This is a genomic window from Stutzerimonas stutzeri, from assembly GCF_000952685.1.
Classification (GTDB): Bacteria; Pseudomonadota; Gammaproteobacteria; order Pseudomonadales; family Pseudomonadaceae; genus Stutzerimonas; species Stutzerimonas stutzeri_E.
In genome coordinates, this window is record NZ_JYHV01000011.1 from 1 (window position 1) to 57,671 (window position 57,671).

The 57,671-nt window shown below is 61.7% G+C and carries 46 protein-coding genes, 2 tRNA genes and 1 pseudogene; 34 read left to right on the forward strand and 15 right to left on the reverse strand.

The features are described 5' to 3' along the window. The 3 genes from UF78_RS03855 to exaC all read right to left on the reverse strand — a co-directional run. A partial coding sequence (locus UF78_RS03855; RefSeq protein ID WP_045160720.1) for an ethanolamine ammonia-lyase subunit EutB occupies positions 1–1,387 on the reverse strand: 1,387 nt, incomplete at its 3' end. Positions 1,388–1,412: 25 nt separating this feature from the next. Continuing rightward, a complete protein-coding gene (gene eat / locus UF78_RS03860) occupies positions 1,413–2,864 on the reverse strand; it encodes an ethanolamine permease (RefSeq protein ID WP_045160721.1) in 1,452 nt (483 codons plus the stop codon). A 163-nt stretch (positions 2,865–3,027) separates the two neighbouring features. Further along, on the reverse strand, positions 3,028–4,548 hold the full coding sequence (exaC, locus tag UF78_RS03865; protein WP_045160722.1) for an acetaldehyde dehydrogenase ExaC: 1,521 nt from the start codon (positions 4,546–4,548) through the stop codon (positions 3,028–3,030). A 206-nt stretch (positions 4,549–4,754) separates the two neighbouring features. On the opposite strand from exaC, the gene mpl reads away from it, so the two are divergent. The 12 genes from mpl to dgoD all read left to right on the forward strand — a co-directional run bounded on the left by mpl (position 4,755) and on the right by dgoD (position 16,708). Continuing rightward, positions 4,755–6,104: a UDP-N-acetylmuramate:L-alanyl-gamma-D-glutamyl-meso-diaminopimelate ligase gene (gene mpl / locus UF78_RS03870; protein WP_045160723.1), complete on the forward strand. Its 1,350-nt coding sequence runs from the start codon at positions 4,755–4,757 to the stop codon at positions 6,102–6,104. Positions 6,105–6,252: 148 nt separating this feature from the next. After that, on the forward strand, positions 6,253–6,882 hold the full coding sequence (gene ubiX / locus UF78_RS03875) for a flavin prenyltransferase UbiX (protein WP_045160724.1): 630 nt from the start codon (positions 6,253–6,255) through the stop codon (positions 6,880–6,882). Positions 6,883–6,924: 42 nt separating this feature from the next. After that, positions 6,925–7,224, forward strand: coding sequence for a YceK/YidQ family lipoprotein (locus tag UF78_RS03880; RefSeq protein ID WP_045160725.1), 300 nt, complete (start codon positions 6,925–6,927; stop codon positions 7,222–7,224). A 471-nt stretch (positions 7,225–7,695) separates the two neighbouring features. After that, positions 7,696–8,421: a FadR/GntR family transcriptional regulator gene (locus UF78_RS03885; protein WP_045160726.1), complete on the forward strand. Its 726-nt coding sequence runs from the start codon at positions 7,696–7,698 to the stop codon at positions 8,419–8,421. Between the two features lie 24 nt (positions 8,422–8,445). Further along, entirely contained in the window at positions 8,446–9,324 is an 879-nt protein-coding gene (locus tag UF78_RS03890) for an SMP-30/gluconolactonase/LRE family protein (RefSeq protein ID WP_045160727.1), read from the forward strand. 51 nt (positions 9,325–9,375) lie between these two features. Further along, on the forward strand, positions 9,376–10,194 hold the full coding sequence (locus UF78_RS03895; RefSeq protein ID WP_045160728.1) for an SDR family oxidoreductase: 819 nt from the start codon (positions 9,376–9,378) through the stop codon (positions 10,192–10,194). A gap of 135 nt (positions 10,195–10,329) precedes the next feature. After that, positions 10,330–11,334 (forward strand): substrate-binding domain-containing protein, encoded by a 1,005-nt coding sequence (locus UF78_RS03900; RefSeq protein WP_045160729.1) that lies wholly within the window; start codon positions 10,330–10,332, stop codon positions 11,332–11,334. Between the two features lie 85 nt (positions 11,335–11,419). After that, a complete protein-coding gene (araG, locus tag UF78_RS03905) occupies positions 11,420–12,934 on the forward strand; it encodes an L-arabinose ABC transporter ATP-binding protein AraG (RefSeq protein WP_045160730.1) in 1,515 nt (504 codons plus the stop codon). 21 nt (positions 12,935–12,955) lie between these two features. Beyond that, a complete protein-coding gene (araH, locus tag UF78_RS03910; RefSeq protein ID WP_045160731.1) occupies positions 12,956–13,924 on the forward strand; it encodes an L-arabinose ABC transporter permease AraH in 969 nt (322 codons plus the stop codon). Between the two features lie 39 nt (positions 13,925–13,963). Continuing rightward, positions 13,964–14,938, forward strand: coding sequence for a 2-dehydro-3-deoxygalactonokinase (locus UF78_RS03915; RefSeq protein WP_045160732.1), 975 nt, complete (start codon positions 13,964–13,966; stop codon positions 14,936–14,938). After that, a complete protein-coding gene (locus UF78_RS03920) occupies positions 14,913–15,536 on the forward strand; it encodes a 2-dehydro-3-deoxy-6-phosphogalactonate aldolase (RefSeq protein ID WP_045160733.1) in 624 nt (207 codons plus the stop codon). The genes UF78_RS03915 and UF78_RS03920 overlap by 26 nt, the downstream gene beginning before the upstream one ends. A gap of 23 nt (positions 15,537–15,559) precedes the next feature. Continuing rightward, positions 15,560–16,708 (forward strand): galactonate dehydratase, encoded by a 1,149-nt coding sequence (gene dgoD, locus UF78_RS03925; protein ID WP_045160734.1) that lies wholly within the window; start codon positions 15,560–15,562, stop codon positions 16,706–16,708. A 270-nt stretch (positions 16,709–16,978) separates the two neighbouring features. On the opposite strand, the gene UF78_RS03930 is transcribed toward dgoD, so the two are convergent. Next, positions 16,979–18,127 (reverse strand): aldose epimerase family protein, encoded by a 1,149-nt coding sequence (locus UF78_RS03930; RefSeq protein WP_045160735.1) that lies wholly within the window; start codon positions 18,125–18,127, stop codon positions 16,979–16,981. Between the two features lie 168 nt (positions 18,128–18,295). Then, positions 18,296–19,369 (reverse strand): tRNA epoxyqueuosine(34) reductase QueG, encoded by a 1,074-nt coding sequence (gene queG, locus UF78_RS03935; RefSeq protein WP_045160736.1) that lies wholly within the window; start codon positions 19,367–19,369, stop codon positions 18,296–18,298. Between the two features lie 187 nt (positions 19,370–19,556). On the opposite strand from queG, the gene UF78_RS03940 reads away from it, so the two are divergent. The 11 genes from UF78_RS03940 to UF78_RS03990 all read left to right on the forward strand — a co-directional run bounded on the left by UF78_RS03940 (position 19,557) and on the right by UF78_RS03990 (position 32,523). Continuing rightward, the gene (locus UF78_RS03940) at positions 19,557–21,056 is read left to right on the forward strand and encodes a bifunctional ADP-dependent NAD(P)H-hydrate dehydratase/NAD(P)H-hydrate epimerase (RefSeq protein WP_045160737.1); all 1,500 of its coding nucleotides are present in this window, start codon (positions 19,557–19,559) and stop codon (positions 21,054–21,056) included. Beyond that, positions 21,044–21,514, forward strand: coding sequence for a tRNA (adenosine(37)-N6)-threonylcarbamoyltransferase complex ATPase subunit type 1 TsaE (gene tsaE, locus UF78_RS03945; RefSeq protein WP_045160739.1), 471 nt, complete (start codon positions 21,044–21,046; stop codon positions 21,512–21,514). The genes UF78_RS03940 and tsaE overlap by 13 nt, the downstream gene beginning before the upstream one ends. A gap of 5 nt (positions 21,515–21,519) precedes the next feature. Next, on the forward strand, positions 21,520–22,947 hold the full coding sequence (locus UF78_RS03950; RefSeq protein WP_230623571.1) for an N-acetylmuramoyl-L-alanine amidase: 1,428 nt from the start codon (positions 21,520–21,522) through the stop codon (positions 22,945–22,947). After that, the gene (mutL, locus tag UF78_RS03955) at positions 22,944–24,821 is read left to right on the forward strand and encodes a DNA mismatch repair endonuclease MutL (RefSeq protein ID WP_045160740.1); all 1,878 of its coding nucleotides are present in this window, start codon (positions 22,944–22,946) and stop codon (positions 24,819–24,821) included. The genes UF78_RS03950 and mutL overlap by 4 nt, the downstream gene beginning before the upstream one ends. Positions 24,822–24,894: 73 nt before the next feature. Next, on the forward strand, positions 24,895–25,866 hold the full coding sequence (miaA, locus tag UF78_RS03960) for a tRNA (adenosine(37)-N6)-dimethylallyltransferase MiaA (protein ID WP_045160741.1): 972 nt from the start codon (positions 24,895–24,897) through the stop codon (positions 25,864–25,866). A gap of 90 nt (positions 25,867–25,956) precedes the next feature. After that, entirely contained in the window at positions 25,957–26,211 is a 255-nt protein-coding gene (hfq, locus tag UF78_RS03965; RefSeq protein WP_021206763.1) for an RNA chaperone Hfq, read from the forward strand. Between the two features lie 12 nt (positions 26,212–26,223). Then, positions 26,224–27,525 (forward strand): ribosome rescue GTPase HflX, encoded by a 1,302-nt coding sequence (gene hflX / locus UF78_RS03970; RefSeq protein ID WP_045160743.1) that lies wholly within the window; start codon positions 26,224–26,226, stop codon positions 27,523–27,525. A gap of 98 nt (positions 27,526–27,623) precedes the next feature. After that, positions 27,624–28,805 carry an FtsH protease activity modulator HflK gene (hflK, locus tag UF78_RS03975; protein ID WP_045160744.1) on the forward strand — a complete coding sequence of 394 codons (1,182 nt, stop codon included), beginning with the start codon at positions 27,624–27,626 and terminating at the stop codon, positions 28,803–28,805. Further along, the gene (gene hflC, locus UF78_RS03980) at positions 28,805–29,677 is read left to right on the forward strand and encodes a protease modulator HflC (RefSeq protein WP_045160745.1); all 873 of its coding nucleotides are present in this window, start codon (positions 28,805–28,807) and stop codon (positions 29,675–29,677) included. The genes hflK and hflC overlap by 1 nt, the downstream gene beginning before the upstream one ends. A 278-nt stretch (positions 29,678–29,955) precedes the next feature. Further along, on the forward strand, positions 29,956–31,143 hold the full coding sequence (locus UF78_RS03985) for an ATP phosphoribosyltransferase regulatory subunit (RefSeq protein ID WP_045160746.1): 1,188 nt from the start codon (positions 29,956–29,958) through the stop codon (positions 31,141–31,143). 84 nt (positions 31,144–31,227) lie between these two features. Further along, complete coding sequence (locus UF78_RS03990; RefSeq protein ID WP_045160747.1) at positions 31,228–32,523, forward strand: adenylosuccinate synthase; 1,296 nt, start codon at positions 31,228–31,230, stop codon at positions 32,521–32,523. Between the two features lie 139 nt (positions 32,524–32,662). On the opposite strand, the gene UF78_RS03995 is transcribed toward UF78_RS03990, so the two are convergent. Further along, positions 32,663–32,749 (reverse strand) — tRNA-Leu (locus UF78_RS03995). A 105-nt stretch (positions 32,750–32,854) separates the two neighbouring features. Further along, positions 32,855–32,941 (reverse strand) — tRNA-Leu (locus UF78_RS04000). 204 nt (positions 32,942–33,145) lie between these two features. Between UF78_RS04000 and rnr the strand changes: the two genes are divergently transcribed. From rnr to dnaB, 8 genes are all read left to right on the forward strand, one after another. Further along, on the forward strand, positions 33,146–35,671 hold the full coding sequence (gene rnr, locus UF78_RS04005) for a ribonuclease R (protein ID WP_045160748.1): 2,526 nt from the start codon (positions 33,146–33,148) through the stop codon (positions 35,669–35,671). After that, a complete protein-coding gene (gene rlmB / locus UF78_RS04010) occupies positions 35,668–36,417 on the forward strand; it encodes a 23S rRNA (guanosine(2251)-2'-O)-methyltransferase RlmB (RefSeq protein ID WP_045160749.1) in 750 nt (249 codons plus the stop codon). The genes rnr and rlmB overlap by 4 nt, the downstream gene beginning before the upstream one ends. 195 nt (positions 36,418–36,612) lie before the next feature. Continuing rightward, on the forward strand, positions 36,613–38,787 hold the full coding sequence (locus tag UF78_RS04015; protein ID WP_045160750.1) for a PAS domain-containing protein: 2,175 nt from the start codon (positions 36,613–36,615) through the stop codon (positions 38,785–38,787). 179 nt (positions 38,788–38,966) lie between these two features. Then, on the forward strand, positions 38,967–39,389 hold the full coding sequence (rpsF, locus tag UF78_RS04020; protein WP_045160751.1) for a 30S ribosomal protein S6: 423 nt from the start codon (positions 38,967–38,969) through the stop codon (positions 39,387–39,389). A 28-nt stretch (positions 39,390–39,417) separates the two neighbouring features. Further along, the gene (rpsR, locus tag UF78_RS04025) at positions 39,418–39,648 is read left to right on the forward strand and encodes a 30S ribosomal protein S18 (protein WP_019340128.1); all 231 of its coding nucleotides are present in this window, start codon (positions 39,418–39,420) and stop codon (positions 39,646–39,648) included. Positions 39,649–39,682: 34 nt separating this feature from the next. Continuing rightward, positions 39,683–40,576 (forward strand): hypothetical protein, encoded by an 894-nt coding sequence (locus tag UF78_RS04030; protein ID WP_045160752.1) that lies wholly within the window; start codon positions 39,683–39,685, stop codon positions 40,574–40,576. A 20-nt stretch (positions 40,577–40,596) separates the two neighbouring features. Then, positions 40,597–41,043 (forward strand): 50S ribosomal protein L9, encoded by a 447-nt coding sequence (rplI, locus tag UF78_RS04035; protein ID WP_045160753.1) that lies wholly within the window; start codon positions 40,597–40,599, stop codon positions 41,041–41,043. 160 nt (positions 41,044–41,203) lie between these two features. Next, positions 41,204–42,598, forward strand: a complete 1,395-nt coding sequence (gene dnaB / locus UF78_RS04040; RefSeq protein ID WP_045160754.1) for a replicative DNA helicase — start codon at positions 41,204–41,206, stop codon at positions 42,596–42,598. Position 42,599: 1 nt separating this feature from the next. On the opposite strand, the gene UF78_RS04045 is transcribed toward dnaB, so the two are convergent. Both UF78_RS04045 and UF78_RS04050 read right to left on the reverse strand, forming a co-directional pair. Continuing rightward, positions 42,600–43,301: a helix-turn-helix transcriptional regulator gene (locus UF78_RS04045; protein ID WP_045160755.1), complete on the reverse strand. Its 702-nt coding sequence runs from the start codon at positions 43,299–43,301 to the stop codon at positions 42,600–42,602. A gap of 60 nt (positions 43,302–43,361) precedes the next feature. Continuing rightward, positions 43,362–43,727, reverse strand: coding sequence for a VOC family protein (locus UF78_RS04050; protein WP_045160756.1), 366 nt, complete (start codon positions 43,725–43,727; stop codon positions 43,362–43,364). A 294-nt stretch (positions 43,728–44,021) separates the two neighbouring features. Here UF78_RS04050 and alr point away from each other — a divergent pair, with 294 nt between their 5' ends. Beyond that, the gene (alr, locus tag UF78_RS04055; RefSeq protein WP_045160757.1) at positions 44,022–45,098 is read left to right on the forward strand and encodes an alanine racemase; all 1,077 of its coding nucleotides are present in this window, start codon (positions 44,022–44,024) and stop codon (positions 45,096–45,098) included. Here the strand turns inward: alr and UF78_RS04060 are convergent. Next, positions 45,086–46,950 (reverse strand): annotated as a pseudogene (locus UF78_RS04060) (diguanylate cyclase domain-containing protein). The gene alr and the pseudogene UF78_RS04060 overlap by 13 nt on opposite strands. Positions 46,951–47,114: 164 nt before the next feature. On the opposite strand from UF78_RS04060, the gene UF78_RS04065 reads away from it, so the two are divergent. Continuing rightward, the gene (locus UF78_RS04065; protein WP_045160759.1) at positions 47,115–49,400 is read left to right on the forward strand and encodes a YgiQ family radical SAM protein; all 2,286 of its coding nucleotides are present in this window, start codon (positions 47,115–47,117) and stop codon (positions 49,398–49,400) included. Between the two features lie 48 nt (positions 49,401–49,448). Here UF78_RS04065 and UF78_RS04070 read toward each other — a convergent pair whose 3' ends face one another. Together UF78_RS04070 and UF78_RS04075 are read right to left on the reverse strand one after the other, a co-directional pair. Beyond that, positions 49,449–51,413 carry a methyl-accepting chemotaxis protein gene (locus tag UF78_RS04070; protein WP_045160761.1) on the reverse strand — a complete coding sequence of 655 codons (1,965 nt, stop codon included), beginning with the start codon at positions 51,411–51,413 and terminating at the stop codon, positions 49,449–49,451. A 48-nt stretch (positions 51,414–51,461) separates the two neighbouring features. Continuing rightward, a complete protein-coding gene (locus tag UF78_RS04075; protein WP_045160762.1) occupies positions 51,462–53,075 on the reverse strand; it encodes a response regulator in 1,614 nt (537 codons plus the stop codon). Between the two features lie 214 nt (positions 53,076–53,289). Between UF78_RS04075 and UF78_RS04080 the strand changes: the two genes are divergently transcribed. Then, entirely contained in the window at positions 53,290–54,345 is a 1,056-nt protein-coding gene (locus tag UF78_RS04080; protein ID WP_045160763.1) for a DUF2333 family protein, read from the forward strand. Positions 54,346–54,383: 38 nt separating this feature from the next. Here UF78_RS04080 and UF78_RS04085 read toward each other — a convergent pair whose 3' ends face one another. The 3 genes from UF78_RS04085 to UF78_RS04095 all read right to left on the reverse strand — a co-directional run bounded on the left by UF78_RS04085 (position 54,384) and on the right by UF78_RS04095 (position 57,653). Then, positions 54,384–55,724: a sigma-54-dependent transcriptional regulator gene (locus UF78_RS04085; RefSeq protein ID WP_045160764.1), complete on the reverse strand. Its 1,341-nt coding sequence runs from the start codon at positions 55,722–55,724 to the stop codon at positions 54,384–54,386. Between the two features lie 110 nt (positions 55,725–55,834). Next, a complete protein-coding gene (locus UF78_RS04090; protein ID WP_045160765.1) occupies positions 55,835–57,427 on the reverse strand; it encodes a sensor histidine kinase in 1,593 nt (530 codons plus the stop codon). Beyond that, a complete protein-coding gene (locus UF78_RS04095; RefSeq protein WP_045160766.1) occupies positions 57,417–57,653 on the reverse strand; it encodes a PP0621 family protein in 237 nt (78 codons plus the stop codon). The genes UF78_RS04090 and UF78_RS04095 overlap by 11 nt, the downstream gene beginning before the upstream one ends. Positions 57,654–57,671 lie beyond the last annotated feature (18 nt).

The window sequence follows — 57,671 nt, forward strand, 5'->3', positions numbered from 1 at the left end:
TGCGCTCCAGCGCCTGTCGGAAGGCCGGTGGAAGCTCGCTGCCCATCTGCAGGCGGCCGCCGTCCTGGCGCAGGATGTCCATTTTCGCCAGCCATTCTTCGAATTCTGGCGCCGGCCTGAGCCCTAGGCTCTGGCGCAGGTAGAGGGCATCGTGAAAGGAGGTGGTCTGGTAGTTGAGCATTACGTCGTCCGAGCCGGGGATGCCCATGATGAAGTTGATGCCGGCAGTGCCGAGCAGGGTCAGCAGCACGTCCATATCGTCCTGATCGGCTTCGGCGTGGTTGGTGTAGCAAATGTCGCAGCCCATGGGCACGCCGAGCAGCTTGGCGCAGAAGTGATCTTCCAGCCCGGCGCGGATGATCTGCTTGCCGTTATAGAGATATTCCGGGCCGATGAACCCGACCACGGTATTGACCAGCAGCGGCTTGAATTTGCGCGCCACGGCATAGGCACGCGCCTCGCACGTCTGCTGGTCGACGCCATGGTGCGCGTTGGCCGACAAGGCGCTGCCCTGGCCGGTTTCGAAGTACATCAGGTTGTCGCCCACAGTGCCGCGCTTCTGCGACAGGCCGGCCTCGTAGCCTTCCCGTAGTACCGCCAGATTGATGCCGAAACTGCTGTTAGCCGCCTCGGTGCCGGCGATGGACTGGAACACCAGATCCAGCGGCGCACCGCGGTTGATCGCTTCGATGGAGGTGGTGACGTGGGTGAGGATGCAGCCCTGAGTCGGGATTTCGTAGCGCTGGATGATGGCGTCGAGCATCTTCAACAGTTCGCAGATGCCGCTGGTGCTGTCGGTGGCGGGGTTGATGCCGATCACCGCGTCGCCGTTGCCGTAGAGCAGGCCGTCGACGATGCTCGCGGCGATGCCGGCGGCCTCGTCGGTCGGGTGGTTGGGCTGCAGGCGGGTAGACATGCGCCCGCGCAGGCCGATGGTGTTGCGGAATCGGCTGACGACCCGGACCTTCTGCGCCACCAGAATCAAGTCCTGCACGCGCATGATCTTCGACACCGCGGCGACCATTTCTGGCGTCAGCCCCGGCGACAGCGCCTTCAGCGAGGCTTCATCTGCGTCGTTACCCAGCAACCAGTTGCGGAAATCGCCCACGGTCAGGTGGCTGACCGGGGCGAAGGCGTTGGCGTCGTGACTGTCGATGATCAGGCGGGTGACTTCATCGGTTTCGTAAGGGATCAGCGCTTCGTCGAGGAAGCGCTTGAGCGGGATCTGCGCCAGGCACATCTGTGCGGCGACGCGCTCGGCGTCGCTGCCCGCCGCGACTTCGGCGAGGAAGTCGCCGGAGCGCGCCGGGCTGGCTTTGGCCATCACCTCGCGCAAGCTGTCGAAGCGCCAGTTGGTGCCGCCTACGCTATGCGCATATCCCGCCATGTCGCCCCCTTGTGTGTGCGATGCCTTATTTGTGCAGTGCCGCTTCGGCGTTCTCGATCGCTGCGAACTCTTCTTCCGGCGTGCCAGCCACCAGATGGTGCCGGCTGTAGAAGGCGAAGTAGGCGATGAAGATCCCGTAGATCACCACGGCGGCGATCACCACCCGCGGGTCGACCAGGAAGCCCGCCACCACCGCGATGCAGGCCAGCACCAGCGCGACGCCCGAGGTCAGCACACCGCCGGGCGTCTTGTACGGGCGATGCATATCCGGGCGACGCATGCGTAGGACGATATGCGAGGCCATCATCAGCACGTAGGAGATGGTCGCACCGAACACCGCGACGAGAATCAGCAGGTCGCCCTGGCCGGTCAGCGAGAGCAGGAAGCCGATGATGCCCGGAATAACCAGTGCCATGACCGGCGCCTTGTTCTTGTTGGTCAGCGACAGTTTGCGCGGCAGGTAGCCGGCCCGCGACAGCGCGAAGATCTGCCGCGAGTAGGCGTAGATGATCGAGAAGAAGCTGGCAATCAGCCCGGCCAGCCCGACCAGATTGACGAAGCCGCTCATCCAGGTGGACGAGCCATAGGCGGTGGTAAGCGCTTCGACCAGCGGGTTGCCGGACTCGACCAGTGTGCTGGAACCCGCACCACCGGGGCCGACCAGCAGGATCAGCCCGGCAAAGGCCACCAGAATCAGCATGGCGCCGATCAGCCCGCGCGGCATATCGCGCTGTGGATCCTTGGTTTCCTCGGCGGCCAGCGGCACGCCTTCGACCGCGAGGAAGAACCAGATCGCGTAGGGAATCGCCGCCCAGATACCCACGTAGCCATAGGGCAGGAAGTTACTGGCGCCAGCGGCGGTGGTCGGCGCGATGTCGAGCAGCTTGTCCACCGAGAAGTGCGGCACCATCGCGACGATGAACACGCCCAGCGCCAGCGCCGCGATCGCGGTAATGATGAACATCAGCTTCAACGCCTCGCCGACACCAAATATGTGGATGCCGATGAAGATAATGTAGAACGCGAGGTAAATCGCCCAGCCACCAATACCGAACAGTGACTCGCAGTAAGCGCCGATAAACACGGCGATGGCCGCCGGCGCGATGGCGTATTCGATGAGGATCGCCGTGCCAGTGAGAAACCCGCCTAATGGGCCGAAGGCGCTACGGGCGAAGCCATAGCCGCCGCCCGCAGTGGGGATCATCGAAGACAGCTCGGCCAGCGAAAAGCACATGCACAGGTACATGGTCGCCATCAGCAGCGTGGCGATGAACAGCCCGCCCCAGCCACCCTGGGCGAGCCCGAAGTTCCAGCCGGCATAGTCGCCGGAAATGACGTAAGCAACGCCCAGGCCCACCAGCAGCACCCAACCGGCGGCGCCTTTCTTCAGTTCGCGTTCCTTGAAATAGGTGCTGCCAACTGTTTCGAAATCGATGGCGTGATTTGGAGGTGTCGCACTGCTGTGTTCGAGAGCCATGGGAATCATCCTCTGATGGGGTCGGGTACGGCAGGATCGTTAAAGCAAGCGCTGTGCCTGCAGCATGCTTTCGCTCTGCTGCGCCTTATCGCAGGCACCGCCGCACCAGCCCGGCGCGCATGGCGTCGGGCTGGCACCTTGTCGGAGCGTTACAGCGAACGGGCTAGAAGAACCCCAGAGGATTGATGTCGTAGCTGATCAGCAAATTCTTCGTTTGCTGGTAGCTGTCGAGGATCATCTTGTGCGTCTCGCGACCGACGCCGGACTTCTTGTAGCCACCGAAGGCCGCATGGGCCGGGTAAAGGTGGTAGCAGTTGGTCCAGACACGGCCGGCCTTGATCGCCCGGCCCATGCGGTAGGCGCGATTGATGTCGCGTGTCCATACGCCTGCACCCAGGCCGTACTCGGTGTCGTTGGCGATGGCCAGGGCTTCGGCTTCGTCCTTGAAGGTGGTCACGCCGATCACCGGGCCGAAGATTTCCTCTTGGAACACACGCATCTTGTTCGTGCCCTTGAGCAGCGTCGGCTGGATGTAATAACCGGTGGCGAGCGAGCCTTCGAGCTTCTCCACACCGCCGCCAGTGAGTACTTCGGCCCCTTCTTGCTTGGCGATTTCCAGGTAGGACATGATCTTGTCGAACTGCTGCTGGCTGGCCTGTGCGCCGACCATGGTGTCGGTGTCCAGCGGATCGCCGCGCTTGATCTGCGAAACCTTCTTCATCACCGCTTCCATGAACGGCCCGTAGATCGACTCCTGCACCAGCGCCCGCGACGGACAGGTGCAGACTTCGCCCTGGTTGAAGAAGCCCAGCACCAGGCCTTCGGCGGCCTTCTCGATAAAGGTCGGCTCGGCCTGCATGATGTCTTCGAAGTAGATGTTCGGGCTTTTGCCACCCAGCTCGACGGTGCTCGGGATGATGCTCTCGGCGGCGCGCTTCATGATGTGCGAGCCCACCGGGGTCGAGCCGGTGAAAGCGATCTTGGCGATGCGCTTGCTGCTGGCCAAGGCCTCGCCGGCTTCACGGCCGTAGCCTTGCACGACGTTGAGCACGCCCGGCGGTAGCAGGTCACCGATCACCTCCATCAAAACGGCGATCCCCAGCGGCGTCTGCTCAGCGGGTTTCAGCACCACGCAATTGCCCGCCGCCAGAGCCGGCGCAAGCTTCCAGGCGGCCATCAGGATCGGGAAGTTCCACGGGATGATCTGTCCGACTACGCCCAGTGGCTCGTGGAAATGATAGGACGCGGTGTTTTCATCGATCTCGGCGCTGGTGCCTTCCTGGGCGCGGATGCACCCGGCGAAGTAACGGAAGTGGTCGGCGGCCAGCGGGATGTCAGCGTTCAACGTCTCGCGCACGGCTTTGCCGTTGTCCCAGGTTTCGGTGATGGCGAGCATCTCGAGGTTCTGCTCGATGCGATCGGCAATCTGCAGCAGGACCAGCGAGCGCGCCTGCGCGCTGGTTTTGCCCCAGGCATCGGCAGCGGCATGGGCGGCGTCCAGGGCCTTTTCGATATCCGCCGCGTCGGAACGGGGGAATTCGGCGATGGGTTGACCGTTGACCGGGGAAAGGTTGGTGAAATACTGGCCGTTGACCGGCTCGACGAACTCGCCGCCGATGAAGTTGCCGTAGCGGGACTTGAAGGAAACGACAGCGCCTTCGCTGCCGGGATGGGCGTAACGCATGGTGAGTCTCCGGGACTTGTAATTGTGTGGGACTACTGTGATTCAGCGTAGAACAAAGCCCGTTCGTCGGTTGGCGAGGCGACGTGCGGTGCGGGGTTTCGCGGGCGGGTGCTGTGCTAATCTGCGCCGCAGTTTTCGGCGCCGATACAGCGCGGCTGTGCCGCCTGGCCCCATGGGTTTGGCGTAGCGCTTTTCAGAGGTCATTCATGCATATTCATATTCTCGGCATCTGCGGCACCTTCATGGGTTCGCTGGCGGTGCTGGCCAAGGAACTGGGCCACCGCGTCACTGGCTCCGACGCCAACGTCTATCCCCCGATGAGCACCCAGCTGGAAGCCCAGGGTATCGAGCTGACCCAAGGCTACGAGCCCAGCCAGCTCGAACCGGCACCGGATCTGGTAGTGATCGGCAATGCGTTGTCGCGTGGCAACCCAGCGGTGGAGTACGTGCTGAACAAGGGGCTGCCCTACGTGTCCGGTCCGCAGTGGTTGGCCGATCACGTGTTGCAGGGGCGTTGGGTATTGGCCGCTGCCGGCACCCATGGCAAGACCACCACCAGCAGCATGCTCGCCTGGGTGCTGGAGCATGCCGGCATGAGCCCGGGCTTTCTCATCGGCGGTGTGCCGCAGAACTTCGGTATCTCGGCGCGGCTGGGCGGCACCCCGTTCTTCGTGGTCGAGGCGGATGAATACGACAGTGCCTTCTTCGACAAGCGCAGCAAGTTCGTCCATTACCGTCCGCGCACGGCGATCCTCAACAATCTGGAATTCGACCACGCCGATATTTTCCCGGACCTCGCCGCGATCGAAAGGCAGTTCCACCATCTGGTGCGAACCGTGCCGAGCGAAGGGCTGGTCATTCATCCCGAGTCAGAAGCAGCGCTAAAACGGGTGGTCGGCATGGGGTGCTGGACGCCAGTGCAGACAACCGGCGAAGGTGGGCAATGGCAGGCCAAGCTGCTCAGCGCCGACGGCTCGCGTTTCGAGGTCATCTTCGACGGTGCCGTGCAGGGCGTGGTGGACTGGGAGCTGACCGGCCAGCACAACGTCAACAATGCCTTGGCCACACTTGCGGCAGCCCGGCATGTCGGCGTATTGCCCAAGCAGGGCGCCGAGGCGCTGAGCGAGTTCTTGAGCGTCAAGCGGCGCATGGAAAAGGTCGCCGAGGTCAATGGCGTCATCATCTACGATGACTTCGCCCATCACCCGACCGCTATCGCCACGACCCTCGATGGCCTGCGCAAGCGGGTGGGCGATACGCCGATCATTGCCGTGATCGAGCCGCGTTCCAACTCCATGAAGCTTGGTGCTCACCGCGAAGGCCTGGCCGATTCGGTGGTATTGGCCGATCGGGCGATCTGGTACGCGCCGCCGAACCTCGGCTGGGATCTGGCCGCTACCGTGGCCGGCTCGCCGGTCGAGACGACCGTCTGCGATTCGCTGGACGCGATCATCGCCAAGGTGAAAGCCGACGCCAAACCGGGTACGCAGGTGGTGGTGATGAGCAATGGCGGTTTTGGTGGGCTGCACGTCAAGCTGGCCGCCGCTTTGAGCTGATCGCTCAAGGTGGAAAACGCTTCGCGGTTTTCCACCCTACGGTGACCGTGGGTAGGGTGGAAATCGCCGAAGGCATTTCCACGCGCAGGACAGGTAGGGTGGGCTTCAGCCCACCGGAACACGACCAGGCGGCAAAGGGAACAGATATATGAACGGACCGGAACGCATCACTCTGGCCATGACCGGCGCCTCCGGCGCGCAGTACGGCCTGCGCCTGCTCGACTGCCTGATTCAGGAAGACCGCGAGGTGCACTTCCTGATCTCCAAGGCCGCGCAGCTGGTGATGGCCACTGAGACCGATGTTGTGCTGCCGGCCAAGCCGCAGGCCATGCAGTCGTTCCTGTCCGAATACACCGGCGCGGCGGCGGGGCAGATCCGTGTGTTCGCCAAGGAAGACTGGATGGCACCCCCGGCTTCGGGCTCCGGCGCGCCGACCGCGATGGTGGTAGTGCCCTGCTCCACTGGCACCCTGTCGGCCATCGCCACCGGCGCCAGCAACAATCTGATCGAGCGCGCGGCAGACGTTGCGTTGAAAGAGCGTCGCCAACTGATCCTGGTCCCGCGTGAAGCGCCGTATTCGAGCATCCATCTGGAGAACATGCTCAAGCTGTCCAATCTCGGCGCAGTCATCCTGCCGGCCTCGCCGGGCTTCTATCATCAACCGCAAACCCTCGATGATCTGGTCGATTTCGTCGTCGCGCGTATCCTCAACCTGCTCAACATCCCGCAGGACATGTTGCCGCGCTGGGGCGAACACCATATCGTCAGCGACGACTGATCCTAGCCGCGCCTGCGTTCGACAATCACCGAGGAGGCGCACATGAAGGGATCGGCCATACGACTCGGCGCCACACTGGCGCTCGTCCTGCTGCTCTCCGGTTGCGCCACGGTGCGCACCCTCGACGCCGCCAAGCCCGGCGCGCCCATCGTCTATTCGGGCACTCGGCTGGACTGGTACAGCCTCAACGGCGGTTGCTGCCCGCTGGACCGCTTCGGGGCCAAAGCGCCGAAATATGCGGCCCTCGACCTGCCTGCCAGCGTTTTGCTGGACACCCTGCTACTGCCGCTCTCGCTCGCGGCCGCGCTTGGGCTGGGGATCAACGTACAAGGCGGTCTCTAACCCCTCGGTTCAATGCGCTTGCCCTCGTGACGAGGCTCGTTTGCCGATAAGTATTGGTTATCGCGCGATCAGCAGCTGTCACTAGGCAGCGCTCGCGGTGCTTCTTAGAGTGGCCGGCACCCAGAACAATAAAAGCGAGGAAAGACGATGAGGCGTTGCCTGATCGCGAATCCCGAGCGTGGCGCGCAGACGCCCGACATTCTCTATTCATATGATCAGAAGGCTGGCCTGCTGGGTCATCCGACGGTTGGCGGAATCAACAACCGCCGTTCGGCACGACAGGGTGCCTTTCCTGTAACCGCCCATGAAAGCTGTATTCGCTTCGTCAGGTTGACTCCGTGGCGTGGCGCCGGCCGCTTGCCCGCTCAATCGTTCGGGCGATTTCGATGTGAGAGTTGCCAACTGCATTTGACAGCCAATCATATGATGATAGGGTTCAGTAGACCCAAGGGCAGTCGCACAGAGGCTCGCATGTCGAACAACTATCACAGCGCAACGGTGGAATGGCTGGGTTCCTGGATCGCGTCGGGTAAGGTTCAACCTGGCGAGACACTCAAGGTCGAAGCCGGTCTCTGCGAAGAGCTGGGCGTCAGCCGCACCGTGATCCGCGAGGCGATCAAGACGCTGGTGGCCAAGGGCATGCTCGACGTCGGGCCGAAGGTGGGCACACGAGTGACGCCGGTGCGTTCTTGGAATCTGTTCGACGTCCAGGTCGTAGGCTGGTTGGCTGAGAACGGCCTGCCGGAAAGTTTCGTGATGGACCTGATCGATCTGCGCCGAACCATCGAACCGACCGCCGTGCGCTGGGCATGTGAACGCGCGACGCCGAAGCAGATTGCTGAAATCCAGGCTGCCTATCAGGCGCTTGCCGCGTCCCTGGGCGACAAGGACGACTACAACCGCGCCGACAAGCTCTTCCACGAGGCGGTGCTTGCTGCCAGCCACAACCAATTCATCGAACGCATGGTGCCCGCGCTGGGCGCCTTGCTGGCGGTGTCCTTCGAAGTGTCATCGACGGTGCCTGACGAACTCGGCCTGACCCTGCCGCTGCACAAGGAAATTGCCGACGCCATCGCCAGCCGCGATGGCGCGCGCGGGGTCTGGGCGTGCATGACGCTGATCGAGCGTGCGGCCCTGACCATTTCACGTCATTACCCCGAGCTGGTCGTATTACGCGGCGAGCAGACTGCGCCATAAAAACAATGAAAGCGGAGTGCGACCATGCAATGGCTGCCCATCTCGCAACAACGTTACCTGCTGGCCGAGGGCCCTTTCTGGGATGTCCGGCAGCAGACGCTCTATTGGGTCGATATCATCGGCCGACTGGCCTGCCGGCTGGGCCCGGACGGCTACCGCCAGTGGCAGCTGGCCGAGCCGGTCTCGACGTTCATTCCCTGCCGGCGTGGCGACGCGCTGGTGACGCTGGCCAGCGGTGTCTACCGCCTCGACCTCCACGCCGCTGACGACGAGTCTGCGCTCAAGCGCTTCTGCATCGCCGACGGTACGCCCGGCAACCGCGCCAACGAAGCGCGCTGCGATGCCCAGGGGCGGCTCTGGCTCGGCACCATGCAGAACAACATCGATGAGGATGGCGGCGACCTGCCTATCACCCGGCGTTCCGGTGGTCTGTTTCGAGTCGATCCGGATGGTTCGGTCACGCAGCTGCTCAGCGATCTGGGCATCGTCAATACGCTGCTGTGGAACGAGGTGGGTGATCGCGTCATCTGCGGCGACACGCTGGACGAATCGCTGTACAGCCACCGCGTCGCTGACGACGGGCAGCTGATCGACCGAGACACCTGGGCCGGCCCGCATCCGCGTGGAGTTCCCGACGGCTCGGCCATGGATGCCGAGGGCTACGTCTGGAATGCACGCTGGGGTGGTCATTGCCTGCTGCGTTTCGCGCCGGATGGCTGCCTGGATCGCATCGTCGAATTGCCCGTCAGTCACCCCACCAGCTGCGTATTCGGCGGGCCCGACCTGACCCATTTGTATGTCACCTCCGCCAGGACGGGCGAGGCGTCGACTGAACTGGACGGCGCCGTGCTGATGGCTGATGTCGGTATCACCGGCACGCCTTGTACACGTTTCGCCGGTTGATCTGTTTATCCGGCCGCACTGTGGCCACTTAACTGCTTAGGAGTTGTTCACATGGCCTCACCGCTTTCATTGCCACCGACACCCGAACCCCAACGCGGCGAGCGCCTGAAAGGCAAGGTCGTGGTCGTCACCGGTGGTGCTCAGGGCATCGGCGAGGCGATCGTGGCCTGCTTCCAGGCGCAGCAGGCCAAGGTCGTGATCGGTGATATCCAGGGTGAGAAGGCCGAGCGGGTCGCCGCTGGCTGGCGAGCGCGAGGCGGTGAGGTGCGTGCCCTGAAGACCGACGTCACCCAGCCGGCGGAGCTGGAGGCGCTGGTTGGTCTGGCGCTCGAGCACTACGGCCAGGTCGATGTGCTGGTCAATTGCGCAGGCGTCAACGTATTTCGCGATCCGCTGGAAATGACCGAAGAGGACTGGCGGCGTTGCTTCGCCATCGATCTGGACGGCGTCTGGTTCGGTTGCAAGGCGGCGTTGCCACATATGGTGCAACGCGGCATCGGCAACATCATCAATATCGCCTCGGTTCACTCGACCAACATCATTCCCGGCTGCTTTCCATACCCCGTCGCCAAGCACGGCCTGCTCGGGCTGACTCGCGCACTGGGCATCGAATATGCGCCCAAGGGCATCCGCGTCAACGCCATCGCGCCGGGCTACATCGAGACGCAGCTCAACGTCGATTACTGGAACGATTTCGCTGACCCCCACGCCGAGCGCCAGCGCGCCTTCGACATGCATCCGCCGCGGCGCATCGGCCAGCCGATCGAGGTGGCGATGACCGCGCTGTTCCTCGCCACCGACGAGGCGCCTTTCATCAACGCCGCCTGCATCACCATCGATGGTGGACGCTCGGTGCTCTACCACGATTGACAAGGGTTCGTTTCAAAGGGGCCGGCAGTGCCCCCAGCGGCAAGCCGCCAGCAAGGCATCCGGTGGTGACGTGTCAGGGGGATGAGCTCTGACGAATCAACAAAAAGCTATTCAATAAGAACAATGGAGGTAGCTATGTTCCGGTCTTTCGGAATCCGTTCGCTTTGCTGTGCCGCGCTGACTGTTGGCGCGATGAGTTTCGCCGGTGCGACTCTGGCCGAAGACGAGGTCAAGATCGGCTTTCTGGTCAAGCAACCCGAAGAGCCCTGGTTTCAGACCGAGTGGGCCTTCGCCGAGAAGGCCGCCAAGGAGCATGGGTTCACCCTGCTGAAAATCGCCGTGCCGGATGGCGAGAAAACGCTGGCCGCCATCGACAGCCTGGCGGCCAATGGCGCTAAGGGCTTTGTCATCTGCACCCCCGACGTTGCGCTCGGCCCGGCCATCGTTGCCAAATCCAAGTTCAACGACCTCAAGGTCATGGCTGTCGACGATCGCTTCGTCGATGCCAAGGGCCAGCCCATGGAAGAGGTGCCGTATCTTGGTATGGCCGCTTTTGAAGTGGGCCAGAAGCAGGGCGCGGCCATGGCTGAAGAAGCCAAGAAGCGCGGCTGGGACTGGAACGACACTTATGCGGTGATCAACACCTACAACGAACTCGACACCGGCAAGAAGCGTACTGACGGTTCCGTCGATGCGTTGAAGAAGGCTGGCTTCCCCGAAGACCACATCTTCTACACCCCGCAGAAAACCCTCGACGTGCCGGGCAGCATGAACGCCACGACCTCGGCGCTGGTGAAGCTGCCGCGTGGTGCGAAGCACCTGATCATCGGTGGCATGAACGATAACACCGTGCTGGGCGGCGTAAGGGCCACCGAAAGCGCGGGGTTCAGCGCCGAGAACGTGATCGGCATCGGCATCAACGGCACCGACGCCATCGGTGAGCTGAAGAAGGACAACAGTGGCTTCTACGGCTCGATGCTGCCCAGCCCGCACATCGAAGGCTATGAAACCGCGCGGATGATGTACGAGTGGGTCACCACCGGCAAAGAACCACCCAAGTACACCGCGATGGACGAAGTCACCCTGATTACCCGCGAGAACTTCCAGGAAGAGCTGGAAAAGATCGGTCTCTGGAAATAAGCCGGTCCATTCGCGGGCGGCCTGATCTCAGGTCGATTTCAGTATCGAACTCGTCCAGTCGAACGGGCGAGGGTGGAGACGCTCCATGCTTCAACAAGTCAATTCGGGCGACAGCCTGCGTTTCAACGGCATCGGTAAGAACTTCCCCGGCGTGCGTGCGCTGTCGGAAATCAGCTTCGAAGCCCGGCCCGGCACCGTTCACGCCCTGATGGGTGAGAACGGCGCCGGGAAGTCGACGCTGCTGAAAATTCTCGGCGGCGCCTATCAGCCGAGCAGCGGTGATCTGCAGATCGGGGCGCGCACACTGGCATTTCGATCCGCCGGGGAAAGCATCGCCAGCGGTGTCGCGGTGATCCACCAGGAGCTGCATCTGGTGCCGGAAATGAGCGTGGCCGAAAACCTGATGCTCGGGCACATGCCTTCGCGCTTCGGGCTGGTGAATCGGAGGGCGATGCTGCGTCAGGCGCATGAACTGCTCAAGGGACTGGCTGACGAGATCGATCCGTCTGCACGCCTGGGCAGCCTGTCGCTGGGGCAGCGTCAACTGGTGGAAATCGCCAAGGCGATGTCGCGCAACGCCCATGTGATCGCCTTCGACGAGCCAACCAGCAGCCTCTCGGCGCGGGAAATCGAGCGGCTGATGACGATCATCGGCCGGCTGCGGGACGAGGGGCGAGTGGTGCTTTACGTCTCGCACCGGATGGAAGAGATCTTCCGTATCTGCGACGCGGTCACGGTGTTCAAGGACGGCCGCTTCGTCTGCACCTTCGACGATATGAGCGAGCTGACCCATGACGCGCTGGTGACCTGCATGGTCGGGCGCGATATCCAGGACATCTACAACTACCGCCCGCGCGAGCAGCAAGGCGAGGCCTTGCGCGTCGAAGGGCTGCTCGGCCACGGTTTGCAGGAGCCGGTGAGTTTCTCGATCAGCCGTGGCGAGGTACTCGGCTTCTTCGGTCTGGTCGGTGCCGGGCGTACCGAACTGCTGCGCCTTCTCGCCGGGTTGGCCCCGCACAAGGCCGGTACGGTGCAGCTCGATGGCCAGCCCTTGCAACTGAAGTCGGCACGCGACGCCATCGCTTCGGGGATTCTGCTCTGTCCCGAAGATCGCAAGAAGGAAGGCATCGTGCCGCTGGGCAGCGTGGCGGAGAACATCAACATCGGTGCGCGTGGCCGCAACGCCCGTCTCGGCTGTCTGGTGCAGGGCCGCTGGGAGCGCGAGAACGCCGACCGGCAGATCCGCGCCCTGAATATCAAGACCCCGTCGGCGGACCAGCAGATCGTTTTTCTCTCTGGCGGCAACCAGCAGAAGGTGATTCTCGGGCGCTGGCTGTCGATGCCAATGAAGGTGCTGCTGCTCGACGAACCCACCCGCGGCATCGACATCGGCGCCAAAGCCGAGATCTACCAGATCATCCATGACCTCGCGGCGAGCGGTATCGCGGTGATCGTCGTCTCCAGCGACCTGATGGAAGTCATCGGCATATCCGATCGCATCCTGGTGATGAGCGAGGGCGCGATCACCGGTGAAGTCACCCGCGACCAGGCTGAAGAATCCCGCCTGCTGCAACTGGCACTTCCGCGCTCGCGCGGCTGAACAACCATGAAGAGGTGCTCTATGTCTGCTCAACAAAACGCTCTGGCCGCGCCGCGGCAGGGTCTCAACATGCGCCGCTTCCTCGACGACTGGGTCATGGTGTTGGCGGCGCTCGGCATCTTCGCGTTGTCGGCGATCTTCATCGATAACTTTCTCTCGCCGTTGAACATGCGCGGCCTGGGGCTGGCGATCTCGACCGTGGGCATCGCCGCCTGCACCATGCTGTTCTGCCTGGCGTCCGGGCACTTCGACCTCTCGGTCGGCTCGGTGATTGCCTGCGCCGGAGTTGTGGCGGCTGTGGTGATGCGCGATACCGAGAGTGTTTTCCTCGGTGTCTCGGCGGCGCTGGCGATGGGGTTGGCGGTCGGGCTGATCAACGGCATCGTGATCGCCAAGCTGCGCATCAATGCCTTGATCGCCACGCTGGCGACGATGCAGATCGTGCGCGGGCTGGCCTATATCTTCTCCAACGGCAAGGCCGTGGGGGTGATGCAGGAGGACTTTTTCCTGTTCGGCAATGGCAGTCTGTTCGGCGTACCGGTGCCCATCCTGATCACTGTCGTCTGCTTCGCCTTCTTCGGTTGGCTGCTCAACTACACGACCTATGGTCGCAATACCATGGCCATCGGCGGCAATCAGGAAGCGGCGCTGCTGGCTGGGGTCCATGTCGATCGTACCAAGATCATCATCTTTGCCGTGCATGGCCTGATCGGCGCGCTGGCCGGTGTGGTATTGGCGTCGCGGATGACCTCGGGGCAACCGATGATCGGCCAGGGCTTCGAGCTGACGGTGATTTCAGCCTGTGTACTCGGGGGCGTCTCGCTCAGCGGCGGCATCGGCATGATCCGCCACGTGATCGCCGGGGTGCTGATTCTGGCGATTATCGAGAACGCGATGAACCTGAAGAATATCGACACCTTCTACCAGTACGTCATCCGCGGCACGATTCTGTTGCTGGCGGTGATCATCGATCGGCTGAAGCAGCGCTGATCCCAATCGCGCCGCGTGTCGGCGCGCTGGAGAAATCCCGTGGATACACACCTGATCGCCCTGGATTGGGGCACCAGTTCGCTGCGCGCTTATCGGCTCGGTGCGGCCGGCGAAACGCTGGAAGTGCGCGGCTTGCCACTGGGTGTCATGCAGCTCGATGGCTGCGAGGCCGACTTCGAGCGCGCACTGGAGCAGGCGTGTGGTGACTGGCAGAGCGCCGCGCCCCAAGCCCCGATGATTGCCTGCGGCATGGTTGGCAGCGCCCAGGGCTGGCGTGAAGCCCGCTATATCGAAGCGCCGCTGCGTGCTGATGAACTGACATTGCTGCCCATCGAGCGCTCGCACGGAATGCCGCTATGGTTGGTGCCCGGCGTGATTCAGCGCGGCGGCGTGCCTAACGTGATGCGTGGCGAAGAAACCCAGGTGTTCGGCCTGCTCGATGGCGATGACAGTCAGCTTGCGCCATTGCTGATCGGCCTACCGGGTAGCCACAGCAAATGGGTCACGGTGGAAGGTGGGCAGCTCAGCCGATTCCAGACCTTCATGACCGGCGAGGTCTATCAGGCGTTGCTCGGCCATACGATTCTCGGGCGCACCGCGGTGACCAGCGACAGCTTCAATGCCGCGGCTTTCGAGCGTGGCCTTCGCGTCGCAAGGTCGAGCGAAGGGCAGGCCGGCCCGCTTTCGACGATTTTCAGCAGCCGCACGCTGGTGCTAACCGGCGAGCTCAGCGGCGCAGCCCAGGCCGATTACCTGTCCGGGCTGTTGATAGGGCACGAGCTGGCCGCCATGAGCGCGATGCTGCAGGTGCCGCCATCGCAGTCCATCGTCCTGATCGGCAATTCGACCCTGTGTGCTCGCTACCTTTGGGCGCTCGAGCATTGCGGCTTCGAGTCGTTGCGCTTCGCGCCCGAGGCCACGGCCGCCGGGCTCTGGAAGATTGCCGCCGGCGCCGGCCTGGTCGCCACCGATACTGCAGGAGAGTCAGATGTTTCACCGCACGCTTGCCATTAACGGGCTGGTCGCGATCCTCCGAGGCCTGCGCCCCGAGGAGGCCGAGTCGGTCGGCAGCGCGCTCTATGCCGTCGGTATAAGGATCATCGAGGTACCGCTCAATTCGCCGCAGCCGCTGCGCAGCATCGAAATCCTGCGCCGGACCTTGCCCGACGATTGCCTGGTTGGCGCCGGTACGGTGCTTTCAACGCAGCAGGTGCAAGCGGTGAAGGAAGCCGGCGGGCAGCTGATCGTCATGCCGCATTGCGACGCCCAGGTGCTGCACGCTGCTAAGGCCGCGGGTCTTTATCTCGCACCTGGCGTCGCCACGCCCAGCGAAGCCTTCGCGGCACTGGCGGCGGGTGCCGACGCGCTCAAATTGTTCCCCGCCGAGCAGGTCGGTATCGGCGCGATGAGAGCCTGGCTGGCCGTGCTGCCGACCGGTACGGCGCTGCTGCCGGTGGGCGGCATCACGCCGGAGAACATGGCGCCTTACCTGCGGGCCGGGGCGGCCGGCTTCGGTCTTGGCTCGGCACTTTATTCGCCGGGATTGTCCGCCGACGAGGTGGGTCGCCGGGCGCACGCCTTCATTCTGGCCCGCCACGCGGCGATGGCCTGACCACTTTCTGCGAGAGAGCTGCGATGAAAATTACCCGCCTTACCACGCTGGTTGTGCCGCCACGCTGGCTGTTCCTCAAGATCGAAACCGATGAAGGCGTCACCGGCTGGGGCGAGCCTGTCGTCGAAGGCCGCGCGCACAGCGTCGCCGCGGCAGTGGATGAGCTGGCCGACTACCTGGTGGGGCGCGATCCGCGCAACGTCGAAGACCTCTGGACGGTGATGTACCGTGGCGGCTTCTACCGGGGCGGGCCCATTCTGATGAGCGCCATTGCCGGTATCGATCAGGCGCTGTGGGACATCAAGGGCAAGGCGTTGGGTGTCTCGGTCAGCGACTTGCTCGGTGGGCGGGTGCGCGAGCGTATCCGGGTGTACTCCTGGATTGGCGGGGATCGCCCGGCGGATACCGCCAACGCCGCCCGCGCTGCAGTGGCGCGTGGCTTCAGTGCAGTGAAGATGAACGCCAGCGAGGAGCTGCAGTTCGTCGACAGCCATGCCAAGGTCGATGCGGTGTTGGCGAACATGGCTGCCGTACGGGATGCGGTGGGCAGGAATATCGGTATTGGCGTGGATTTTCACGGCCGCGTGCACAAGCCCATGGCGAAGATCCTGATCAAGGAGCTCGAGGCGTATCGGCCGATGTTCATCGAGGAGCCGGTGCTCAGCGATAACTATGAGGCGCTCAAAGAGCTGGCGCCGCTGTCCTGTGCGCCCATCGCGCTGGGAGAACGGTTGTATTCGCGCTGGGATTTCAAACGCATCCTCGCCGACGGTTACGTCGACATCATTCAGCCGGACACCTCTCATGCCGGCGGCATCACCGAGACGCGCAAGATCGCCAGCATGGCCGAGGCCTACGACGTCGCGCTGGCGCTGCATTGCCCGCTCGGACCGATTGCGCTGGCGGCGTGCCTGCAGTTGGACGGCGTCTGCTACAACGCCTTCATTCAGGAGCAGAGCCTGGGCATCCATTACAACCAGGGCAACGACCTGCTCGACTACATCAGCAACCGGGAGGTGTTCGAGTACGAGGATGGCTTCGTCGCGATACCGAATGGGCCGGGGCTGGGCATCGAGATCAATGAGGATTACGTGCGGGAACAGGCGCGTATCGGCCATCGTTGGCGCAACCCGATCTGGCGTCACGCCGATGGCAGTGTGGCCGAGTGGTAGGGCGGCGACATGGTTGTAGTCAGGCGCACGGCAGGCCTCACGGCCCGTAGCTGCAGCAAGAGCCAAAAGCTTCGCCCCGAGGCGGGCCTCCCACAAAAGCGGCCAGCGCGCACCGAACCGCTGTAGGAGGTGCGCCCCGCGGCGAACGCTGGTTCGGATCCACAACGGTCTATGAAACCAACCGTGCTGCAAGCAAAGCGGCTGCTAAAAACGACCTCGCCAACCGCGAGGCTCGTTACAGCCTGAAGGCCCCTTGCGGGGCCTTCTGCATCAGGGCTTGGGAAATTTGTAGATCGTGGTCTGGGTGTAGGTCTCGCCCGGGTCGAGGCGAGTGCTCGGGAAGTCTGGTTGATTGGGCGAGTCCGGGTAGTGCTGCGTTTCCAGTGTGAAAGCGCTCCAGTGCGAGTAGGTCTTGCCGCCTTTGCCCTTGATGCTGCCGTCGAGGAAATTGCCGGTATAGAGCTGCACACCGGGCTCGGTGGTGTACATCAACAGCCGCCGTCCGGACTCGGGGTCGTGCACTTCGGTAGCCCGCTTGCTGAGGTCGCCATCGGTATCCAGCACCCAGTTGAAATCGAAGCCGCCGGCCTTGGCCTCGGCGAACTTCAATTGCTCGTGATCATCCTTTATGTGTTCGCCAAAGCGGGTCGGCTGGAGGAAATCCATCGGTGTGCCCTTCACCTCGGCCAGCTCGCCGGTGGGGATGAGTTTCTCGGTGACCGGTGTATAGCGCGAGGCGTGCAGCGTCGCGACCTGATCCAGCACGCTCGGGCTGCCAGCGCCGGCGAGGTTGAAGTAGCTGTGGTTGGTCAGGTTGAGCACGGTGGGTTTGTCGGTGGTGGCGCGGTACTGAATGCGCAGCTCGTTGTCTTCGTTGAGGCTGTAGGTCACATGGGTGGTCATTTTGCCTGGAAAGCCCATCTCGCCATCGGGCGACACGTAGCTCAGCTCGACACCGACCCAGCCGTCCTCGTCGGCGGGCCTGGCCTTCCAGACCCGTTTGTCGAAACCCTCCGGCCCGCCATGCAGGGCGTTGCTGCCGTCGTTCTGCGGGATCTGGTAGGTCTTGCCGTCGAGTTCGAAGCGGCCATCCGCGATGCGGTTGCCAAAGCGCCCGATAGTCGCGCCGAAGTAAACGTTGCCGTTCTTGATGTAGCCATCGACATCATCGAAGCCGAGCACGATGTCGTCGGTCTTGCCGTTCTTGTCCGGTATCAGCAATGACTGCAGCACGCCGCCGTAGGTGATCACCACCGCTTCCACCCCTTGGCTGTTTTTCAGGGTGTATTTTTCGATGGGCGTGCCGTCCGGCATCTTGCCGAAGCTGCCGTGCTGGTTGGACAGACCTGCCGCTTGGGCGCCGAATGTACTGATCATGAGAGACAGGGCAATTCCGTTGAGTAGCAATCTGGGTTGCATGGCTTCACCTGACATTGTTGTTGTTTTTTACGTGGTGCACGGCGCCAGGTCGGTGTAGCACCGTTGCGCCGGCTAAAGCCTAGACAGCCGAGCCATTCCGTCCCAATACGAATTACGGTGCCTGAGATATCCAAACCGATATCTCTCAAGTCCTGAAACATGGGTTGGTCAGGTGCGCTGGCGGACTTCATGTTGCGCCAGTGCCCACTCGACGTGTTCGCGCACCAGTTCAGATGGGTCCTCACGGCGAGCCTGCAGCGCTTCAAGCACGGGAATGCTCGAGGGTGCGTTGCCCAACCCGACGGCCAGATTGCGCAACCAGTTCTGGTAACCCGTCCGCCGCAGCGGCGAGCCTTCGGTACGGCTGAGAAATTCCGCTTCGGTCCAGCGAAACAGCGCCGCCAGTTCGGCATTGTCGAGGCTGTGGCGGGGCTGGAAGTCGGTCTGCTCAGTTGGTTTGGCGAAGCGATTCCAGGGGCAGACGATCTGGCAGTCGTCGCAGCCGAACACCCGGTTGCCGATCTTCGGCCGCAGCTCGACCGGTATCGGGCCTTTCAGCTCGATGGTGAGGTAGGAAATGCAGCGTCGCGCGTCCAGCATACGTTCCCCGACGAAGGCCTCGGTCGGGCAAATGTCCAAGCAGGCGTGGCAGCTGCCGCAGTGGTCGCGCGCACTGGGCTCGTCAACCGGCAAATCGATGTCTACGAAGAGTTCGCCGAGGAAGAACCAGCTTCCAGCCTTGCGGTTGAGCACCAGGGTGTTCTTGCCGATCCAGCCGAGGCCGGCCTGCTGCGCCACGGCTTTTTCCAGCACTGGCGCGCTGTCGACGAAGGCGCGGAAGCCGAAGGGACCTATGACTTGCTGAATGCGCTCGGCCAGCTGCTGCAGGCGCTTGCGGATCAGCTTGTGGTAGTCGCGCCCTAATGCGTAACGCGAGACGTAGGCCTTCTCGGGATGCGCCAGTTGCGCGGCCATGCGCGTGTCGCCCGGCAGGTAATCCATGCGTAACGACACGACTCGCAGCGTGCCCGGCACCAGCTGCTCCGGGTGGGAACGTTTGCTGCCGTGGGCAGCCATATAATCCATCTCGCCGTGATAGCCGGCTGCCAGCCAGCGCTCCAGGTGCGCTTCATGCTCGCCCAGGTCGACACCGGTGATGCCAACCTGCTGAAAGCCGAGCTCGCGTCCCCACTCCTTGATGGAGTCGGCAAGTGCGGCGGGGTCGAGAGTGGTGCTGGACATGGCTTCGGTTGTCGGGCGTTACGGCGTGTGATGGGCAACTGGTGTTCGTTTCGGTGCGGTGGCTGTTACAGCTGCCGCGCTGTGCGCCCTGAGGTGGTGACATCCATTGTTGTCCGCCGTCGACGCGCTGCGGGCGGCCAGGCAGGCGCATGCGTATAATTCTGCCAGATATTCGCTCGGGTGATTCATGTCCCAGACCACCGATACACTCCCCAACCGTCTTTACTCGGCCGCGCAGGTACGCGAACTCGACGCTCGGCTGATCGCCGCCGGGACGCCCGGTTTCGAACTGATGCAGCGCGCCGCCCACGCAGCCTGGCGTGCCTTGCGCCGGCGTTGGCCGGATAGCGCTGAAGTCACCGTCCTGGCTGGGCGCGGCAATAACGCTGGAGACGGGTACCTGATCGCAGCGCTGGCGCAGCGCGCCGGTCGTGAGGTTCAGGTCATCGCAGTGGGTGATCCCCTCCAGCTGCAGGGCGATGCTGCCAGCGCCTTCAATGAAGCACAGGCAGCCGGCGTGCGGGTGACCCCCTGGTCGTCTGGCGCCGAGCTGCGCGGTGTGCTGGTCGATGCGCTGCTCGGCACAGGGATTACCGGCGAGGTGCGCGAACCGTACGCCAGCGCCATTCGCGCCATGAACGAAAGTGAGCTAGCGATCCTTGCAGTCGATTTGCCATCGGGGCTGTGTGCCGACACCGGGCGCCTGCTCGGCGAGGTGGTGCGTGCCGAGCTGACTGTGACATTCATCGGGCTCAAGCTCGGGCTGTTCACTGGAGAGGGGCCGGATCGGATCGGCGCGCTGGTCTTCGATGACCTACAAGGCGACGCGCAGGTGGTCGAGCAGAGTGCGTACGCCGCCGTGCGTTTGTCCGAAGCGGTCCTGCCCAAGCTCGCGCCCCGTTCCCCGACCGCTCATAAAGGGAGCTTCGGTCAGGTACTGGTCATTGGCGGTGACCTTGGCACGGGCGGTGCTGCCTTGCTGACAGCCGAAGCGGCACTGCGCTGCGGGGCCGGCATGGTGACCCTGGCAACGCGGCCGGAGCATGTCACCGCCTCGCTGGTGCGGCGCCCGGAGATCATGTGCAGTGGTGTCGAATCCACCTATGCGCTGACGGGGCTGACCGGACGCGCCGATGTGCTGGTCATCGGGCCAGGCCTGGGGCAAGCGCCGTGGGGGCGCAGTTTGCTGTCGCTGGCTCCGCAGTGCCGCATGCCTCAAGTGTGGGACGCCGATGCGCTGAACCTGCTGGCGACCGGCGCGGTCGAGTTGCCGAGTGATTGCCTGCTGACGCCGCACCCAGGCGAGGCCGCACGGTTGTTGGGCATGACGGTCGCACAGGTCCAGGCCGATCGTCCCGCGGCAACCCAAGCACTGGCAAAGCGCTACAGTTGTAGCGTACTGCTCAAAGGCGCAGGTACGCTGATCGCAGGACCTGATGGACGTTTGGCGCTATGTGATCGCGGCCATCCGGCCATGGCCAGTGCGGGGCTGGGCGACGTTCTGGCGGGCGTCGCGGGCGCCCTACTGGCGCAAGGCCTTAGGCCGTTCGATGCAGCCTGTCTGGCCGTGTGGCTGCATGCCGTGGCCGGTGAGCGCGCCGGCGAGCAAGGCCGTGGATTGGCCGCCGTCGATATGATCCCAGCCATTCGCCAGCTGCTCGAGGAACAATCGCCATGCCGGATGTGACGCTATTTGCAGCCGACGAAGCGGAGATGCTGGCGCTGGGTGCGACCATCGCCCGGGCGACCGATGGTCGGGGCGTGATCTATCTGCATGGTGATCTCGGCGCAGGCAAGACGACGTTGTCGCGCGGGCTGATTCGCGGTTTCGGACATGAGGGCAAGGTCAAAAGCCCGACCTTTACCTTGGTCGAACCTTACGAAACGCCGGCCGCACGCGTCTTTCACTTCGACCTGTACCGGCTCGTCGATCCGGAAGAACTGGAGTTTCTGGGCATTCGCGACTATTTCGAAGGGGACGCATTGTGCCTGGTAGAGTGGCCAGAACGTGGCGCCGGCATTTTGCCAAAGGCCGACCTGGACATTACCATTACGCCCCAAGGCGCTGGCCGCTCGCTGCGTCTGACGCCGCGAGGCGAACGTGGAGTTGGCTGGTGTTCTGTCCTGACCATCGGTAATCAATGAATAACATGGGGTTGGGTATGCGCATGCGCGCGCTGGTAAGTGGTTTGGCATTGATGCTCGCGGCCGTGCAGGCCCTGGCTGCTTCCGACGTGCAGAGCGTGCGTTTGTGGCGGGCGCCGGATAATACGCGTCTGGTATTCGATCTCTCCGGTCCGGTAAAGCACAGCGTGTTCACCCTGACGGCGCCGGATCGCATTGTGATCGACGTCGATGGCGGTAATCTGCCCAAGCCGTTCGAGCAGTTGCCACTGGAAAAAACGCCCATCTCCGGGCTGCGTGCGGCCAAGTACGATGCCGATACGTTGCGGGTGGTTATCGACCTCTCTGCTCAGGTGACGCCCAAGAGTTTTACCCTGACCCCGAATCAGCAGTACGGTCATCGGCTCGTAGTCGATCTGTACGATGAGGGCGCCGACCCGTCCGCAACCGCAGACGTGCCGGCGACGACCACGCCGAGCACACCCGCCGCGCCCGTATCACCAACCTTGCCGTCGCTCAGTTTGCCGTCGCTGCCAAGCAGCAAGCGTGACATCGTGATCGCTATCGATGCCGGCCATGGCGGCGAGGATCCAGGGGCGATCGGCCCGGGTAAGATCTACGAGAAGAACGTGGTGCTGCAGATTTCCAAGGAGTTGCAACGCCAGATCAACGCCGAAAAGGGCTTCCGCGCCGAACTGGTACGCACGGGGGACTACTTCATTCCGCTGCGCAAACGCACCGAGATTGCCCGCAAGAAGGGCGCGGATCTGTTCGTCTCGATACACGCCGATGCGGCGCCTCGTTCGTCCGCCTATGGTGCCTCGGTGTTCGCCCTGTCGGATCGAGGCGCTACCTCGGAAACCGCACGTTGGCTAGCTGACAGCGAAAACCGTTCGGATCTGATTGGCGGCGCCGGCAATGTCAGCTTGGGAGACAAGGATCAGATGCTCGCTGGCGTGCTGCTGGATCTATCGATGACCGCCTCGCTCTCATCCAGCCTCAACATTGGGCAAAAGGTCTTGAGCAATATGGGACGTATCACGCCGTTGCACAAAAGCCGAGTGGAGCAGGCTGGATTCATGGTGCTGAAATCTCCGGACATTCCTTCAATCCTGGTGGAAACCGGCTTCATCTCCAACCCGTCCGAAGCGCGCAAACTGCAAACCTCCGCCCATCAACAATCGCTGGCACGCTCGATTCGCAGTGGTGTGCGGCAGTTCTTCCAGGAAAACCCGCCCCCCGGAACCTACATCGCCTGGATGCGGGACTCAGGCAAGATCGCCAGTGCGCCTCGCGAACACGTGGTTCGCTCCGGTGAAAGCCTGGCGCTGCTTGCCGAGCGCTATCAGATCAGCCTGTCGGCGCTGCGCAGTGCCAACAGCCTGAAGAGCGACGTGATCAAAATCGGTCAGACTCTGACGATTCCTGCCACCACCCTGGCGGCCCAGCCATGACCGAGGCGGCGCGTATCCAGCTGCTCAATCCACGGCTGGCGAATCAGATTGCGGCGGGGGAAGTGGTTGAGCGACCCGCTTCGGTTATCAAGGAGCTGCTGGAAAACAGCCTCGATTCGGGTGCCTCACGTATCGAGGTGGATGTCGAACAAGGCGGGGTGAAATTGCTTCGCGTGCGTGACGATGGCTGTGGGATTCCCGCCGACGACTTGCCGCTGGCGCTGGCCCGGCATGCGACCAGCAAGATTCGCGATCTTGAAGACTTGGAGCGGGTGATGAGCCTGGGCTTCCGGGGCGAGGCGCTGGCGTCGATCAGTTCGGTGTCGCGTTTGACGCTCACGTCACGTACCGCTGACGCCGCCGAGGCCTGGCAGGTCGAAACCGAAGGTCGCGACATGGAAGCTCGTGTCCAGCCAGCGGCGCATCCGGTTGGTACGTCCGTCGAAGTGCGCGACCTGTTCTTCAATACGCCGGCCCGCCGCAAGTTCCTGCGCACCGAGAAGACCGAGTTCGACCATTTGCAGGAAGTGATCAAGCGACTGGCTTTGGCGCGCTTCGACGTGGCCTTCCATTTGCGCCACAACGGCAAGGTGGTGCTTGCGCTGCATCAGGCCTGCGATGCCGCATCGCGGGCACGGCGTGTGGCGTCGGTGTGCGGTCCAGCCTTTCTCGAGCAGGCGCTGCCCGTGGAAATCGAGCGCAACGGCTTGCATCTTTGGGGCTGGGTCGGTTTGCCGACATTTTCGCGCAGCCAGGCGGATCTGCAGTATTTCTACGTCAACGGACGCATGGTCCGTGACAAGCTGGTCGCCCATGCCGTGCGGCAGGCGTACCGCGACGTGTTGTTCAATGGTCGTCATCCAACCTTCGTGCTGTTTCTCGATGTCGATCCGGCGGTGGTGGATGTCAATGTCCACCCGACTAAACACGAGGTGCGTTTCCGCGATAACCGCATGGTGCACGACTTCCTGTACGGCACTTTGCACCGCGCGCTCGGTGATGTGCGTCCGGAAGATCAGCTCGCTGCGCCGACCAGCGCTGCGCCGGTCGCCCAGGTCAGCGGTCTGGCCGCCGGGGAATTCGCCGGGCAGAACGAGATGAGTCTCGCCGCCAGCGTGCTCGAGCAGCCGCAGGGCGAACAGCCAGCTTGGCGAGGGGCCGGTGCCGGCTATCAGACACCCCGGCCAATGCCGGTGGGGAATGTTGCCGAAGCTCAGGGCGCCTATCGGGAGTTCTTTTCGCCACTGGCCGAAGTCGGTCCGGCGGCGTTGCCGGAGAGTCAGCACGATATTCCGCCGTTGGGCTATGCGCTGGCCCAGCTCAAGGGCATCTACATTCTGGCGGAGAATGCGCAGGGGCTGGTGCTGGTGGATATGCACGCCGCTCACGAGCGGATCATGTATGAGCGGCTGAAAACCGCGATGGCCAGTGAGGGTTTGCGAGGGCAACCATTATTGGTGCCCGAGTCGATCGCAGTTGCCCAGCGAGAGGCTGACTGTGCCGAGGAGCACGCTCACTGGTTTAAGATGCTCGGTTTCGAGCTGCAGCGACTGGGGCCGGAAAGCCTGGCGATTCGCCAGATCCCTTCGTTGCTCAAGCAAGCCGAAGCGACGCGACTGGTTCAGGATGTGCTCGCTGATCTGCTGGAATACGGCACCAGTGACCGCATTCAGGCGCATCTCAACGAGTTGCTGGGCACCATGGCCTGCCACGGGGCGGTTCGAGCCAACCGGCGCCTTACCCTGCCGGAGATGAATGGTCTGTTGCGCGATATGGAGCAGACCGAGCGCAGCGGTCAGTGCAATCATGGTCGCCCGACTTGGACCCAGATGGGTATGAGTGAGCTGGACAAGCTGTTCCTCAGGGGGCGGTAAGTTCTATTCGCCAGCCTCGCGGTTACATCGGTTGCGCGTTGCGTAGCCAAATCACCTTCCTCTCGAGCTCTCGATGTCCCAACTGCCTCCCGCCATTTTCCTCATGGGTCCCACTGCCGCAGGCAAGACCGATCTCGCAATGGAGCTTGCTAGACAGTTGCCCTGTGATCTGATCAGTGTGGATTCGGCGCTGGTATATAGGGGCATGGATATCGGCACCGCCAAGCCCTCGACAGAGCTGCTGCAGGCGTTTCCCCACCGGTTGATCGACATTCGTGATCCGGCGCAGAGCTACTCGGCGGCCGATTTTGTCGGTGACGCACTGGCCGCGATGGCGGAAAGTACCGCGGCAGGGCGTATCCCGCTGCTGGTTGGCGGCACCATGCTGTATTTCAAGGCGTTGAGCGAAGGCCTCGCCGATATGCCCGCTGCCGACGCATCGGTGCGCGCCGAGCTGGAAGCGCAGGCGGAGGCCGAGGGGCTGGCGGCGCTTCATCGGCAGTTGGCAGAAGTCGACCCGGAGTCTGCGGCGCGGATTCATCCCAACGACCCTCAGCGTCTGATCAGGGCGCTTGAGGTCTACCGAGTCAGCGGTATCAACATGAGTGAGCACCGTGCCCGACAAAGGTTGCAAAAAGCTGGAGCAGGCACGCCAGACGGCTGCGTCTTGCCTTATACTGTCGCGCAGTTGTCCGTTGCGCCCGCGCAGCGACAGGTCTTGCACGAGCGTATCGAACAACGCTTCGTGGCGATGGTTGAACAGGGCTTTGTCGAGGAGGTCGAAACCCTTCGTAGGCGTGGCGATCTGCATCCCGAACTGCCTTCCATGCGCGCCGTAGGCTATCGTCAGGTCTGGAGTTATCTGGACGGTGCCTATTCGCGAGAGGAAATGGTTCAGCGCGGCGTCATCGCCACCCGGCAACTGGCTAAGCGTCAATTGACTTGGTTGCGGGGGTGGGAGGGGGTTCACTGGTTGGAAAGTTCGGCCTGCGACAATCTGCCGCGAGCATTGAAATACTTGAAGACGCTCACCATATTGAGCTGACACTGCAATTCGACCGGCTATTCTCAAATCACTGATCGGCCGTGTTTGATTCTAAAAATTAATGAAAAGATCCTTTAAGGAGTGCGGCACATGTCAAAAGGGCATTCGCTACAAGACCCTTACCTGAACACTTTGCGTAAGGAACGCGTTCCGGTTTCCATCTACCTGGTCAACGGCATCAAGCTCCAGGGTCAGATCGAGTCATTCGACCAATTCGTTATCCTCTTGAAGAACACCGTTAGTCAGATGGTCTACAAGCACGCTATCTCGACCGTCGTTCCTGGCCGTCCGGTGCGCCTGCCTGCAGCCGGCGATGCGGAGCAGTCAGAGTCGGGTAACGACTAAAGGGGGCCTTCATTGTTCTTCGAACGTCCCGATGGTGGTGAGCGGGCTATCCTGGTTCATCTGGATGGTCAGGATCCAGCGGCGCGTGAAGACCCTCAGGAGTTTCGGGAGCTGGCACGCTCAGCGGGCGCCGAAACTGTCGGTTTCGTCAATGTGGCCAGGCATCAACCTTCCGCCAAGTTTTTGATCGGTAGCGGCAAGGTCGAGGAGTTGCACGATCTCGTCAAGGATGGCGAGGTCGAGTTGGTCATCTTTAATCACATTCTGACACCCAGTCAGGAGCGCAATCTCGAACGTGCGCTCGAGTGCCGCGTGCTCGATCGAACCGGTTTGATTCTGGATATCTTTGCCCAGCGTGCACGGACGCACGAAGGTAAGCTGCAGGTCGAGTTGGCTCAGCTGGAACATATGAGCACGCGCCTGGTACGTGGCTGGACTCACCTTGAACGGCAGAAGGGTGGTATCGGTCTGCGTGGCCCGGGCGAGACCCAGTTGGAAACAGACCGTCGCCTGTTGCGCGTGCGTATCCGTCAGATCAAACAGCGCCTGGAAAAGGTACGTGGCCAGCGTGAGCAGGCTCGCCGGGGGCGCCGCCGTGCGGATATTCCGCTGATATCCCTGGTGGGCTATACCAACGCCGGCAAGTCTACGTTGTTCAATGCGTTGACCGAATCCGACGTCTACGCTGCCGACCAGTTGTTCGCCACGCTCGATCCGACCTTGCGTCGTCTGGAGCTGGGCGACCTGGGGCCGGTAGTGCTTGCCGATACGGTGGGCTTCATTCGCCACCTGCCGCACAAACTGGTCGAATCCTTCCGGGCCACACTCGAAGAGTCGAGCAATGCTGATCTGCTGCTGCATGTCATCGATGCGCATGAGCCCGAGCGCGATCAGCAGATCGAGCAGGTGCTGGCGGTGCTGACCGAGATCGGCGCAAATGAGCTGCCGATTTTGGAGGTCTACAACAAGGTGGATCTGCTGGAAGGTATCGAGCCGCAGATCCAACGCAACGCTGACGGTGTGCCGCAGCGGGTCTGGGTGTCGGCACAGAAGGGGCTGGGCCTCGATCTGCTGAAGCAAGCCGTCGCCGAATTGCTCGGCAATGATTTATTCGTGGGCACGCTTCGACTTCCGCAGCGCCTTGGGCGGCTGCGAGCGCAATTGTTCGACTTGGGAGCGGTGCAGTCCGAGTCCCATGACGACGAGGGTGGCAGCCTGCTTGACGTACGACTACAGCGAGTCGAGCTGCACCGCCTGATAAGCCGAGCAGGCCTCGAGGTGGAGCAGTTCTTCGAACAACACACTTTGCAATAAAGCTCGGGGGGCTTTTGAGCCGTTCGTTCCGGGCTTTCGGTAGCATTGGCGGGCGTGCCGTTTGGCGCGTCTTTAGCTTTATTTGAATGGAGAGCGCTATGGCTTGGAATGAGCCGGGTGGCAACTCGAACAACCAGGATCCCTGGGGTAGCGGTGGCGGTGGTCGTCGCGGCGGTGGCGATCAGAAAGGTCCGCCGGACCTGGATGAAGCTTTCCGTAAATTACAGGACAGCCTCAATGGCATGTTCGGTGGCAAGAAGCGTAGCGGCGGTTCCTCAGGTGGCGGTGCCGGGCGGCGTGGCGGGTTCGGGCTGGTCTGGGTCGGTCTGGTGCTGCTGCTCGCCGTCTGGCTGTTCAACGCGATCTATATCGTCGATGAGCAGGAGCAAGCTGTGGTATTGCGCTTCGGTAAGTATCACGAAACCGTAGGGCCGGGTTTGAACATCTATTTCCCGCCGTTCGATCGTAAGTTCCAGGCCAATGTCACCCGTGAGCGCTCCTACAGCAAGCAGGGGCAGATGCTCACCGAAGATGAGAACATCATCGAAGTGCCACTGACTGTGCAGTACAAGATCAGCGACCTGCAGGCCTTTGTGCTCAACGTTGAAGATCCGGAGGCCTCTTTGCAGCATGCGACCGACAGTGCCGTGCGCCACGTGGTGGGCTCGACGGCCATGGATCAGGTGCTGACCGAGGGTCGTGAGGCCATGGCGGGTGAGGTGAAGGAACGCCTGCAGCGCTTCCTCGATAACTACGGCACCGGCATCATCGTCACGCAGGTCAACCTCCAAAGCGCGGCGGCACCGCGTGAAGTGCAGGAAGCATTCGATGATGTGATCCGTGCGCGTGAAGACGAGCAGCGCGAGAAGAATCAGGCCGAGTCCTATGCCAACGGCGTCATCCCTGAAGCGCGCGGCCAGGCTCAGCGCATGCTGGAAGAGGCCAGTGGCTACCGCGATGCGGTGATCTCACGTGCTCAGGGTGAGGCGGATCGCTTCTCCAAACTGGTTGCCGAATACCGCAAGGCCCCGGACGTCACGCGTGAACGCCTCTACTTGGAAACCATGCAAGAGCTCATGAGCAATACCAGCAAGGTTCTCGTAACTGGTGAGAAGGGCCAGAACAATCTGCTCTATCTGCCGCTGGATAAGATGATCAACAGCCGTGGCGCTTCTTCCGAGCGTTCTGCTGCGACATCCTCTTCGGGCGCTTCGACTCAAACCACACGACTGCCTCCGGAGCTGGATCCGCGTGAAGTGCGTACAAGGGAGGTCCGCTAATGAGCAATAAATCCCTGACCGCCCTGATTGTGGGTGTGGTGCTGGCGATCGTGCTGTGGAACAGCTTTTACATCGTCTCCCAAACTGAGCGTGCGGTGATGTTGCGCTTCGGTCGTATCGTCGAGCCCGATGTTAAGCCAGGGCTGCACTTGAAGATCCCGTACGTGAACAGCGTGCGCAAGTTCGACGCGCGCCTGATGACCCTCGATACCAGTACGGCGCGCTTCCTGACGCTGGAAAAGAAAGCGTTGATGGTCGACTCCTACGCCAAGTGGCGTGTGGATGATGCCGAGCGCTTCTATACCGCAACGTCCGGTATGAAGCAGATCGCCGATGAGCGACTGGCGCGGCGACTAGAGGCTGCGTTGCGAGACCAGTTCGGTAAGCGAACCCTGCACGAGTCGGTGTCGGGGCAGCGCGATGAGCTGATGAGTCTGGTGACCAACAGCTTGAATCGTGCGGCTCAGCAAGAGCTTGGTATCGAAGTGGTGGATGTTCGCGTCAAGGGCATCGATCTTCCTCGCGAAGTGAATCGCAGCGTGTTCGAGCGCATGAGCTCCGAGCGTGAGCGTGAAGCGCGCGAGCATCGGGCCAAAGGTAAGGAGCTGGCTGAAGGCATTCGCGCTGATGCTGATCGTCAGCGTCGCGTTCTGCTGGCCGAGGCGTTCCGCGAGGCCGAGGAGCTGCGCGGTGATGGTGATGCGCAGGCGGCAGCCATTTATGCCGCGGCGTATGGCCAGGATCGGGAGTTCTACTCCTTCCATCGCAGTCTGCAGGCCTATCGCGAAAGCTTCGCCAACAAGGAAGACGTGCTGGTACTGGATCCACAGAGTGATTTTTTCCGCTACCTGGAATCCTCGACGGCCCAGTGATCCTGAGGTCCCCGGTAGGACGATATCGTCCACCGGGTGACCCGTTGGCGAAACATTGTTATGATCCGCGAGCCGGGGAGAACCCGGCTTTTTTGCGTCTGCGCCCCAGTGGAAAGCAGACGGACCCTTGCATGGTTAACCATGCTAATCCCCTTGCGGGGCGTGGCGCTGTCGCCATGGTTCGAACACAATCGCACGCGACCGATGGGCGGCTCAGGCTGTAGCCCCGGTGTTCGTCTGCTTGACTAGGCTTGCCGTATCGAGAGGTGATTGGCGAAATGGCAACGGTAGACCGCTGGCTCCTGCCAGATGGCATCGAAGAGGTGCTGCCGCCCGAGGCGGCGCGTATCGAAACCGCGCGACGTCGCGTGCTGGATCTGTTCCAGCGCTGGGGCTACGAGTTGGTCATCACTCCACATGTGGAGTTTCTCGAGTCACTGCTTACCGGCGCGGGGCAGGATCTTGATCTCAAGACGTTCAAGGTCATCGATCCGTTGTCGGGCCGACAAATGGGTTTGCGCGCCGACATCACACCGCAGGTGGCGCGTGTGGATGCGCACACTTTGCGCCGCGAAGGTCCCAGCCGCCTGTGCTACGCCGGCAGCGTGCTGCATGCCAAGCCGCAAGCGCTCGCTACTTCCCGTAGCCCGATCCAGCTGGGCGCCGAGCTTTACGGTGACAGCAGCACCTCCAGTGATCTCGAGGTGATCAGCTTGATGCTGGAAACCCTTGGGCTCGCCGATGTGCCTGATGTGCATATGGACCTGGGGCACGTAGGCATCTATCGCGGGCTGGCGCGTGCGGCGGGCTTGTCTGGGGATGTCGAGCAGCGCCTGTTCGATGCGCTACAGCGCAAGGCGATGGACGAGATCGCGGCGCTGACGGCCGATGTAGAGCCGGCGCTCGCGAGCATGCTGCGCGCGCTTGCGCGACTCTGTGGCGGGCGTGAGACATTGGATGCTGCGCGTGCTGCTCTGGCTGGTGCGCCAGCCGTGGTGCGCGAAGCGCTCGAGGGTCTCGTTCAGATCGCCGACCAGCTTGCGTTGCGGTATCCGGCTCTCCCGCTGTATTTCGATCTGGGTGAGCTTCGGGGCTATCACTATCACACCGGAGTGGTGTTTGCGGTGTTCGTACCGGGTGTCGGACAGTCGATCGCTCAGGGCGGTCGTTATGATGATATTGGCGCGGACTTCGGGCGGGCACGTCCTGCGACTGGCTTTTCGACGGATTTGAAGACCTTGGTCAGTCTAGGTAACGCCGAGCTCATGACTCCCGTCGTGGGTATATGGGCACCCCACAGCGCCGACCCTGCGTTATGGCAGACGATCTGCCGTCTGCGCGAGCAGGGTGAGCGCGTGGTGCAGGCCCTCGACGGTCAGCAGGGTGGCGCGGCCATAAGCGTTGGTTGCGACCGGCAGCTACTGTTGCAAGAAGGTTCCTGGACGATAACGCCGCTGGCTCGCTGATGTGGGCTGCGCAAATGCGCCAGGTAGGTTTCCAGATTTTTTCGCCGGTCGTAACCGGCATGCTTCGCCAAGAGGACAAGGTTTATGGGTAAGAATGTCGTGGTCCTGGGCACCCAGTGGGGTGATGAGGGCAAGGGCAAGATCGTCGATCTGCTGACCGACCAGGCAGCAGCCGTGGTTCGTTTCCAGGGCGGCCACAATGCCGGTCATACCCTGGTCATCGATGGTGAAAAAACCGTTTTGCATCTTATTCCTTCGGGCATCTTGCGTGAAAACGTTCAATGTCTGATCGGCAACGGTGTGGTCGTCGCGCCGGATGCGTTGATGCGTGAGATTACCAAGCTGGAAGAAAAGGGCGTACCGGTGCGTGAGCGTCTGCGTATCAGTCCTGCCTGTACGCTGATCCTGCCGTATCACGTGGCGCTGGATCAGGCGCGCGAAGCCTCGCGTTCCGAAGGCAAGATCGGCACCACGGGCCGTGGCATCGGTCCTGCGTACGAGGACAAGGTGGCTCGTCGCGGGTTGCGTATCGGTGATCTATTCAACCCCGAGCGCTTTGCAGTGAAGCTGCGTGAGCTGCTCGAATATCACAACTTCATCCTGCAGAACTTCTACAAGGTCGAGCCCGTCGATTTCCAGAAGACGCTGGATGAGGCACTGGGCTACGCCGAAATACTCAAGCCGATGATGACCGACGTGTCGGCTCGTCTGCATGAGCTGCGCAAACAGGGCGCGCGTATCATGTTCGAGGGCGCCCAGGGTTCGTTGCTCGACATCGACCACGGTACCTATCCGTACGTGACCAGCTCCAGCACCACGGCCGGTGGAACCTCGACAGGCTCTGGCTTCGGTCCGCTGTACCTGGACTACGTGCTCGGCATTACCAAGGCCTACACGACCCGTGTCGGCTCCGGTCCGTTTCCGACTGAGCTGTTCGATGACGTGGGAGCGCGTCTGGCGGAGCGTGGTCACGAGTTCGGCTCTACGACCGGGCGTGCACGGCGTTGCGGCTGGTTTGACGCGGTGATCCTGCGTCGTGCCATCGAGATCAACAGTGTGTCGGGCATCTGCTTGACCAAGCTAGATGTGCTCGATGGGTTGGAAACCATTCGGATCTGCGTCGCATACAAGGATCGCAACGGTGAACTGCTGGTGGATGCGCCGACTGATGCGGATAGCTACCAAGGCCTGCAGCCAGTCTATGAAGAGCTGCCGGGCTGGTCTGAATCCACGGTTGGCTTGAAGTCGCTGGAAGAGCTGCCGGCCAATGCTCGTGCTTATATCAAACGTATAGAAGAGCTGGTCGAGGCGCCGATCGATATCATTTCGACCGGTCCGGATCGTAACGAGACGATTGTGCTGCGCCACCCATACGCCTGATCGACTACAGCAGAGGAGGCCGCCTTCGGGCGGCCTTTTTCGTTAGGTTGGCGCCCGGCCTGAGGCTCGCTATGGAAGGTTGAGCGATTGACAGGCAGAAACGAAAAAACCGAGCCAGTGGCTCGGTTTTTCTGAAGAGTGGTGCCCAGGAGAAGACTCGAACTTCCACGATGTTGCCATCGCTAGGACCTGAACCTAGTGCGTCTACCAATTCCGCCACCTGGGCACATTGCGACAATTGCTTATCGACTTTGTTTGTCGGTTGCTGGTCGAGGTCGACAGCCTCGTGTCTATGAGATGCTTGCGAAACGCAAGAATTTCATCAAATAAATGGTGCCCAGGAGAAGACTCGAACTTCCACGGTGTTGCCACCGCTAGGACCTGAACCTAGTGCGTCTACCAATTCCGCCACCTGGGCACTGCAAACGATGATACTTCATCGTTTCCGTGTTACAACGTCTACCAGACATTGTGGGCGCGAACTATACGGGCGAGGTTATGCCTTGTAAAGCCCCGCACAGGAAAAATAATTCGCTCGAAACGTGCCGCCGGCATGCGTTTCGCGCTTCAATAGATATAGGGCGTTCTGCCTCTATAAATGAATGAAAGGTGACATCTCTTAATGTCCGATTGGCAATCCCTCGACCCCGAGGCCGCACGTGAAGCGGAAAAGTACGAAAACCCCATTCCAAGTCGCGAGCTGATTCTCCAGCACCTGAGTGAGCGCGGCTCGCCAGCGGCGCGTGAGGAACTGGTGGAAGAGTTCGGATTATCCTCCGAAGATGATATCGAGGCTCTACGCCGCCGTTTGCGTGCGATGGAGCGAGACGGGCAGCTGATCTATACCCGGCGTGGCACCTATGCCCCGGTGGATAAGCTGGACCTGGTTTGTGGCCGCGTCAGCGGTCATCGTGACGGCTTCGGTTTTTTGATTCCCGACGATGGCAGTGATGATCTGTTTCTGAGTCCAGCGCAGATGCGTCTGGTCTTCGATGGCGATCGCTGCCTGGCGCGAGTTGCCGGGCTCGATCGTCGTGGCCGCCGCGAAGGCGCCATCGTCGAGGTCATCAGCCGTGCTCACGAGACGATCGTAGGTCGTTATCAGGAAGAGAGCGGCATCGGCTTCGTCATGGCTGATAACCCCAAGATTCAGCAGGAAGTTCTGGTGACGCCTGGCCGCTCCATGGAAGCCAAGCCGGGTCAGTTCGTCGAAATCAAGATCACGCATTGGCCAACTCAGCGCTTCCAGCCGCAGGGCGATGTGGTCGAAGTGATCGGCAACTACATGGCGCCGGGCATGGAAATCGACGTCGCCTTGCGTAGCTTCGACATTCCGCATATCTGGCCGGACGCCGTAAAGCGCGAAGCGGCCAAACTCAAACCGGAAGTCGAGGAAAAGGACAAGCAGAAACGCGTGGACCTGCGCCACCTGCCGTTCGTCACCATTGACGGCGAGGATGCGCGTGACTTCGACGACGCCGTCTACTGCGAAAAACTCAGCGGCTGGAAACTGTTTTCCGGTGGGTTCCGCCTGTATGTCGCCATCGCCGACGTGTCGCACTATGTGAAGGTGGGCTCCGCGCTCGATCAGGAAGCCGAAGTGCGTGGCACCTCTGTGTACTTCCCCGAGCGGGTGGTGCCGATGCTGCCCGAAGAGCTGTCCAACGGGCTCTGCTCGCTGAATCCTCACGTCGATCGGTTGGCCATGGTCTGCGAAATCACCCTGAGCAAATCGGGGAAGATGACCGACTATCAGTTTTACGAAGCGGTCATCCACTCCCACGCCCGACTGACCTACAACAAGGTCAGCAGCATGCTGGAACAGCCGACTTCGGCGGAGGGCAAGCGTCTGATCGGTGAGTACGGCGAAGTACTGCCGCACCTCAAGCAACTGTATGCGCTGTACAAGGTATTGCTCAAGGCGCGTCACACACGCGGTGCGATCGACTTCGAAACCCAGGAAACGCGGATCGTGTTCGGTGCCGAACGTAAGATTGCGGCGATCAAACCTACCGAACGCAACGATGCTCACAAGCTGATCGAGGAATGCATGCTATGCGCCAACGTGGCCACAGCACGCTTCCTTCAGGATCACGATATTCCAGGCTTATATCGCGTTCATGATGGCCCGCCACTGGAGCGCCAGGAGAAACTACGGGCCTTCCTAGGTGAACTGGGACTGAGCTTGCACAAGGGTAAGGAAGGGCCGACGCCCAAAGACTATCAGGCGTTGTTGGAGCGCATTCAGGGGCGTCCCGATTTCCATGTGATCCAGACGGTGATGCTGCGGTCGCTCAGCCAGGCTGTCTACAGTCCGGACAACAATGGTCATTTCGGTCTGAACTACGACGCCTATGCGCATTTCACTTCGCCGATCCGCCGCTATCCGGATCTGCTGATCCATCGCGCGATCCGCAGTGTGATTCGGTCACGCCGCGACACCTCACATGTGCGGCGCGAGGGGGCGACCAGCATGCCCAAGGCCCGCATCTATCCGTACGACGAGGCGGCGCTGGAACAGTTGGGTGAGCAGTGCTCGATGACCGAGCGCCGCGCCGACGAGGCAACTCGTGACGTGGTGAACTGGCTCAAGTGCGAGTTCATGAAGGATCGGGTTGGCGAAAGCTTTCCTGGTGTGATCACGGCGGTAACCGGGTTCGGCCTGTTCGTCGAGTTGACCGATATCTATGTCGAAGGCCTGGTGCACGTAACTGCCATGCCTGGCGATTACTATCACTTCGATCCGCTGCACCATCGTCTCTCCGGTGAGCGCAGTGGCCGAAGCTTCCGTCTCGGCGATAGCGTCGAGGTGCGGGTAATGCGCGTCGATCTAGACGAGCGCAAGATCGACTTCGAGTTGATCAGTGGCGGCAGCAAGACCGGGAGTCGCGAATCCGGCTCGGCGGATAACCGCGGCGCCCGTAAAGATACTCGCAGCAAAAAAAGCGCCGAAACTTCGAAAGGGCGTGAGCCGGTCAGTGCCGATGTACGCAAAAGTCGCGAAGTGAAGAAGGCATTATTGTCAGATGCCAAGAGTGGTACGGCGAAGAGCAAGCCCAAGCGCAGTTCAGCGAAGCCCAAGACGTCGGGCAAGCCCTCCTCCAAGCCGGATGGCGGCGCACCGCGCAAGCGTAAGGCCAAGTCATGAGCGATCTGGAAAAAATCTACGGCCTGCATGCCGTAGAGGCCTTGCTGCGTCATCATCCGAAGCGGGTCAAGCAGATCTGGCTGGCTGAGGGGCGTGACGATCCGCGAGTGCAGGCGTTAGTCCAATTGGCCGCACAGTTCAAGGTGCGTGTCGGTCAATGCGAGCGTCGCGAGATGGATGCCTGGGTCGAAGGTGTGCACCAGGGGGTGATCGCCGACGTCAGCCCCAGTCAGGTGTGGGGCGATGCGATGCTTGAAGAGTTGCTGGATCGGACGGAGCGCGCGCCGCTGCTGCTCGTGCTCGATGGTGTCACCGATCCCCACAATCTGGGGGCCTGCCTGCGGACGGCCGATGCGGCCGGTGCGCTGGCTGTAATCGTTCCCAAGGACAAGTCCGCCACCTTGAACGCCACGGTGCGCAAAGTTGCCTGCGGAGCGGCGGAGGTTATTCCACTGGTTGCAGTCACCAACCTCGCCCGAACGCTGGAGAAACTGCAGCAGCGCGGCTTGTGGGTCGTGGGTACGGCCGGCGAAGCCGAGCAGGAAGTCTACGATCAGGATCTCAGTGGCCCCATCGTTCTGGTGATGGGTGCCGAAGGAAAGGGCATGCGGCGCCTGACCCGTGAACACTGTGATTTCCTGGTCCGGCTGCCAATGGCTGGGAGCGTCAGTAGCCTCAATGTCTCTGTCGCCACTGGCGTCTGCTTGTTCGAAGCGCTGCGCCAGCGTCGTTCGGCGACTCGCTGAGGACCAGTGACGGCGCCCTTCCTGCGCCGATCCGCTCTTGAAAGCCGCTCCTCTCGAAACGGATTGTTCCTTGTGCGGTCAATTACCTGTTCTGAGGCTGACTGGCGGTCTCTGAGTTAATGTTTGGTTGGGGCCTGGGTCACGGGCACCAGCGTTTGATCGCGGCCGGCGACAGGCTCGCATCATGGAGGTTGTATGCCGCAACGCCCGCCTTTCGAGGCATTGTTCAGGTCTTCTCCGAACGCCTATCTGCTGCTTGATCGGGAGCTCGTCATCCTGGATGCCAACGAGGCATACCTGAGGCTTACGGCGCGGACGCTCGAAGACATCGTCGGGCGGCGCATAGACGACGCGTTCGCCGCTGATCCGCAGGCGCCTGAAACCACTCACGTCGAACAACTACTGGACTCCTTTGCCCGGGTGCTGCGCAACAAGGCTCTGGATACGCTGCCGGTCATCCGCTACTCGATCGCGGTGAGCTCCGATCGCGGGGCGTCCTACGAGGACCGTTACTGGAGCGCGACTCATACACCGCTGTTCGATGAACAGGGCGAAGTGAGCGCTATTCTGCAGCACACCGTGGATATCACTGAGTTGCAGTCGCTGAAGGCATCGCTGCGTTCGACTGAACTAAGAGGCCAGCCCTTGCAGCAGATCGAGGCCGCAATCATGTCGCGCGCCAAGTCGATACAGGCTGAAGGCACACAGCTGCGCCAGTTGTTCGCTCAGGCGCCGGGTTTCGTCTGTTTTCTGCGCGGTCCGGGGCACGTGTTCGAGTTGGTCAACGAGGCTTATCAACAGCTGACAGGTCACCGCGAGCTCATTGGGAAAAGGGTGGTCGATGCCTTGCCCGAGCTCCGAGGGCAGGCGTTCATCGATCTGCTGGATCAGGTTTATCGGTCCGGCGAGCCCTTCATCGGCAGAAGTATGCGGGCGCTGCTACAGCGCCAACCCGACACGGCACCTGAAGAGGTATTCGTCGATTTCGTCTTCCAGCCGATCATCGAGCGTGATGGGCAGGTCTCGGGCATTTTTGTCCAGGGCAGCGACGTGACCGAGCAGCAGCGCAGTCAGCGGGAACTGCAGGAGCATCGCGAACATCTCGAGGAGCTGGTTCGCGACCGGACGCGCGAGCTGATGCATAGCGAATCCGAGCGGCGAGTGGCGGAGGCTGCGCTGATCCAATCGCAGAAGCTCGAGGCGGTGGGTAAGCTGACCGGTGGCATTGCCCACGACTTCAATAACATGCTGCAGATCATTGGTGGCAACCTCCAATTGCTGCGCCGTAACCTAGGTGCCGACGAGACCGCGCAGCGACGTCTGGAGTCGGCGGTCGGTGGCGTGGAAAAAGGTGCACGACTGGCATCACAGTTGCTTGCGTTCGCCAGCCGGCAACCGCTTCAGCCGCAGTCGGTCGATCTGGGAGATCTGCTGGGGCAGATGAGCGAGTTGCTGGACGGCGCGCTGGGGCGGGCTGTCCGGGTGAATGTCGACGTCCAGCCGGATCTGTGGCCGGTTTTTGTCGACGTGGGCAACCTGCAGGCCGCGATTCTCAACCTTGCGGTCAATTCGCGCGACGCGATGGCAGATGGCGGTGCGTTGCATGTGCGTCTGTGCAACCGCTCGCTGAACACTGAGCAGTTGGCGGCGCAACCGGATGCCGCTGCGGGTCCCTACGTGGAGCTAAGCGTCATCGACGAGGGTGAAGGGATGCGTCCGGAGGTCCTGGAGCGGGCATTCGAGCCGTTTTTCACGACCCGCAAGGATGCCAATGGTTCTGGTCTCGGCTTGAGCATGGTTTATGGCTTTGTCAGACAGAGCGGTGGCTTCGTCGTGTTGGAGAGCGAAGAAGGCCGTGGCACGTCCGTCCGGGTTTATCTGCCGGCCACCGCTGCTGAGGGTGCACAAGAGACTCCCGGGCCGTCGATTGCCGGCAATCCGGAGCCAGCGATCGCGACAAGTGTCAGTGCGGTCGAGGTGACGCCGAAGGCGTCCGATGGCTTGAGTATTCTCTTCGTAGAAGACGATCCGACGTTGCGGATGTTGACCGGCGAAGTGATCGAGGAGCTCGGACACGAAGTCAGCCTCTGCGAGTCGGCGGAGGCTGCACTGGAGATGCTGGGGCAGCGTCGTTTCGATGTTCTCCTGACGGATGTCGGGCTGGCGGGTATGAGTGGCATTGAACTGGTGCGTCAGGCCAAGTCGCAGGATGCGGCGCTGAGCGTGGTCATCGCTTCCGGTTATGCCATCAATGCCCGAGACGAAGGTCTGGAAGATCTGCGCACCATGCTCAAGCCTTACGACATTCATCAGGTCAGGACCTTGCTCGAAAGCATTCGGGCCGAGCGGTCCGCCGCGGGGCACGGCTGAGGAGGGCTGGTTAAATAATCACCAAAGCGCCTTGCGTGGTGGGCCGGGCTTCTCTAGAATTGCGCCCCTTGCCCGGATGGCAGGTGTTTGCGCGCCTCTCTGGCAGGCAAGACAACATACTCATTCACTCCTTGCCTGACCCGTGTTGTGCGGCAGGCTGCAACCCGTAAGGAGCAACAATGCGTCATTACGAAATCATCTTTCTGGTCCACCCCGACCAGAGCGAGCAGGTTGGCGGCATGGTGGAGCGTTACACCAAGCTGATCGAAGAGGACGGTGGCAAGATCCATCGGCTGGAAGACTGGGGTCGTCGTCAGCTGGCTTACGCCATCAACAACGTGCACAAGGCTCATTACGTGATGCTGAACGTTGAGTGCAGCGGCAAGGCACTGGCTGAGCTGGAAGACAACTTCCGCTACAACGACGCCGTCATCCGTAACCTGGTCATTCGTCGCGATGAAGCCGAGACTGAACAGTCCGAGATGCTGAAGGCCGAGGAAAACCGTAGCGAGCGCCGTGAGCGTCGTGATCGCCCTGAATCTGACTCTGTCAACGATAACGACAGTGACAGCGACAGCAGCGACAACAACGCTGACGAGTAATCCACGGACCTATTGAGGAGCCTATTTCATGGCACGTTTTTTCCGTCGTCGTAAGTTCTGCCGTTTCACTGCAGAAAACGTGAAAGAGATCGACTACAAGGATCTCAACACGCTGAAGGCCTACATTTCCGAAACCGGCAAGATCGTTCCTAGCCGTATCACCGGAACCAAAGCACGCTATCAGCGCCAGCTGGCTACCGCTATCAAGCGCGCCCGCTTCCTGGCCCTGCTGCCCTACACCGACAGCCACGGCCGTTGATCGAACTGTTCGGCAGACGTAAAGGATAAATCGCATGCGCGCCCTGGCTGACTTCATCATGCGCGGCCGCATGCAGGCGATTGTTGTAGTGGCTGGCTCTGCGGCGCTGCCGATGTTGTTCTGGCTGTGTGCTGCTGCAGGAAGCCTGGTGTTGTTGCGCCGCGGGCTGAATGACGCGCTGGGCGTATTGGTCTGGGCTGTATTGCCCGCACTGGTCTGGTGGTACTTCGGCGATCCGCGCACGTTGCTGGTATTGCTGGGATCGTTCGGGTTAGCGCTGCTGTTGCGCAGCCAGCGCTCCTGGCCCCGTGTGATGCTGTGTAGCGTAGGGCTCGGGTTGTTGTATGCCTGGGCGCTTGGAGTGGTTTTTGGCGAGCCGATCGCGGCGCTCGCTGCCGAGTTGCAGAAAATGTTGCCCGACATGCTGTCGGACGCCTATCAGCAACTTTCGGTGGAAGAGCAGGCGCGTTTGGGGGCTTTGCTGACACCGGTTCTAACCGGCTTGTTGGCGGCGCTGCTGCAGATCACTACGCTGCTCAGTTTGATGCTGGGACGGTATTGGCAGGCGCTGCTGTACAACCCAGGTGGCTTCGGTCTCGAGTTTCGGACGCTGCGTTTTTCGCCAGCGCCGGCAATGGTGCTCCTCGCGGGCATGTTGCTTGGACCGAGTCTCGGTGTGCAGATGGCGATGCTGGCCCCGCTGTGCAGTGTTCCGCTGGTGTTTGCCGGTATTGCGCTGGTGCACGGGCTGGTGGCGAAGAGCCGGATGTCACGGTTCTGGCTGGTGGGGCTTTACGTCACGCTGGTGCTGTTCATGCAATTGATTTATCCGTTACTGGCCATCTTGGCCATTGTCGACAGCTTGTTTGATTTTCGCGGTCGGGCATCTCGTGATGACGATGCGGGACCTGCGAACGGTGAAGGTTAAGTTAAAGAGGTAAGACTCAAATGGAAGTCATCCTGCTGGAAAAAGTCGCAAACCTGGGCAACCTGGGCGACAAGGTAAACGTCAAGTCTGGTTACGGTCGCAACTACCTGCTGCCGCAGCGCAAGGCTACTGCCGCTACCGCGGCTAACATCGCCGAGTTCGAAGCTCGTCGTGCCGAGCTGGAAAAAGCGGCTGCTGAGCGTAAGGCCTCTGCCGAAACTCGCGCTGCTCAGCTGTCCGAATTGGAAGTCACCATCACCGCTACCGCGGGCGATGAGGGCAAGCTGTTCGGGTCCATCGGTACTCACGACATCGCCGATGCGCTGACCGCTTCTGGCGTTGAAGTGGCCAAGAGCGAAATCCGCTTGCCAAACGGCACCATCCGTCAGGTTGGTGAGTACGACGTAGCCGTGCATCTGCACACCGACGTCGAAGCGACCGTGAAGCTGATCGTGGTGGCTGGCTGAGACCGGCCTGCGTCTGGCACCCCTGGTGCCTGACGCGTAACATCGGGCACGTTTCCACGCGAGTGGAACGTGCCCTTTGTCTTTTCTGAACATAAGAAGTCTGTTGCCGTTTCGTCGAGCCGCACTGAGACGATGACAGGCCCCGAGAATACCGAGTGCCATGAACGACATCAGCGTCCCCCAACAGTACGATCTGGAAACCGCCGCACTCAAGGTGCCGCCGCATTCCATCGAGGCCGAACAGGCCGTTCTTGGCGGCCTGATGCTGGACAATAATGCCTGGGAGCGTGTGCTCGACCAGGTCTCCGATGGCGATTTCTATCGCCATGACCATCGGCTCATCTTTCGCGCCATTTTCACCCTGGCCGAGCGCAACTCGCCATTCGATGTGGTAACGCTGTCCGAACAGCTGGACAAGGAAGGTCATCTGCCTCAGGTGGGCGGGCTCGCCTATCTCGGTGAGCTGGCGAAAAACACCCCGTCCGTGGCGAACATCAAGGCGTACGCGCAGATCATCCGCGAACGCGCAACGCTGCGCCAACTGATCGGCATCAGCAACGAGATCGCCGACAGCGCCTATGCGCCGCAGGGCCGTACCGGTGAAGAGATCCTCGACGAAGCCGAGCGACTGATCTTTCAGATCGCCGAAGCGCGCCCCAAGACGGGTGGGCCGATGGGCATCAACGACATCCTGGTCAAGGCGATCGACCGGATCGACTCGCTGTTCAATGCCGGTGAGGCGATTACCGGCCTATCGACCGGCTTCACCGACCTGGACGAGGCCACCAGTGGCTTGCAAGCAGCTGACCTGATCATCGTTGCTGGTCGCCCCTCGATGGGTAAGACGACCTTCGCGATGAACCTGGTGGAAAACGCCGTGCTGCGTTCCGATAAGGCGATTCTGGTGTTTTCGCTGGAAATGCCAGCCGATTCCATCGTGATTCGTATGCTGGCCTCGCTGGGCCGTATCGACCAGACCAAGGTGCGGACCGGCAAACTCAGCGACGACGACTGGCCGCGGTTGACCTCGGCGGTCAACCTGCTCAACGACCGCAAGCTGTTCATCGACGATACCGCCGGCATCAGCCCGTCGGAAATGCGCGCCCGAACGCGGCGTCTGGCACGCGAGCACGGGGAGATCGGCATGATCATGGTCGACTACCTGCAGCTGATGCAGATCCCTGGTTCCAGCGGCGACAACCGGACCAACGAGATTTCCGAGATTTCTCGCTCGCTGAAAGGTCTGGCGAAGGAGTTCAATTGCCCGGTGATCGCGCTGTCGCAGCTCAACCGCTCGCTTGAGCAGCGACCCAACAAGCGTCCGGTCAACTCCGACCTCCGTGAATCCGGAGCCATCGAGCAGGACGCCGACATCATCATGTTCGTCTATCGGGATGAGGTCTATCACCCGGAAACCGAATACAAGGGCGTCGCCGAAATCATCATCGGCAAACAGCGGAACGGTCCAATCGGCACGACACGCCTGGCATTCCTCGGCAAGTACTCGCGCTTCGAGAACCTGGCACCTGGCAGTTATCAGTTCGACGACGAATGATTCAGGATCTGTAGACCGGTGTCATGGCCTCGCCACACAGATACGGGGCGAGATAGTCCTCCAGTCGCTGCCCAGGGGCCGGATGGTAGGTCTCGTCGAGGTCGTCCAGGCTGTCCACCCGGTCTATGCGGAAGTTGCGAAAGTCATTGCGCAACTCGCACCAGCTACACAGCGTCCAGGTCTGCCCCCAGAAGAACAGGCCCAGCGGCCAGATACGCCGCAGGCTGGCTTGCCCGCTTTCGTCGCGGTAGCTCAGTTGCAGCTTGCGTCGTTGACGGATCGCCTGGCGCAGCTGACCGAGCCAATGCACCGGATAGACGTTCACCTCCGGGGCGAATAGGCGGTTGCCATTGAGCTCTTCACGCAGGGCAGCGGGTAGCACACCGTGGATTTTCGCCAGTGCCGACTCAGCGGCCCGCTGCAGGTCGGGGTCAGCCCAGGCGTTGACCATGCGCGCACCGACCACTAGCGCTTCGATCTCTTCACGTTCGAACATCAGCGGCGGCAGATCCATGGGCTGGCGCAGCACATAACCGACCCCAGCTTCGCCCTCCAGCGGCACTCCGGAGAGTGACAGATCCTGAATGTCGCGGTAGATGGTGCGCACCGAGACCTGCAGGCGCTCGGCCAGCCACTGCGCCGTGGTCAGGCGACGGCTGCGCAGGAACTGGACGATCTGGAACAGGCGGTCGGCGCGTCTCATGCTCTTCCTTGGCGGTCGCGATGATCGGGCGAGCGATTGCTCGCCCGCCCGGGTGGCGGGTCAGGACATGCTGTGCAAGCCTACTTCGTTGCCTTCGCTGTCTTTTATCACAGCGATGTAACCATGGGGAGCGATGGACATCTTGCCCTGAATGATCACGCCCCCGGCCGCCGGTACTCGGTTCACCACGTCAGCCAGTTGCCCTTCGACATTCAGATAGATCCGAGTGCCGCCGATACCGCTTTGCTGTTCAGGCGCGAGGCTCAGGCACCCACCGACGCCGTTGTCCGGGCCGTGGGGAAACAGGGCCATGCGTCCGCCCATGCCCTCCATTGTCTCCAGCGAGGTTGCCAGGGCCTGCTCATAGAACCGACGGGCGCGCTCGAAGTCACTGACGAACAGTTCGAACCAGTTGATTGCATTCATCTCTCTCTCCTTGGAATGGCAATGTCAGCAGGCGAGTGCCGTGGATGGCGTGCTTTGGCCTGCGTAGACCACTCTAAGTCAGGGCTACTGACAGCTTACTGTCAGTAGCCTCGGCGGGCTTCGTCTGGCGGCTAGTGCGTGCTGGAAGGTTGGTGCGCTTAGGTCGGCTTAACAGCACACTGCTGAGTGAGCCGTTTCGTGGCGCCCGGTAAGTGTTGTTGATCGCCAGACGTTTGCAGCTTGAGGGGCGAGAGTTAAGATGATTGGCTCCAGTACCCCCGCAGAGCCCGCTCCATGCGCCCCCTAGTTGCAACCATCGATCTGTCCGCGCTTCGTCACAATTATCTCTTGGCCAAACGTTGCGCTCCCGGTCGCCAGGCATTTGCGGTGGTCAAGGCCAACGCCTATGGGCATGGCGCGCGCGAGACGGTGACAGCGTTGCGTGAGATTGCCGACGGTTTTGCCGTGGCTTGCCTGGAAGAGGCCGAAGATATTCGCGCCAGCGCGCCGGGCGCGCGGATTCTGCTGCTCGAAGGCTGTTTCGAGCCCGCCGAGTATTTGCGAGCCGCCGAGTTGGGGCTGGATGTCGCCATACAGGACCAGCGCCAGGCCGAATGGTTGCTAGCCGCTGATCTGTCCCGTCCACTGAACGTCTGGCTGAAGCTCGACTCGGGCATGCACAGGCTGGGCTTCACCCTGGAAGGCCTGCGCCTGTGCCATGCGCAGCTCAAAGGATTGGGACAGGTTGCCGAGCTGAATCTGATCAGCCACTTTGCCTGCGCCGACGAGCGCGGCCATCCGCTGACCGGGCTTCAGTTGGAGCGCTGTGGCGAGCTGCTGGAATTGGCGTTCGACAATTGTTCGCTGGCCAACTCAGCCGCTGTGCTGACGCTGCCCCAGGCGCACATGGCCTGGATTCGTCCCGGTATCATGCTGTACGGCGCCACGCCTTTCTCAGAGCTGAGCGCGCAGACGCTAGGGCTCAAGCCCGCGATGACGCTGACAGGCGCGCTGATCGCGATTCGTGAGCTGCAGCCTGGTGAAAGTGTGGGCTACGGTGCCGGTTGGGTGGCACAGCGCGCCTCGCGGATTGGCACCGTCAGCTGTGGGTACGCCGATGGCTATCCGCGCACCGCCCCTTCCGGCACCTCGGTGGTGATCCATGGCCAGCGCGTGCCGCTGACCGGTCGGGTGTCGATGGATATGCTGGCCGTCGATCTAACCGACGTGCCGCAGGCGCAGCTCGGTGATGCGGTGGAGTTGTGGGGTGCGCAAATGCCGATCGACGAACTGGCGCAGGCCTGCGGGACTATCGGCTACGAGCTGCTGACCAAAGTCACCGGCCGGGTGCCGCGCCGCTACGTTGGCTGATTCTCCGACGCTCGTTGCCCATCCTGCTGCATCCACTTCCCGCGGCCTTGATGCTTGGCGCGGTAGAGCGCCTGGTCCGCTGCCTTGTAGAGCTGAGCGAAGTCCTCCGCGTGATGGGGAAAGAACGCAGCGCCAACGCTGATCGTGACCGCCAGGCTAATCTCGCCATGGGGTACGGGTTGCGACAGCTCCTGCAGCAATCGCTCGGCGATGCGTCCGGCTACCTGCTCTACATTTGGACCAGTCAACAGCACGGCGAACTCATCGCCGCCGAGGCGGGCTGCCATGTCGTTGTCGCGAAGCTGGCTGGCAAGGCGCTGGCCTAACGTGCGCAGCAGCAGGTCGCCGGCATCGTGGCCGTGCTTGTCGTTGATAGGTTTGAAATGGTCCAGGTCGATCAGCAGCAGGGCGACGGATTCGTGGCGGCGTCGAGCGTCGCTCAACGCCATCTCGACACGCTCGATGAGATAGCGGCGGTTGGGCAGCTCGGTCAGCGGGTCGTGGAAGGCGACCTGCTTCAATTCGACCTCCCGTTCGCTGAGATGTCGGTTGGCTTCGGCGAGCTCGGCGGTGCGGGTTTCCACGGCGAGGCTGAGCTGCTCGGCGCTGGCTTGAACCTGTTTCAGTCGTGCGGTCTTTTCCTTATCGGCATGTTCCAGAGCTGCTGCCCGCTCCTGCTTGAGGATCTGGATGCGGTAGGCCAGCGCGAAGGAGAACAGGATGGATTCCGCGGTCACCGCCAGTGGGAAGAGGTAGGCGTTCCAGGCCGCGGGCTGAACCACACCGGTGGCACGTAGCAAAAGCAGATTGACGCTACCTAGGATCACGCCGAAACCGAGCAGATAAAGCAATGCTGGGAAGTAACCCTGACGCCAGCGACGGAACGACGCCCACAGCGAGGCAGGGATGGCGGTGAGCGCCAGCGCCACGAATACCCAGGCGCCGAACGCGCGCCAGCCAAAGGCATTGAGCAGCACGGCGGTGACATAAAGGGTCAAGGCAAAGGTCAGTAGGCGGTGCGCCCAGGGCACGAACTGGCGCGTCTGCAAAAGCGTCTGGGTGAAGCGGCAGGCACTGAAACCCCATAGCGCCGGGATGCTGATGCGGTCGAGCCAGAAGGGTACCGGGCCGTCCGGCCAGAGGTACTGAAAGCCATGGCCGGTCATCGCCAGGATCATCAGTAACGCGCCGCTGGTCGTTACCACATACCAGAAGTAGGCGTTGTCGTGCAGGCTGAGAAAGATGAACAGGTTGTACAACAGCATCGCCAGGATGACGCCATAAATCAGGCCGAGAAACAGGTTCTCGCCTACCGCCTGTTCCTGCAACGCGTCGAGCTGCCAGACCTTGAGTGGAAAGGAATTGCCGGCCGGGTCGTAGCTGCGCAGATAGAAGGTTGATGGCTGTTGGTCGCTGAGCTGCGGAAGGCGAACAGCATGCGCCGATAGGCATGGTCACGTCCTTCGTCAAAACTCACCAGCTCTCCGGATTGCCGCTCAATCCAGCCGCCGTTGCCGTCCGGCAAATAGATGCGGAGGTCCTTAAGGGTGACCGATCCGACCTCCAGCCACCACTGCGATGGCGCGTCGCTATTTCGTTGCAGGCTGACGCGGATCCACCAGGGGTGCGGGCTTTGCCCGACACTGGCTTTGCCCTCGGCTGGCTGAAAGCGCGCCTGAACCTCTGGGCGGTGCAGGTCGGCCACGCTCAGTTGCGCACCTGGGTCCGCCAGCAACGCAACCTGCTCGTTCAAGCTGCGACCACTGTCGCTGGCGTCGAGGACGGCGGTTTCGGCATGGGCTGAGCCCTGGTTGCAAAGGCTCAGAAGCAAGGCGAAAAGGACGGTGCGCACCGAATACTCCCGGGCTTGAGGCAATATTGTCGCGCGATTATAGCGGGCGAAAGTGACAAGGCGCGCGCCCGTCGCGAAGGCCGATAAGACCCCGCGTAGCAGTCGGATTTGGTCATTTTTTGTGCTATATTCCGCGCCCGTTTTCGTTGCCCCGGTTCCTCGCCATGCACGCAGCCAAGCCCCTTTTCGACTATCCCAAGTACTGGGCCGAGTGTTTCGGCCCGGCACCGTTCCTGCCGATGAGCAGGGAGGAGATGGATCAGCTCGGCTGGGATTCGTGCGACATCATCGTCGTCACCGGGGACGCCTACGTCGACCATCCATCGTTTGGCATGGCCATTATCGGTCGTCTGCTGGAAGCGCAGGGATTTCGCGTTGGCATCATCAGTCAGCCCGACTGGCAGAGCAAAGATGACTTCATGAAGCTCGGCGAGCCGAATCTGTTCTTCGGGGTTGCTGCCGGCAACATGGATTCGATGATCAATCGCTACACTGCCGATCGCAAGGTGCGCTCTGACGACGCTTATACCGCGGGCGGCTTGGCAGGCAAGCGACCGGACCGCGCCAGCTTGGTCTACAGCCAACGCTGCAAGGAGGCCTACAAACATGTGCCTGTGATACTCGGCGGTATCGAGGCCTCGCTGCGCCGCATCGCCCATTACGATTACTGGTCGGACAAGGTACGTCGTTCGATCCTGATGGACGCCACGGCCGACATCCTGCTCTACGGCAACGCCGAGCGCGCCATCGTCGAAGTGGCGCAGCGCCTGGCCCGGGGTGAGTCGATCGAAGCCATCACCGACGTGCGCGGCACCGCGTTCATCCGCAAGGATTCGCCGGACGGCTGGTTCGAGATCGACTCGACCCGTATCGACCGGCCGGGCAAGATCGACAAGATCATCAACCCCTACGTCAATACCCAGGACCTTTCTGCCTGCGCCATCGAGAAGGACAAGGGCCCGCAGGACGATCCCAACGAGGCCAAGCCGGTCGAGCTGCTGCCGCACCCGAAACTCGAGCGTGACCGCACGGTGATCCGCCTGCCGTCGTTCGAGAAGGTGCGCAACGACCCGGCGCTATACGCCCACGCAAACCGTGTGCTGCACCTGGAGACCAACCCCGGCAACGCCCGCGCACTGGTGCAGCGTCACGATGATCACGAGCTGTGGCTCAACCCACCGCCGATTCCGCTGACCACCGAGGAGATGGACTACGTGTTCGCCGCGCCCTATGCGCGCGTTCCGCACCCTGCTTATAACGGGGCGAAGATCCCGGCCTACGAAATGATCCGTTTCTCGGTGAATATCATGCGTGGCTGCTTCGGTGGCTGCACCTTCTGCTCGATCACCGAGCACGAGGGCCGAATCATCCAGAGCCGTTCCCACGAGTCGATCCTGCATGAGATCGAGGAGATGAAGAACGTGCCGGGCTTTACGGGCGTGGTCTCCGACCTCGGCGGCCCGACCGCCAACATGTATCGTCTGGCCTGCAAGAGCCACGAAATCGAGAAGCACTGCCGCAAACCGTCCTGCGTATTCCCCGGTATCTGCGAGAATCTCGATACCGACCATAGTTCGCTGATCGAGCTGTACCGCAAGGCGCGGGCGCTGCCTGGCGTGAAGAAGATCCTGATCGCCTCCGGGCTGCGCTACGATCTCGCCGTCGAGTCGCCAGAGTACGTCAAGGAGCTGGTCACCCATCATGTTGGTGGCTATCTGAAGATCGCGCCGGAGCACACCGAGCGGGGCCCGCTGGACAAGATGATGAAGCCGGGGATCGGCAGCTACGACAAGTTCAAGCGGATGTTCGAGAAGTATTCGAAGGAGGCGGGCAAGGAGCAGTACCTGATCCCGTACTTCATCGCCGCGCACCCCGGCACCACCGACGAGGACATGATGAATCTCGCGCTGTGGCTGAAGGGTAACGGCTTCCGCGCTGACCAGGTGCAGGCGTTCTATCCGTCGCCGATGGCCTCGGCTACTGCGATGTACCACACCGGCAAGAATCCGCTGCGCAAGGTGACCTACAAGAGCGAAGGCGTCACCGTGGTCAAGAGCGAGGAGCAGCGCCGTCTGCACAAGGCATTTCTGCGTTATCACGATCCCAAAGGTTGGCCGATGCTGCGTGAGGCGCTGATCCGCATGGGCCGCGCCGACCTGATCGGCAATGGCAAGCATCAGCTGATCCCGGCGCACCAGCCAGCCACCGAGGGTTACCAGAGCGCGCGACGCAAGAACTCCACCCCGGTCGGTAGCAAGAAGGCCGGGCAGGGCGGCAAGATCCTCACCCAGCACAATGGCCTGCCACCGCGCAGCCATGATGGTAATGCTTGGGACAAGCGCGAGCAGGCCAAGGCCGCGGCCGAGGCCCGGCGCAAGGCAGCTGCCGGTGGCGGCAAGCCATCCGGCAAGGGGCGCAAGCCTTCCCAGCGTCCCGTCGCGCCACGTTGATAGCCGCTATCAGCGGCTCTGGCCACTTCACGACTGGGCAGGGCGCGCTTAGTCCTTGAAGGCAAGCGTCGCCTGGTTCAGTTCGCTGGCCAGGTGCATCATCCGTTCGCTCTGCTCGCGGCCGCGATTGATGTGCGCCAGATTGCTGTCACCGAGCTGATGGATGCGTTCGCTGTGATCGCGGATCTCGCTTACCGCCTCGCTCTGCTGTGCGGTGGCATCGGCAATCTGCACGGCCATATGTTCGATTGAGCCGATAGTGACGACGATCTGATTGAGTGCGGAGTCGGCGGTTTCGGCCAGCTGGGCGGTCGCTTCGGCATGATTGACCTGCGTTCGCATGGCCTCGACGGATTGGTGGGCGGCCAGCTGCAGGTTGCCGATCAACTGCTGAATTTCATCGGTGGCGCCACTGGTACGCTGCGCCAGTGTGCGCACCTCGTCGGCGACTACGGCGAAACCGCGACCTTGCTCGCCAGCTCTGGCGGCCTCGATCGCGGCATTCAACGCCAGCAGATTGGTCTGCTCGGCGATCGAGCGAATCACGGTCAGCACTTTGCCGATGGTGCCGGTTTCGTCGGCCAGATGCTCAATCGCGCGTGCGTTGTTTTGCACTTCGCTAACCAGACTATGCAACCCCGTCAGACTTTTGCTGATGACGGTCTGGCCGTGGTTGACCGCCTGGCTTGCGGCGCGACCGGCTTCGGCCGTCTGCCCGGCACCGTTGGCCACGGCCTGGATGGTTGCTTCCAGTTCCTCCAGAGAGTCTCGAATCTGAGCGGTATCGCTGTTCTGGCGGCTGGCGCTCTGATGCAGATCACCGCTCAGTTCCGCGAGGCTGCGGCTATTGCCGGTTACCGCCTGGGCATGCTGGCGCAGCGTGCCGACGAGGGTGAGTAAATAGCTGCGCAGCTGGTTGAGCGAGGCACCGATCTCGTTCATTTCCGGCGTTCGGAAACGAAGCCCGATGGGCTTCTCGAAATTACCTCCCGCCCAGGCTGAAAGGACGGGTACAAGCTGCCCCAGTGCGCGCGTCAGCTGGCGCTGCAAGCGATCGATCGCAAGGGCAATCAGCAATATCAGGGCGATGATCGTGCCCTGAATAATGCGTACTTCCGATTGGATCCGTCCATGCTCGGCGCGTATCACCGGCTCCAGCTCGGCAAGCGCACGTTGCAGGGCGGCGATTTTCTGTTCGCTGCTGGCCAACAGTTCGCTGCGCTGGAGGATCAGTTCGCGAGTCCGCTGAAGCTCGCCGGGATAGCGTTTGATCAGAGCGAGCAAGTCGCGCTTGAGCGAGATGCCCTGGTCTTCGCTGGTCGGCCCCTGTGGTTGGTCATCCAGATCAAGCAATGCGGCGAAAGCGCTGGCGCCGGAGCGTTGTTCGGTTGCGATGCCAAGCAGGGGCAGCGAATCAAGTTTGCTGGCTTCTTCGCCCAGCGCCTGCAGAGCCTGCCCCACTTCCGTCGCCAATTCGTCCCGCCCGCTGCTCACCAGCTTGCCGCGTGCATGGCTGAGGCGCAGCAGCTGGCGGACGGACTCGAACAGGGGCATCTGGTATCGGCTTGCAGTCGGCTGAGTGCTTTGCGTCGTGTAACGCTGCAACTGCGCCAGCGCGCCGGCCATCTCCCGTTCGGCCTGCAAGAGCAGACCCTGTGGATCTCCGGCGAGTTTGCCAGCAGCCAGAAGCTCAGTGGCAGTGAACTGATTGAGCTGCGCAAGGCTGGGCCGTAGACGGTCGGCGAACTGGCTCGGCAAGACCGCTACATCGTCTGCCAGACTGTCCAGCGCCTGCATCGCGGCGTTGTGGCGTACCGCGTTGCCGTCAGCTAGATAACCGTGGATGTTACTGGCAACTTCATGTTCGAAGCGTTGCGAAAGGCCCAGGTAGCGATCCATCAGCTGATAGGGACGCTGTAGCGCCCGCTCCGACCACCAGAGCGTGATGCCTAATGCGAGGCAGATTGCAACGAGCAGGCATGTGTTGAGGGTGGTGATCGACTTCAGACGCATCCTGACCTCCGGTCGTTGGGGAGGTCAGCAATGTATGGCTATTTGATGTCACTCGCGTGACAGGAGGAACCGCTCTACTCGGTTACGACCGGCGTTTTTCGCACGATAAAGCGCTTCATCTGCTTGTTGGGTCAGCGACTTGATGTCGGCGTCTGGCGTCAGTTCGGCGATACCACAACTGAAGGTGCAGCAGAGATCCGCCTGTTGCGCCGGATAGCGTATCTCGGCAAAACGCTGACGGATATCGTCGAGCACTTTCACCGCGTCTTCCGCCTGGGTATCTGGCAGCACCACAGCGAACTCCTCGCCGCCATAGCGACCGATATGGTCGGTCTTGCGCAGACGCTGCTTGAGGAACAGGGCCAGGCTCTTGATGACCCGGTCGCCCATGGGGTGTCCATAGGTGTCGTTGACCTTCTTGAAATGGTCGATATCGATCATGGCGAAGCACAGTGGCTGGCCGTCGCGGCGTGCGCGTGAGCTGGCATCCTCGAGCAATTGCAGGCTGTGTGTATGGTTGTAGAGCCCGGTGAGGCTATCACGAACGATTCTGGCCTTAAGGTTGCGTGCTCGCTCGGCACGGGTGCGCACTGTGGCGATCAGATGGCTGGGCTTGATCGGTTTGGTCAGGAAATCATCGCCCCCTTCATTCATCGCATCGAGCTGTTTTTCGAGGTCGTCTTCTGCCGACAGGTAGATGATCGGTACGCTCACGTAGCGTTCGTGCTGACGAATCACCTTGGCCAACTCGGTACCCATGCATTCAGGCATGTACATGTCGAGGATGATCAGGTCGGGTTGAAACTCGGCCAAATAGTTGATGGCCTGAATCGGCTCGTTGAGCGTCTGGGTGATTATCCCGGCATTGTTCAGAACCCGCTCGGTGTGCGTCGCCTGTGCACGTGAATCATCGATGATGAGCACCCGGAAAGGCTCGTAGTGGGCGGTACGGGTGAAAATTTCGATCTTTTCCAGCAGGTTCGAAGCGTCAATGGTGCCGGTAAAGAATTCCAGCCCACCGGCACGTACGGCGGCCAGCCGCATCGGGGTATCCGTTTCCTGATGGCTGAAGAAGATCAATGGCAGCTTCTCCTCCAGACCTTGCTGCACGCGTTCGGCGAGCTTCAGGCCTTCACCGGAGCCGTTGAAGTCGACATCCATGACCAGCGCCGCGGGATGGCGCTCATGCATGGCGGCCAGAAATTCGCTGTCGCTGGTGAAAGCCCGAGCGGCCATGCTGAAGAATTCGAGTTGCCGGACCACATGCTTGGCGCGCTCATGGTCGTCCAGCGCGATGTAGACGGGCTTGCTCAACGGCGGAACGTAGCCCGATTGCCCACGCGGGTCGCCGTGACGAAGACCGGTACGCGCGAGGCGATAGACCAATTGACTGAGCGTGGCGATGGTGTCGCTCGATAAACGTCCGCGGTTGTCCTTGATATCAGCCAGGCAGCTATCGATGCCGAGTGCCAGTTGGCGATGCTCGGTCTGCTCGAAGCGCTCGGCAAATCGACGCAAGCGCTGATTGGCGTCAGCGAGCGCGGTCCGGTAGTTGTCGTTCCATTCGCCGCGCTGCAGCTGTTGCCAGACTTCGAGCACCTCGCGTGCCTGATGAATGACTCGTTGCGCGAAGTGCTGTTTTAGTTCTTCCTGGTCCGACATGTCCGGTTCCCTGGCCCGCTGCCGCAGTGCTTTCAGAGGTCGCTATGGTGGCGTGATGCTACCACTGTATGGGCGTTGCAAAGGCGCTGTATAAGCGGTCTGGTTCTCATTATGGGGCTTGCTGTGGATGAGCTGCGTTATAGTGGTTCACACGCCGTAACGCTCCCCGTTACCGGTGGTCGAATCTTGAACTCCGAAAGAAGGACAGACGCCCATGTTGGACTGGAAGAACCGCTTTGGCCGCCTCGGCTCATCGGGAAATACCGCCAGAGCGGAAGGGGCGACACGTAACCCGCTAGTGCTGGCTCTCGCCGTGGCGATCGGACTCTACTTGCTGGTTGCGCTGCTGGTGGGCTGGTACTGGAGCTCTGAGCCCGACCGCTTCCCAGTGCAACAGCATGTGCGGCAAGCAGCCGAAACGTCACAACGGCAGATCGTCAACGGCTACACCACGGTCGAAACGCTCAGGCAGGTTGCCAGCACCCTGCTGGACAAGCCGGGTGGCTACCTGACCAACGACATCGCGCCTCCCGGCCTGTGGCTGGATAACATGCCCAGCTGGGAATACGGCGTGCTGGTTCAGGTTCGTGACCTCAGCCGTGCGCTACGCAAGGATTTCGCGCGTTCCCAGTCCCAGTCTACTGAGGATGCCGACCTGTCCAAGGCCGAACCCTTGTTCAATTTCGACAATCGCAGCTGGGCGCTGCCGGCTAGCGAATCGGAATACCGTAACGGCATCCGCTTCCTGGATCGCTATTTGGCACGCCTGAGCGATCCCGCGCCCAAGGCGCAATTCTATTCGCGCGCCGACAATCTCAATAACTGGCTGGGGGATGTAGGGACCCGGCTGGGGTCGCTGTCGCAGCGACTGTCGGCCAGCGTCGGCCGGGTACGCCTGGATGCCCGCGTGGCACCTGAGTTGGAACGTGAAGGGGTACAGCAGGTGGTCGAGGAACAACGCGTCGAGACGTCCTGGCTGCAGATCGACAACGTGTTTTACGAAGCGCGAGGGCAAGCTTGGGCCTTGTCGCATCTGCTGCGTGCCATCGAAGTGGACTTCGCTGACGTGTTGGCCAAGAAGAACGCGGCGATCAGCGTCAGGCAGATCATTCGTGAACTCGAGGCGGCACAGGAGCCGCTCTGGAGTCCGATGGTGCTCAACGGCAGCGGTTATGGTGTGCTGGCCAACCATTCGCTGGTGATGGCGAACTATATCTCGCGGGCCAATGCGGCGATCATCGATCTGCGCAATCTGCTGTCGCAGGGGTAAAGCTCAGGCGGCTCTTAGGGGCCGCCGCCGCTTGCGGTTCAATCCAGTCCGAGCTTCTTCAACCGGTAGCGCATGGAGCGGAACGACAGGCCCAGACGCTGGGCCGCCGCGGTGCGATTCCAGCGGGTTTCCTCCAGTGCCTGCATGATCAGCTTGCGCTCGATTTCCTCGAGGTGGTCTTCGAGATTGTCGATCTGCGCAAGGCTTGCCTCGCCGTTTTCGGCTATGCCCGGCGCGTCGGACAGGCGCAGATCGCTGGGTTTGATTTCCTCACCTTCACAGAGTGTGTAGGCGCGCTCCAGCATGTTTTCCAGCTCGCGTACGTTGCCCGGGAATCGATAGCTCTGCAGTTTCGCCAGCGCATCGGGATGCAGGCGGGCGGCCGTATCGCCACATTCCTGGGCGAGGCGACGGAGCATGACCTCGGCCAACTGGGCAATGTCTTCGCGGCGCTCGCGCAGCGGCGGCACACGTAGCTCGATGACATTCAGGCGATAGTACAAATCCTGGCGAAAACGCCCAGCGGTGACTTCGTTGGCCAGATCCTTATGCGTAGCGCAGAGAATCCGTACATCGACCACGACTTCCTTGGACCCGCCAACCGAACGCACGGCTTTTTCCTGAATGGCGCGCAGCAGCTTCACTTGCATTGGCAAGGGAAGGTCGGCCACCTCATCGAGAAACAGCGTGCCACCATTGGCTGCCTGGAACAGACCCGGTTTGTCTTCCATGGCACCGGTGAAACTGCCTTTCTTATGCCCGAAGAACTCGCTTTCCATCAATTCCGACGGGATCGCACCACAGTTGACCGGAACGAATGGACGTTCATGACGTGGGCCCTGCTCATGGATCAGCCGTGCCACCAGTTCCTTGCCGCTGCCCGACTCACCGCTGATATAGACCGGCGCCTGGCTGCGCGCCAGTTTGCCGATCTGCTTGCGCAGCACGTTCATAGGGGGCGAGGCGCCGAGCAAGCGACTATCGACCGTCAGCTCGTTGGGGTTCGGATTACGCAGCCGCAGCGCGGTGTTGACCAGTTCGCGTAGCCGCCCGAGATCCACCGGCTTGGTCAGAAAATCGAAAGCTCCGGCCTTGAGCGCACCGATGGCGGTGTCGAGGCTGCCATAGGCAGTGATCATTGCCACGGGCAGGTGCGGATACTGCTGCTGAATGAACTGCACCAACTCCAGTCCGCAGCCGTCCGGCAGACGCATGTCAGTCAGGCATAAATCATAGTGCTCGCGCGCCAGGCACTCGCGAGCTTCCTTGAGATTGCGGGCGCTGCGGGTGTCCAGCTTCATGCGTCCAAGGGTGATCTCCAGGAGTTCCCGGATATCGGGTTCGTCATCGATGATCAGCGCTTTCTGGCGGGCGGTCATGGTCTCGGTCTTTTAGCTGACGGGTGGCGCGGGGCCGCAATGTTAACGCTACAGTGCGTGCTTTGTACCGCGACCGTGGCTGATTGTGACCTGTGCCTGCTTGGCACGCCTCAGCTCAGCTTACGCGGATGCGCGAAAACGATGCGAAAACAGCTGCCACCCTCATCTCGTTCACGATAGTCCAGGCGTGCTTGATTGCTTTCACAGAGTTCTCGTGAAATATAGAGCCCCAGGCCCGTGCCCTTGTTCTCTGTCGTGAAGAAGGGCTCGAAGATATTCTGCAGTTGCTCGGACGGCACACCGGGCCCGTCGTCGAGGACCTCGAGCACCGGCAAATCGCTGGTCTCATCGCGGAATACCTGCAGCCATACCTGCGCCTGGCCATTTTTCTGAGCACTGTAGCGCAGGCCGTTCTGCACCAGGTTGGTCAGCACCTGGATCAGCTGGTTCGGATCCATGCGAGTCTGCAGCGAGCTGCCGCGGGTTTCCACGTGTATGCGCTGGTCAGGCGGCAGCGACTCGCGAAATTCGCTGGCGAACCGGTGTACCCAATACTTTAGGTCCAGCAACTGCGGTTCGGCTTGCCGGCGGCGTGACAGCTGAAGCACGTTCTCGATGACCAGATTCATGCGTCGAGAATGATCCTGAATGATCTGCGTCAGACGCAAATCGCCTGCATCCAGCGCGTCGGATTCCTGTAGCAGCTGCGCCGCATGACTGATTGCGCCGAGCGGATTGCGGATCTCGTGGGCGATGCTGGCGGTTAGTCGGCCGAGCGAGGCGAGCTTGAGCTGCTGGGCCTTCTGCGCGATTTGCGAGGTGTCTTCAAGAAAAATCAGGGTGTCCTGCTTTACCCCATGCTGCAGCGCGGCGAAGCTTGGTTGCAGCGTGGCGCCGTCCGGCGTTGCCTTGAAGTTGCGCGGGCGCAGGGTTGGATTGTCGCGCCATTGCTGAAGCGCTCTGATCAGCTCGGGGCAGCGAGGGGCCAGACGCTCGCCGGTCAATGATTGCTGGCCGAGCAGCTCAAGTGCGCCTTGGTTGGCCAGCAGCACGCGCTCCTGCGGGTCGAGCACGATGATCCCGGTGCGCATACGCTGCAGGATCTGGGCATTCAGCGCTTCGAGATTGGCGACTTCCTCGGCACGTTGGCGGGCGAGTGTTTCGCTGACCTGCAGCCGTCGAGTCAGGCCTTGCACCAGCAGCGCGGCGGCAAAGCATAGCGTGCCCAGCGCCGCGGCCTGGACGTACTGACTGCTGGCCGCGGTGTCGCTGAGGCTGAGGTAGAAGGTCAGGTAGATGAGGCCGGTCGCGGCCACCGCGGCGATGAAAAAGCCGATGCGCCCGTGCAGCAGAATGTTGGCGATGGCGACTGCGACAATCAGCAGGTTGCCGATCCCGCTGGGTGTGCCGCCGGCGAAATAGAACAGTGCCGCGAGCAGGGTGACGTCCAGCAGCGCGAGCGCCAGCACCGGCAGCTCCCGCTTCGGGTTCTGCAGCAGCACGGCGATGAGGATGTTGAGAATCAGATAGAGCCAGGCGCCGTGGTAAAACGCCGCCGGGTTGATCATGCGCATCAGGTCGTTGTGCAGGTCGCTACTGATGAGCAGGACCAGCACGAGGCCGATCGCGACGCGATAAAGATGGTAGAGCCGAAGGATTCGCCGGCCCTGGAGGCCGAGAAACGTCAGGCGCTCAGTTCCCACCCGATTGACGGTCCTGTTCCAGGTGGGCCTGACTGCAATACCAGCGCTCTTGGCTCTGCAGCGCCTGTTCACGCGGCAGGTGCACGCCGCACTGCGCGCAGCGAACCGTCATCACGGTGGTTTCTTGCGGTTTACGGGCCGTAGTGGGCTTGCTCGTCAGTCGACGCCAGAGCCAGAACGCTGCGGCAATCAGAACGATCCAGAACAACAGGCGAAACAGACCCATATTTCTACTTCCTGGCTA

Coding starts and splice junctions, on each gene's coding strand:
- hflK (WP_045160744.1), top strand. CDS start 27,624: ATGGCTTGGAATGAGCCGGGTGGCAACTCGAACAACCAGGATCCCTGG.
- eat (WP_045160721.1), bottom strand. CDS start 2,864: ATGGCTCTCGAACACAGCAGTGCGACACCTCCAAATCACGCCATCGAT.
- UF78_RS04070 (WP_045160761.1), bottom strand. CDS start 51,413: ATGCGTCTGAAGTCGATCACCACCCTCAACACATGCCTGCTCGTTGCA.
- rpsF (WP_045160751.1), top strand. CDS start 38,967: ATGCGTCATTACGAAATCATCTTTCTGGTCCACCCCGACCAGAGCGAG.
- UF78_RS03985 (WP_045160746.1), top strand. CDS start 29,956: ATGGCAACGGTAGACCGCTGGCTCCTGCCAGATGGCATCGAAGAGGTG.
- araH (WP_045160731.1), top strand. CDS start 12,956: ATGTCTGCTCAACAAAACGCTCTGGCCGCGCCGCGGCAGGGTCTCAAC.
- UF78_RS03900 (WP_045160729.1), top strand. CDS start 10,330: ATGTTCCGGTCTTTCGGAATCCGTTCGCTTTGCTGTGCCGCGCTGACT.
- UF78_RS03890 (WP_045160727.1), top strand. CDS start 8,446: ATGCAATGGCTGCCCATCTCGCAACAACGTTACCTGCTGGCCGAGGGC.
- mpl (WP_045160723.1), top strand. CDS start 4,755: ATGCATATTCATATTCTCGGCATCTGCGGCACCTTCATGGGTTCGCTG.
- alr (WP_045160757.1), top strand. CDS start 44,022: ATGCGCCCCCTAGTTGCAACCATCGATCTGTCCGCGCTTCGTCACAAT.
- UF78_RS03895 (WP_045160728.1), top strand. CDS start 9,376: ATGGCCTCACCGCTTTCATTGCCACCGACACCCGAACCCCAACGCGGC.
- rnr (WP_045160748.1), top strand. CDS start 33,146: ATGTCCGATTGGCAATCCCTCGACCCCGAGGCCGCACGTGAAGCGGAA.
- ubiX (WP_045160724.1), top strand. CDS start 6,253: ATGAACGGACCGGAACGCATCACTCTGGCCATGACCGGCGCCTCCGGC.
- UF78_RS04065 (WP_045160759.1), top strand. CDS start 47,115: ATGCACGCAGCCAAGCCCCTTTTCGACTATCCCAAGTACTGGGCCGAG.
- UF78_RS03920 (WP_045160733.1), top strand. CDS start 14,913: ATGTTTCACCGCACGCTTGCCATTAACGGGCTGGTCGCGATCCTCCGA.
- UF78_RS04085 (WP_045160764.1), bottom strand. CDS start 55,724: ATGACCGCCCGCCAGAAAGCGCTGATCATCGATGACGAACCCGATATC.
- UF78_RS04075 (WP_045160762.1), bottom strand. CDS start 53,075: ATGTCGGACCAGGAAGAACTAAAACAGCACTTCGCGCAACGAGTCATT.
- rplI (WP_045160753.1), top strand. CDS start 40,597: ATGGAAGTCATCCTGCTGGAAAAAGTCGCAAACCTGGGCAACCTGGGC.
- rpsR (WP_019340128.1), top strand. CDS start 39,418: ATGGCACGTTTTTTCCGTCGTCGTAAGTTCTGCCGTTTCACTGCAGAA.
- UF78_RS03950 (WP_230623571.1), top strand. CDS start 21,520: ATGGGGTTGGGTATGCGCATGCGCGCGCTGGTAAGTGGTTTGGCATTG.
- UF78_RS04015 (WP_045160750.1), top strand. CDS start 36,613: ATGCCGCAACGCCCGCCTTTCGAGGCATTGTTCAGGTCTTCTCCGAAC.
- UF78_RS04095 (WP_045160766.1), bottom strand. CDS start 57,653: ATGGGTCTGTTTCGCCTGTTGTTCTGGATCGTTCTGATTGCCGCAGCG.
- UF78_RS04045 (WP_045160755.1), bottom strand. CDS start 43,301: ATGAGACGCGCCGACCGCCTGTTCCAGATCGTCCAGTTCCTGCGCAGC.
- UF78_RS04080 (WP_045160763.1), top strand. CDS start 53,290: ATGTTGGACTGGAAGAACCGCTTTGGCCGCCTCGGCTCATCGGGAAAT.
- UF78_RS04050 (WP_045160756.1), bottom strand. CDS start 43,727: ATGAATGCAATCAACTGGTTCGAACTGTTCGTCAGTGACTTCGAGCGC.
- tsaE (WP_045160739.1), top strand. CDS start 21,044: ATGCCGGATGTGACGCTATTTGCAGCCGACGAAGCGGAGATGCTGGCG.
- UF78_RS04030 (WP_045160752.1), top strand. CDS start 39,683: ATGCGCGCCCTGGCTGACTTCATCATGCGCGGCCGCATGCAGGCGATT.
- hflC (WP_045160745.1), top strand. CDS start 28,805: ATGAGCAATAAATCCCTGACCGCCCTGATTGTGGGTGTGGTGCTGGCG.
- UF78_RS03930 (WP_045160735.1), bottom strand. CDS start 18,127: ATGCAACCCAGATTGCTACTCAACGGAATTGCCCTGTCTCTCATGATC.
- araG (WP_045160730.1), top strand. CDS start 11,420: ATGCTTCAACAAGTCAATTCGGGCGACAGCCTGCGTTTCAACGGCATC.
- dgoD (WP_045160734.1), top strand. CDS start 15,560: ATGAAAATTACCCGCCTTACCACGCTGGTTGTGCCGCCACGCTGGCTG.
- hfq (WP_021206763.1), top strand. CDS start 25,957: ATGTCAAAAGGGCATTCGCTACAAGACCCTTACCTGAACACTTTGCGT.
- dnaB (WP_045160754.1), top strand. CDS start 41,204: ATGAACGACATCAGCGTCCCCCAACAGTACGATCTGGAAACCGCCGCA.
- UF78_RS03880 (WP_045160725.1), top strand. CDS start 6,925: ATGAAGGGATCGGCCATACGACTCGGCGCCACACTGGCGCTCGTCCTG.
- rlmB (WP_045160749.1), top strand. CDS start 35,668: ATGAGCGATCTGGAAAAAATCTACGGCCTGCATGCCGTAGAGGCCTTG.
- mutL (WP_045160740.1), top strand. CDS start 22,944: ATGACCGAGGCGGCGCGTATCCAGCTGCTCAATCCACGGCTGGCGAAT.
- UF78_RS03940 (WP_045160737.1), top strand. CDS start 19,557: ATGTCCCAGACCACCGATACACTCCCCAACCGTCTTTACTCGGCCGCG.
- miaA (WP_045160741.1), top strand. CDS start 24,895: ATGTCCCAACTGCCTCCCGCCATTTTCCTCATGGGTCCCACTGCCGCA.
- UF78_RS03885 (WP_045160726.1), top strand. CDS start 7,696: ATGTCGAACAACTATCACAGCGCAACGGTGGAATGGCTGGGTTCCTGG.
- exaC (WP_045160722.1), bottom strand. CDS start 4,548: ATGCGTTACGCCCATCCCGGCAGCGAAGGCGCTGTCGTTTCCTTCAAG.
- UF78_RS03990 (WP_045160747.1), top strand. CDS start 31,228: ATGGGTAAGAATGTCGTGGTCCTGGGCACCCAGTGGGGTGATGAGGGC.
- queG (WP_045160736.1), bottom strand. CDS start 19,369: ATGTCCAGCACCACTCTCGACCCCGCCGCACTTGCCGACTCCATCAAG.